General features: G+C 42.9%; 59 protein-coding genes and 1 pseudogene (1 of these 60 running past the window's edge). 39 read left to right on the forward strand and 21 right to left on the reverse strand.

From position 1 onward, the window contains the following. Positions 1-110 precede the first annotated feature (110 nt). Positions 111-410 carry a hypothetical protein gene (locus E5672_RS13665; protein ID WP_136782698.1) on the forward strand — a complete coding sequence of 100 codons (300 nt, stop codon included), beginning with the start codon at positions 111-113 and terminating at the stop codon, positions 408-410. Between the two features lie 35 nt (positions 411-445). Here E5672_RS13665 and E5672_RS13670 read toward each other — a convergent pair whose 3' ends face one another. Further along, positions 446-1,402: an IS110 family RNA-guided transposase gene (locus tag E5672_RS13670; RefSeq protein ID WP_136782699.1), complete on the reverse strand. Its 957-nt coding sequence runs from the start codon at positions 1,400-1,402 to the stop codon at positions 446-448. Positions 1,403-1,750: 348 nt separating this feature from the next. Between E5672_RS13670 and E5672_RS13675 the strand changes: the two genes are divergently transcribed. From E5672_RS13675 to E5672_RS13780, 22 genes and pseudogenes are all read left to right on the forward strand, one after another. After that, complete coding sequence (locus tag E5672_RS13675; RefSeq protein WP_136782700.1) at positions 1,751-2,134, forward strand: hypothetical protein; 384 nt, start codon at positions 1,751-1,753, stop codon at positions 2,132-2,134. A 142-nt stretch (positions 2,135-2,276) separates the two neighbouring features. Further along, positions 2,277-2,636: a hypothetical protein gene (locus E5672_RS13680; RefSeq protein ID WP_136782701.1), complete on the forward strand. Its 360-nt coding sequence runs from the start codon at positions 2,277-2,279 to the stop codon at positions 2,634-2,636. A gap of 141 nt (positions 2,637-2,777) precedes the next feature. Beyond that, positions 2,778-3,065, forward strand: coding sequence for a hypothetical protein (locus E5672_RS13685; RefSeq protein ID WP_136782702.1), 288 nt, complete (start codon positions 2,778-2,780; stop codon positions 3,063-3,065). Positions 3,066-3,227: 162 nt separating this feature from the next. Further along, a complete protein-coding gene (locus tag E5672_RS13690; RefSeq protein ID WP_136782703.1) occupies positions 3,228-3,605 on the forward strand; it encodes a hypothetical protein in 378 nt (125 codons plus the stop codon). 214 nt (positions 3,606-3,819) lie between these two features. Next, complete coding sequence (locus tag E5672_RS13695; RefSeq protein ID WP_136782704.1) at positions 3,820-4,167, forward strand: cupin domain-containing protein; 348 nt, start codon at positions 3,820-3,822, stop codon at positions 4,165-4,167. A 136-nt stretch (positions 4,168-4,303) separates the two neighbouring features. Then, complete coding sequence (locus tag E5672_RS13700) at positions 4,304-4,588, forward strand: hypothetical protein (RefSeq protein WP_136782705.1); 285 nt, start codon at positions 4,304-4,306, stop codon at positions 4,586-4,588. Between the two features lie 374 nt (positions 4,589-4,962). Continuing rightward, the gene (locus E5672_RS13705; RefSeq protein WP_136782706.1) at positions 4,963-5,463 is read left to right on the forward strand and encodes a GNAT family N-acetyltransferase; all 501 of its coding nucleotides are present in this window, start codon (positions 4,963-4,965) and stop codon (positions 5,461-5,463) included. A 114-nt stretch (positions 5,464-5,577) separates the two neighbouring features. Beyond that, a complete protein-coding gene (locus E5672_RS13710; RefSeq protein WP_205676497.1) occupies positions 5,578-6,114 on the forward strand; it encodes a DinB family protein in 537 nt (178 codons plus the stop codon). 77 nt (positions 6,115-6,191) lie between these two features. Then, a pseudogene (locus E5672_RS20005) lies at positions 6,192-6,449 on the forward strand (hypothetical protein); the annotation flags it as partial. Positions 6,450-6,796: 347 nt separating this feature from the next. Beyond that, positions 6,797-6,991 (forward strand): hypothetical protein, encoded by a 195-nt coding sequence (locus E5672_RS13720; RefSeq protein WP_136782708.1) that lies wholly within the window; start codon positions 6,797-6,799, stop codon positions 6,989-6,991. 150 nt (positions 6,992-7,141) lie between these two features. Next, on the forward strand, positions 7,142-7,846 hold the full coding sequence (locus E5672_RS13725; RefSeq protein WP_136782709.1) for a hypothetical protein: 705 nt from the start codon (positions 7,142-7,144) through the stop codon (positions 7,844-7,846). A gap of 96 nt (positions 7,847-7,942) precedes the next feature. Then, positions 7,943-8,230 (forward strand): hypothetical protein, encoded by a 288-nt coding sequence (locus E5672_RS13730; RefSeq protein ID WP_136782710.1) that lies wholly within the window; start codon positions 7,943-7,945, stop codon positions 8,228-8,230. 105 nt (positions 8,231-8,335) lie between these two features. Then, positions 8,336-8,524 carry a hypothetical protein gene (locus tag E5672_RS13735; RefSeq protein WP_136782711.1) on the forward strand — a complete coding sequence of 63 codons (189 nt, stop codon included), beginning with the start codon at positions 8,336-8,338 and terminating at the stop codon, positions 8,522-8,524. Positions 8,525-8,795: 271 nt separating this feature from the next. Then, positions 8,796-9,140 carry a hypothetical protein gene (locus E5672_RS13740; RefSeq protein ID WP_136782712.1) on the forward strand — a complete coding sequence of 115 codons (345 nt, stop codon included), beginning with the start codon at positions 8,796-8,798 and terminating at the stop codon, positions 9,138-9,140. Between the two features lie 183 nt (positions 9,141-9,323). Next, on the forward strand, positions 9,324-9,560 hold the full coding sequence (locus E5672_RS13745) for a hypothetical protein (protein ID WP_136782713.1): 237 nt from the start codon (positions 9,324-9,326) through the stop codon (positions 9,558-9,560). A gap of 126 nt (positions 9,561-9,686) precedes the next feature. Beyond that, a complete protein-coding gene (locus tag E5672_RS13750) occupies positions 9,687-9,935 on the forward strand; it encodes a hypothetical protein (protein WP_136782714.1) in 249 nt (82 codons plus the stop codon). 419 nt (positions 9,936-10,354) lie between these two features. After that, on the forward strand, positions 10,355-10,804 hold the full coding sequence (locus E5672_RS13755) for a hypothetical protein (protein ID WP_136782715.1): 450 nt from the start codon (positions 10,355-10,357) through the stop codon (positions 10,802-10,804). Between the two features lie 241 nt (positions 10,805-11,045). Continuing rightward, positions 11,046-11,495: a hypothetical protein gene (locus E5672_RS13760; RefSeq protein WP_136782716.1), complete on the forward strand. Its 450-nt coding sequence runs from the start codon at positions 11,046-11,048 to the stop codon at positions 11,493-11,495. Between the two features lie 37 nt (positions 11,496-11,532). Next, on the forward strand, positions 11,533-11,901 hold the full coding sequence (locus E5672_RS13765; RefSeq protein WP_136782717.1) for an MmcQ/YjbR family DNA-binding protein: 369 nt from the start codon (positions 11,533-11,535) through the stop codon (positions 11,899-11,901). 14 nt (positions 11,902-11,915) lie between these two features. Next, positions 11,916-12,299 (forward strand): DUF3703 domain-containing protein, encoded by a 384-nt coding sequence (locus E5672_RS13770; RefSeq protein WP_136782718.1) that lies wholly within the window; start codon positions 11,916-11,918, stop codon positions 12,297-12,299. Continuing rightward, the gene (locus E5672_RS13775; RefSeq protein ID WP_136782719.1) at positions 12,283-13,074 is read left to right on the forward strand and encodes a PhzF family phenazine biosynthesis protein; all 792 of its coding nucleotides are present in this window, start codon (positions 12,283-12,285) and stop codon (positions 13,072-13,074) included. Before E5672_RS13770 ends, E5672_RS13775 begins: the two co-directional genes overlap by 17 nt. Before the next feature lie 37 nt (positions 13,075-13,111). After that, positions 13,112-13,297: a DUF4177 domain-containing protein gene (locus tag E5672_RS13780; protein ID WP_136782720.1), complete on the forward strand. Its 186-nt coding sequence runs from the start codon at positions 13,112-13,114 to the stop codon at positions 13,295-13,297. A gap of 137 nt (positions 13,298-13,434) precedes the next feature. Here the strand turns inward: E5672_RS13780 and ggt are convergent, their stop codons facing one another. Both ggt and E5672_RS13790 read right to left on the reverse strand, forming a co-directional pair. Then, entirely contained in the window at positions 13,435-15,192 is a 1,758-nt protein-coding gene (gene ggt, locus E5672_RS13785) for a gamma-glutamyltransferase (RefSeq protein ID WP_136782721.1), read from the reverse strand. A 14-nt stretch (positions 15,193-15,206) separates the two neighbouring features. Beyond that, positions 15,207-15,971, reverse strand: coding sequence for an enoyl-CoA hydratase (locus E5672_RS13790; protein ID WP_136782722.1), 765 nt, complete (start codon positions 15,969-15,971; stop codon positions 15,207-15,209). A 112-nt stretch (positions 15,972-16,083) separates the two neighbouring features. Here E5672_RS13790 and rrtA point away from each other — a divergent pair, with 112 nt between their 5' ends. Then, positions 16,084-16,668 (forward strand): rhombosortase, encoded by a 585-nt coding sequence (gene rrtA, locus E5672_RS13795; RefSeq protein ID WP_136782723.1) that lies wholly within the window; start codon positions 16,084-16,086, stop codon positions 16,666-16,668. A gap of 207 nt (positions 16,669-16,875) precedes the next feature. Here the strand turns inward: rrtA and E5672_RS13800 are convergent, their stop codons facing one another. Beyond that, positions 16,876-19,371, reverse strand: coding sequence for a S9 family peptidase (locus E5672_RS13800; protein WP_136782724.1), 2,496 nt, complete (start codon positions 19,369-19,371; stop codon positions 16,876-16,878). A gap of 179 nt (positions 19,372-19,550) precedes the next feature. Here E5672_RS13800 and E5672_RS13805 point away from each other — a divergent pair, with 179 nt between their 5' ends. After that, entirely contained in the window at positions 19,551-20,105 is a 555-nt protein-coding gene (locus E5672_RS13805; RefSeq protein ID WP_136782725.1) for a glutathione peroxidase, read from the forward strand. A gap of 169 nt (positions 20,106-20,274) precedes the next feature. Here the strand turns inward: E5672_RS13805 and E5672_RS13810 are convergent, their stop codons facing one another. After that, positions 20,275-20,877, reverse strand: coding sequence for an FMN-dependent NADH-azoreductase (locus tag E5672_RS13810; protein ID WP_136782726.1), 603 nt, complete (start codon positions 20,875-20,877; stop codon positions 20,275-20,277). Positions 20,878-21,116: 239 nt separating this feature from the next. Between E5672_RS13810 and E5672_RS13815 the strand changes: the two genes are divergently transcribed. Further along, positions 21,117-23,585 carry a CHRD domain-containing protein gene (locus E5672_RS13815; RefSeq protein WP_136782727.1) on the forward strand — a complete coding sequence of 823 codons (2,469 nt, stop codon included), beginning with the start codon at positions 21,117-21,119 and terminating at the stop codon, positions 23,583-23,585. 108 nt (positions 23,586-23,693) lie between these two features. On the opposite strand, the gene E5672_RS13820 is transcribed toward E5672_RS13815, so the two are convergent. Together E5672_RS13820 and E5672_RS13825 are read right to left on the reverse strand one after the other, a co-directional pair. Beyond that, positions 23,694-24,935: a cystathionine gamma-synthase family protein gene (locus E5672_RS13820; protein WP_136782728.1), complete on the reverse strand. Its 1,242-nt coding sequence runs from the start codon at positions 24,933-24,935 to the stop codon at positions 23,694-23,696. Between the two features lie 98 nt (positions 24,936-25,033). Next, positions 25,034-25,669: a 1-acyl-sn-glycerol-3-phosphate acyltransferase gene (locus E5672_RS13825; protein WP_136782729.1), complete on the reverse strand. Its 636-nt coding sequence runs from the start codon at positions 25,667-25,669 to the stop codon at positions 25,034-25,036. 269 nt (positions 25,670-25,938) lie between these two features. Here E5672_RS13825 and E5672_RS13830 point away from each other — a divergent pair, with 269 nt between their 5' ends. The 4 genes from E5672_RS13830 (at position 25,939) to E5672_RS13845 (ending at position 30,907) form a co-directional block, all read left to right on the forward strand. Next, positions 25,939-26,721, forward strand: coding sequence for an NRDE family protein (locus tag E5672_RS13830; protein ID WP_136782730.1), 783 nt, complete (start codon positions 25,939-25,941; stop codon positions 26,719-26,721). A 147-nt stretch (positions 26,722-26,868) separates the two neighbouring features. Further along, positions 26,869-28,059, forward strand: coding sequence for an amino acid aminotransferase (locus E5672_RS13835; RefSeq protein ID WP_136782731.1), 1,191 nt, complete (start codon positions 26,869-26,871; stop codon positions 28,057-28,059). Between the two features lie 287 nt (positions 28,060-28,346). Beyond that, positions 28,347-30,512: a S46 family peptidase gene (locus E5672_RS13840; RefSeq protein ID WP_136782732.1), complete on the forward strand. Its 2,166-nt coding sequence runs from the start codon at positions 28,347-28,349 to the stop codon at positions 30,510-30,512. 125 nt (positions 30,513-30,637) lie between these two features. Continuing rightward, complete coding sequence (locus E5672_RS13845; protein WP_136782733.1) at positions 30,638-30,907, forward strand: hypothetical protein; 270 nt, start codon at positions 30,638-30,640, stop codon at positions 30,905-30,907. A 119-nt stretch (positions 30,908-31,026) separates the two neighbouring features. Here E5672_RS13845 and E5672_RS13850 read toward each other — a convergent pair whose 3' ends face one another. From E5672_RS13850 to E5672_RS13865, 4 genes are all read right to left on the reverse strand, one after another. After that, positions 31,027-31,485 carry a YaiI/YqxD family protein gene (locus tag E5672_RS13850; protein WP_136782734.1) on the reverse strand — a complete coding sequence of 153 codons (459 nt, stop codon included), beginning with the start codon at positions 31,483-31,485 and terminating at the stop codon, positions 31,027-31,029. A 25-nt stretch (positions 31,486-31,510) separates the two neighbouring features. Continuing rightward, positions 31,511-32,272: an SDR family oxidoreductase gene (locus E5672_RS13855; protein WP_118494390.1), complete on the reverse strand. Its 762-nt coding sequence runs from the start codon at positions 32,270-32,272 to the stop codon at positions 31,511-31,513. 150 nt (positions 32,273-32,422) lie between these two features. Beyond that, positions 32,423-33,190: an SDR family NAD(P)-dependent oxidoreductase gene (locus E5672_RS13860; RefSeq protein WP_136782735.1), complete on the reverse strand. Its 768-nt coding sequence runs from the start codon at positions 33,188-33,190 to the stop codon at positions 32,423-32,425. A 79-nt stretch (positions 33,191-33,269) separates the two neighbouring features. Further along, a complete protein-coding gene (locus E5672_RS13865; RefSeq protein WP_136782736.1) occupies positions 33,270-35,072 on the reverse strand; it encodes an acyl-CoA dehydrogenase in 1,803 nt (600 codons plus the stop codon). 142 nt (positions 35,073-35,214) lie between these two features. Between E5672_RS13865 and E5672_RS13870 the strand changes: the two genes are divergently transcribed. Together E5672_RS13870 and E5672_RS13875 are read left to right on the forward strand one after the other, a co-directional pair. Further along, positions 35,215-36,204, forward strand: coding sequence for a GlxA family transcriptional regulator (locus E5672_RS13870; RefSeq protein ID WP_136782737.1), 990 nt, complete (start codon positions 35,215-35,217; stop codon positions 36,202-36,204). A 263-nt stretch (positions 36,205-36,467) separates the two neighbouring features. Continuing rightward, positions 36,468-38,744 (forward strand): TonB-dependent receptor, encoded by a 2,277-nt coding sequence (locus E5672_RS13875; RefSeq protein WP_136782738.1) that lies wholly within the window; start codon positions 36,468-36,470, stop codon positions 38,742-38,744. 96 nt (positions 38,745-38,840) lie between these two features. On the opposite strand, the gene E5672_RS13880 is transcribed toward E5672_RS13875, so the two are convergent. From E5672_RS13880 to E5672_RS13895, 4 genes are all read right to left on the reverse strand, one after another. After that, positions 38,841-39,197, reverse strand: a complete 357-nt coding sequence (locus E5672_RS13880; RefSeq protein ID WP_136782739.1) for a hypothetical protein — start codon at positions 39,195-39,197, stop codon at positions 38,841-38,843. 151 nt (positions 39,198-39,348) lie between these two features. Further along, the gene (locus tag E5672_RS13885) at positions 39,349-41,523 is read right to left on the reverse strand and encodes a prolyl oligopeptidase family serine peptidase (protein WP_136782740.1); all 2,175 of its coding nucleotides are present in this window, start codon (positions 41,521-41,523) and stop codon (positions 39,349-39,351) included. Between the two features lie 48 nt (positions 41,524-41,571). Next, positions 41,572-44,706: an efflux RND transporter permease subunit gene (locus E5672_RS13890; protein WP_136782741.1), complete on the reverse strand. Its 3,135-nt coding sequence runs from the start codon at positions 44,704-44,706 to the stop codon at positions 41,572-41,574. Next, the gene (locus E5672_RS13895) at positions 44,706-45,938 is read right to left on the reverse strand and encodes an efflux RND transporter periplasmic adaptor subunit (RefSeq protein ID WP_136782742.1); all 1,233 of its coding nucleotides are present in this window, start codon (positions 45,936-45,938) and stop codon (positions 44,706-44,708) included. The genes E5672_RS13890 and E5672_RS13895 overlap by 1 nt, the downstream gene beginning before the upstream one ends. A 381-nt stretch (positions 45,939-46,319) precedes the next feature. On the opposite strand from E5672_RS13895, the gene E5672_RS13900 reads away from it, so the two are divergent. Beyond that, positions 46,320-46,628, forward strand: a complete 309-nt coding sequence (locus E5672_RS13900) for an isoamylase early set domain-containing protein (RefSeq protein WP_014949733.1) — start codon at positions 46,320-46,322, stop codon at positions 46,626-46,628. 113 nt (positions 46,629-46,741) lie between these two features. Here the strand turns inward: E5672_RS13900 and E5672_RS13905 are convergent, their stop codons facing one another. Beyond that, positions 46,742-47,668, reverse strand: a complete 927-nt coding sequence (locus E5672_RS13905) for an electron transfer flavoprotein subunit alpha/FixB family protein (protein ID WP_136782743.1) — start codon at positions 47,666-47,668, stop codon at positions 46,742-46,744. Then, positions 47,665-48,417 carry an electron transfer flavoprotein subunit beta/FixA family protein gene (locus E5672_RS13910; protein ID WP_014998609.1) on the reverse strand — a complete coding sequence of 251 codons (753 nt, stop codon included), beginning with the start codon at positions 48,415-48,417 and terminating at the stop codon, positions 47,665-47,667. The genes E5672_RS13905 and E5672_RS13910 overlap by 4 nt, the downstream gene beginning before the upstream one ends. Before the next feature lie 370 nt (positions 48,418-48,787). Here E5672_RS13910 and E5672_RS13915 point away from each other — a divergent pair, with 370 nt between their 5' ends. From E5672_RS13915 to fldA, 5 genes are all read left to right on the forward strand, one after another. Further along, positions 48,788-50,437: an electron transfer flavoprotein-ubiquinone oxidoreductase gene (locus E5672_RS13915; RefSeq protein ID WP_136782744.1), complete on the forward strand. Its 1,650-nt coding sequence runs from the start codon at positions 48,788-48,790 to the stop codon at positions 50,435-50,437. Positions 50,438-50,559: 122 nt separating this feature from the next. Continuing rightward, positions 50,560-50,958 (forward strand): H-NS histone family protein, encoded by a 399-nt coding sequence (locus E5672_RS13920; protein WP_136782745.1) that lies wholly within the window; start codon positions 50,560-50,562, stop codon positions 50,956-50,958. 103 nt (positions 50,959-51,061) lie between these two features. Then, positions 51,062-51,841, forward strand: a complete 780-nt coding sequence (locus E5672_RS13925; RefSeq protein WP_136782746.1) for an alpha/beta fold hydrolase — start codon at positions 51,062-51,064, stop codon at positions 51,839-51,841. Positions 51,842-51,965: 124 nt separating this feature from the next. After that, entirely contained in the window at positions 51,966-52,184 is a 219-nt protein-coding gene (locus E5672_RS13930) for a DUF2788 domain-containing protein (RefSeq protein ID WP_012519093.1), read from the forward strand. A gap of 26 nt (positions 52,185-52,210) precedes the next feature. Then, positions 52,211-52,735, forward strand: coding sequence for a flavodoxin FldA (gene fldA / locus E5672_RS13935; protein WP_136782747.1), 525 nt, complete (start codon positions 52,211-52,213; stop codon positions 52,733-52,735). Between the two features lie 102 nt (positions 52,736-52,837). Here the strand turns inward: fldA and E5672_RS13940 are convergent, their stop codons facing one another. Continuing rightward, on the reverse strand, positions 52,838-54,844 hold the full coding sequence (locus E5672_RS13940; RefSeq protein ID WP_136782748.1) for a methyl-accepting chemotaxis protein: 2,007 nt from the start codon (positions 54,842-54,844) through the stop codon (positions 52,838-52,840). Between the two features lie 313 nt (positions 54,845-55,157). On the opposite strand from E5672_RS13940, the gene fur reads away from it, so the two are divergent. Further along, on the forward strand, positions 55,158-55,586 hold the full coding sequence (fur, locus tag E5672_RS13945; protein WP_136782749.1) for a ferric iron uptake transcriptional regulator: 429 nt from the start codon (positions 55,158-55,160) through the stop codon (positions 55,584-55,586). 55 nt (positions 55,587-55,641) lie between these two features. Here fur and E5672_RS13950 read toward each other — a convergent pair whose 3' ends face one another. The 3 genes in view from E5672_RS13950 to E5672_RS13960 are tightly spaced (each overlapping or abutting the next) and all read right to left on the reverse strand, a layout consistent with a single transcriptional unit that may run on beyond the window. Then, positions 55,642-56,508: a D-amino acid aminotransferase gene (locus E5672_RS13950; protein WP_136782750.1), complete on the reverse strand. Its 867-nt coding sequence runs from the start codon at positions 56,506-56,508 to the stop codon at positions 55,642-55,644. After that, positions 56,505-57,452: a 5-oxoprolinase subunit C family protein gene (locus E5672_RS13955; protein ID WP_136782751.1), complete on the reverse strand. Its 948-nt coding sequence runs from the start codon at positions 57,450-57,452 to the stop codon at positions 56,505-56,507. The genes E5672_RS13950 and E5672_RS13955 overlap by 4 nt, the downstream gene beginning before the upstream one ends. Beyond that, positions 57,449-57,671: the 3' portion of a 5-oxoprolinase subunit B family protein gene (locus tag E5672_RS13960; protein WP_136782752.1), read on the reverse strand. The gene runs 518 nt beyond the window's last position; 223 of the gene's 741 nt are visible here — the last part of the coding sequence; its start codon lies beyond the right edge, outside the window; the stop codon is at positions 57,449-57,451. The genes E5672_RS13955 and E5672_RS13960 overlap by 4 nt, the downstream gene beginning before the upstream one ends.

Genomic DNA, 57,671 nt, shown 5'->3' on the forward strand with positions numbered 1-57,671 from the left:
CTTAACTCGTTCACTCCGTTCACTGGGACAGTAACGCGGCGGCGCTTCGCGATTATGCCGCCACTTCACTGCCCGTTAGCTTAGCGTTATACGTCAGAAATTAGAGTCAAATGCTTGTATTACATGGAACTGCTGAATTTACTGAGGAAAATGGACGTTTCGAAAAGGGAAAGCGATATGCATTTAATATGTTTTCCAGAGACGAAAATTTAAAAGAAATAATTGAAGATGTTGCCATATATCTGGGAGATTTAGGGTGGAATGAGATTGACGTCAAGAAAACGGGAAAAGTTGCTAGCGATTCAGAACTTACAAAACCCCTGCTTCAACAAGCATTTGATTATGCTAAAGAAAACAGATTTAGCGTTATAACCTACCAAGATCCGGTAGATGAGGAATTAAAACTCTAGGTATGACGTATAACAAGAGACTATGGCGTCAATAGTTAATTTAAAGTCTTTGGCGCTTCCCACATCACACCATCTCTCAACATTGAATTCAGCACTATTACCATGTTTCTGACACAGGCAATCAAAGCCACTTTATTAGGTTTCCCGGCGCTTACTAACTTTCCGTAATAAGATTTAAATACAGGGTTTGATTGAATCGCCGACATCACAGCCATAAAGAGTACTGTTCTTACTTGGTGCCGGCCTCCTTGTATTTTCCGATGCCCTTTGTACCTTCCACTTTCTTTATTCATCGGTGCAACGCCAACTAAAGCTGCGGCTTGTTTGTTGGTCATATAACCAAGCTCAGGTAGATTACTTATTATTGACGCAGCTGCGACTTTTCCAACACCATTCATGCTTTGGAGCAGTTGGTCTCTTGCTTTAAACTCCGGCGTCAATTCAATCATCCTCATGATTTTTGCTTCGACCTTTTTAATCTGATTGCCTAACGCCGTTAGTATCGGTTTTATCGTCATCGCAAGGTCTTTCGGCATAATTTGAATTCTATTTTTTTCCATTGTTTGCATGGAAAGGAGTTGATTACGACGCGTGACTAAATCGCTCATAGCACGCATGGCTTTTGGCTTAAGCTGGGTTAAGTCAGGTTTTATCACCTCACTAAAGTGCGCTATTAGTTCAGCATCAAGCTTATCAGTTTTGGCTCGACGCCCTATCGCACCTGCAAACCGTTTTATGTGAACTGGATGAGTTATAACAAACGGAAGTTTTGCCTCGGCGCACGCCATTGCAAAAGGCATTTCTAGCCTGCCTGTCGCTTCGACAACTATCCTTTCGGGCTGATATTTCTTAAGTTGGACTATCGCTTCTTTTATCCCTCTTTCATTGTTTTCTACAGAGAAAAAGATATCCAAAGGCCGTATGTAAATATCAAGCTGTGACTTGCCAGTATCTACCCCAACGTTAATGTTTTGCTTTGTAATAGTGTTCATAATAAGCTAACTCTTGCTTGCATAATGCGGGTTCGAGACCCAGTAGACTATTCGAGTGTGGTGCTTGGAGTCCTATAAGGCGTTCTTTCTTGTTATCGGTCTCTCGATTGAGGAGCCAAAAATAAATCGAACTGCCAAATAGAAAGCTTTAGTTGCTGCTAAAGCCTGGGTCTCACATTACCCGAAATTGATAAAAAAGGATTTAAATTAGGTGGGTAATTATCCATACAAGCCAATAAACACACTCACTACGTTCGCTGGGACGCATTCACGTGGGGCGGCTTCGCCATTATGCCCCACGTGCCTGCGCCCCTTATTTAAAAGTTATGTCTCAGAAGGAATTGATAAATGCGGTTAATTTTTTTATTACTTCTATTAATCAATTTTGGCTGTCTTGCCTCATCCTGCATAGTAACCGATGAAATGCGCGAACAGTTCAATTCCAAACATGCCGAAGATGTTACTATTGATACAACCCTTAGAGATTCAAACTTCTTTGTAACTATTAAATTACCAGAGAGCATTGAAGGTCAAAGTTCTTATTCAGTATTGCTGGTATCAGACAGCCTTGAAGAACCAACATTCATCTTCCCTCTAGACTTGTATGAGGAAGATAACCAAACAAAGGCATGGTATGAAATAGATGCGGGACTTGTGAGAAAGCACTTCGTAGTGGTCAGCTTAAATGACTATTGTGCTCCGAGCATATTCAAGGAAGTTTTTTACCAATGAGACATAACAAAAAATTAAGTTCGCCCGCTGCGCGGGTTGAGACGCTAACATGTGGGCTGCTCACTTCGTTCGGATTTTAGCCCACATGCCTGCGCCCCTTATTTAAAAGTTATACACAATGCGCAACATCAGGAAGATTAAAGTGAATAAAACCAAAACGTCTCTTCTATTTTTTGCTTTTATAGGCACTTGTTTAGTAACAATGAGTGCATTTGCTTCATCAACGATAGAAGGCGTTTGGAAACACGCAACAAAACCAGCTCTAATCGAATTCAATTTAACAACTGGTGTAGCAAGTGTTAAAGAACACCAGACTCATAAACAAAACTATGGCCTCACGATCATCAAAAATATTGTTCAATCAACAGAAACTGAGTGGGTCGGGGAAATGTACAATGGCTACGAAGACAAATATGTTTTCGTTACAATCAAGTTAAATAGCACATCGCTATCTGTCTTCGACTCAGAAAACAGTGAAGTGCTTAAACTTGTTAAGGAATAGCCTTGTGTATAACAAAAAAATCAAGCTCGCCCGCAGCGCGGGCTGGGACGCATACACGCGGGGCGGCTTCGCCATTATGCCCCACATGTCTGCGCCCGTTATTGGAAAGTTATGTGCTTCAATGAAAAGGTTTAGATCAATTTGAATAAAGAGATAAAACGAAGCCTATTTTACCTAGTGATTACTACTATCGTGTCGTTACTAGTTTTAGAAAATGTAGGTAGCGGAATAGAACTTATCTCTAGCCGTCGCGGTTCAGAGGTACATATTTTTGTTATATATGTTTTATCTCTCTTTTTTGTTGGCTATTCGTTGTTTTCTCTAGTGAGGGCTGTCGCATTTACTACAATTGGCCCAGACTCGTTTTGGCGTAAAAACATATGGGATATCATACTTGGCCCTGTTCCAGATAACAGTGAAAAGCAATGATAGGATGTTTTTCAGTCGCACATAACAAGCGCATCAAGTAGCTCGTAGGCTCGCTCGAACACAAAAACTAAGCGGCGTTTAGTTTTGTGCTTCGCAATTTTAACCTAAACGCCGCTACGTTTTCGTGCCGCTTATGCGGGTGTATGTAACAAGGAAAGTATTATGAAAACCATATCAGTAATCATTGATTCAAAACTTATTCAACCATTTTTTATGGTTGTTGGACTGTTGTTCTGGATTTCAGCTTGGTACATTTTTCATTCAACGAATACTACAACAGAATTCCTTTTTTCTTTAAACGATATTCAAATTGAGTCCCTTGCATCAAAGAATATTGACCCAAATCAGTTGGTACTTAGCGGTGAAACACTTCGTGATATTGCCACCCAATTTAGCAACCAAAGCAACTTCGGTGTTATCGGGATGGTAATTGCAGGGTGTTTTTTTCTTTTGTTAACGTTAGGTTTGTCTATATTTAATGTTTCAGTGAACAACAAAGGTCACACTAATAAGCAAATGTTACATAACAAGCCGCTGTAGTCGATCACCCGCTCTCTAGGACAATAATACGTGGGCTAAGTCGCTTCGCTCCAAATTTTAGCCCACGTGTTATTGCCCCTAAGCGGGGTGTTATTTGCTAATTGGTACTTAACTCATGGAAGAATAATTCGCTGGTCTAAGAAAAATCAAGCTTCGTTCTGACAACGTACATGCAGGGGCCCCTTAACTTTAAGTTACACCCTAAAAGGATTCTATGAAGATCTCTTCTTTTGAAAATGCTGAACATTACGTTTGGGGAAATGGCTGCGATGGTTGGCACTTAGTTAAGACCGAATCGCTGAGTGTAATTCAAGAGCGTGTTCCCTCTGGGTGCGAAGAAATTCGACATCTTCACCAATTCGCTGAACAGTTTTTTTATGTAATTAGTGGGGTCGCGACGATAGAAGCTAACAAAGAGATTTTCCATTTAGAAAAAAATCAGGGGCTTCATATACCAGCAAACACACCCCATAAGTTGCAAAACGAACAGGAGTGTGATTTGATTTTTGTAGTTACTTCGACACCACCAAGCCACGGAGATCGTGTTGAGGTACTGGCGTAACTAACAACTATCGGCTCACTGCATTCGCTGGGACACATACTCATAGCGCAGCTTCGCCATTACGCCCTACACACCTGCCGCCTAGTAAGGAAGTTATGTGCTAATCTGTGTAATGAAAGACAAAAGGACTTCTTAAATGAAATTACTAGTGTTTTTAATTCTAAGTATTTCTCTGCTAAGCGCCTGTATAGTCGTTCCAGAAACCGATACAGCTAAAGTGAACAAGTGTGAGATATCCTCGGACCGCAAAACACTAAAAGTTATCAATGGGTTTGAGGATACAAATACCTTCTATTCAATCAGCGGGCTTGTATTACTCCCTATATCGGGCGTTGTTTCTGGCACATACGTAGCCATCAACAATGTCTACCATCTTGGCGAGGAAACACTTGTCTGTAGATCTGAAAATGCACGCACATAACAAACGCATTATGTCGCTTCGCTGTCCACCGTTTGCGGACGCTATGTAGCCATGGATTTTTAAATTATTGAAATGGACCTTTTATGAAACTTTACCCTTACCAAACGATACAAACTGTAAACCTACCAACTCTTTTATTCGCAGCTAGAACTCTTGGTATTTTCGCCTATATATTCTCTTTTTTTACTTTTCTACTATGGGGCGCAGCTTTCGTTGTCGACCCTAGAGTCAGAGAAACTTGTTTATTTGTTAGCATAGGCACATTTTCTGCAACAATTTGCTTTCTAGTTATTAGCGGGTTATGCGCTGCCGTTGTTTCTTGCGAGCAAAAATACACTCAAGGATAGAAGGTTACATAGTAAACCACTAAAGGTATTTGCTGTGACGCAGCAAAACTCTTTGAATTAATTGAAGGTAATCGTTCACACCTTCGAAAATGGCTGCCATGGTTGGATTTCAACAAATCTGTAGACGATTCTTTAAATTACATTAAAGCTAACCATGAACAATATTCGAATAATCTAGGATTTAACTGCGGAGTTTTCTTTTCGGGTGAACTTGTAGGCATCTGTGGTTATCACCCCATTGACCACCTAAACAAGAAAGTGGTTCTTGGCTACTGGATTGCACAGCAAGCTCAAGGGAAAGGTATTATAACTAAATGCGTTGAGTACTTAATCAATTATGCGTTTGAGACTCTTAAACTCAATAAAGTATCTATCCCTGCCGCAGAATACAACTATAAGAACCAAGCTGTTTCTGAACGATTAGGCTTAGTCAAAGAAGGAATTGAACGAGAGGCCGAGTTTTTGTATGGCCAGTATGTTAATCACATACATTATTCTGTTCTACGCTCAGAATGGAAACGTTACTAACAATTCAATCAACACACTTATCGCGCACTTTGGGACACAAACATGTGGACGGTTTTGCTATTTTCGCCAGTGCGTGCGCGCCCTTTGGGCGGTTGTTATTCCTTGGTTTAGTTTATGTCTTTGAAAAGCAATTTCATATTAATGGCTGAGTACAATAAATGGATGAATGAGTCCATTTACTCAGCTGCGTCGCGTTTAAGTAGAGATTCGCTTTTAGAAAACAAAGGCGCTTTCTTTGGTTCCATTATCGGAACCCTCAATCACATTTTAGTCGCTGATGTCATTTGGCTAAAACGATTTGCGTCTCACCCCGCAAATTTTAGTTCGTTGAATTGTCTTTCAATAACGCCATTACCAGAACAACTAGATTCAATACTGTTCAGCGACTTTGAAAAACTAAAAAATGAAAGAACCCGATTAGACGGCGTAATTTTGAAATTTGTTGATCAACTCAGCGATAAGCATTTGGGCAGTAATTTATCCTATCGAAATACAAAAGGCGTCCCTTATAAGAAATCTTTTTCGTACCTCATACAACACTTTTTTAATCATCAAACTCATCATCGAGGACAAATTTCTACGCTGCTTTCTCAATCTGGTATAGACCTAGGTGAAACAGATTTATTGGTTAAAGTGCCAGATGCTTGGTGAACATAAAAAGGCAACCGTGGAGACAAATGCTAGCAGCGGCGGAGGGTTTGCCATTATCTTCCATGTCTGTGCCCGCTATTGTTAGGTTACCATTACTGAAAACCTGTTTAACGTTAATTACTGCGATCTATTTGTTGCGTGGTATCACAGGTTTAATTGGTCCATTTTTAACTTCAGATCCTGTGGTACATAAAAATTCATTGACCTTTTGGATAGTAAGTTCAATTATATGTTGTATATATGGTGCGTTTTCATTTACGCACGGCAGTTTAGCCACCATACCTCTTGCAACTGCAGCGCTTAGCTTAACGTTATACGGCACAAGGAAAGTGTAATTCAGATGATAGAAATACGACAAAATAAACCTTTTACCTACTTACTTATCTGCCTGTCTATCGTGCTAACTTGTTTCGCGATGTATCTTGTTTTGTATTCTGAAATTCTGATTTTGCCACCTGCGCTTCTCGGTATTGCCTTTTTACTTTTCCTTTTGGGAAGTCAAAAGATGAGAAGGGGTAGAATTGATATTCCAAAGTTCAACTTTTATGTCGAAATAGCAACTTCGGGCGTTTTATTGTTTGCCTGGGGTTTATGGTTTTTAAAAAAGTAAGCGTATAACGTTGTATGATGAACTGTTCGAAGTCGACGAATTTACGTTAGCTGAATAAAGGGTTATCAAGTAATGGTGCCATTATTTAAATCTATAGCCATTGGCGTAATGGCTGGTTTAGCTGGAGCTTTATTCCTGTATACATTTTCAGATTTCATATCCGAAAAAAACGAAGCATTAGCATTGGGTGTTTTTATTGGGGTAGCTTTTCTCTTTATTGACCTAATTATCAAAAAGCTAAAAACAAATAACCGAGAAGGTAGCTAACAAAAACATGGGCGATACATTTAACTATGGTTTCTACTAACCAAACTAAAACACTTACGACGTTAGCGGAACAGTAACGCAGCCATGCATTGCTATTACGCCACTGCCTGATTAGCTAACGTTCGGCGCTAAAAAAATATTGAGCGAATCATGTATAAAAGGACTTTGCTGTTCACTATCTTGTTGTTAATTTATTTTTCTGCGTCTGTTCTGATTCATGAAGCTGGACATGCTATCACAGGAAAACTGTTTGGATTGGGAACACCAATTATCAACATTTGGCCTGGTATTGAGCTGTTCCCTAATATTGGCGCAACAGTTTCATCATCAGGTTGGCCCGAAAGAGCCGTTGGCTATGTTAGCTTTATTCCAGAATCACCTCGGTTTGTAGTTGAATTTAATGAGTTCCCCCAGTCACTAAAACTACCCCCAGAACTAAAGGTAATCACAAATAATACCCACCAAGGAAATGCTTACTTGCCAATTGTGGGTCTCATGGGAAGTGGCACCACTTTTCTAATTTCACTTTTTTGCACACTTTACCTATACTTTGCAAAGCCCAACGGGGTTTATAGAGCCCTTGTCGTATGTGGCACATTTTTATTCTACGACATACTTTGCTATACAGTATTTCCCGTTTTTTTCAAAATGCGGCATCTCATTTTTATAGGAGGGAGTCATCCTGAGCCAATAATTTGTCTTGTTAACATTGGAGTTCCCTTTGAGTTCGCGGTCACATCAGTTTTAAGTATCTGTGCTGCTCAAATTATGGCACTGTATTATTTATCTAGAAAACAAGGGCTTTTTAAACTAAACGCACCTACAGAAGAAATTAGGCCCTTTGTCATCGCTTGATGGGATGCTGATAAGTCAAGCCTCTTAGGCTGTTATGGGCTAGGTATTAGTGCCCGTTAATGAAAGTTATGTTGTTATATTGAAATGGATGTCTTTATGAACTCAGGTATTAAGATGGATATTTTGTTTACAGGGCTGTTGCTAATCCCTATTGTGATCACAGCCGTGCCTTTCATACAAAATAAACTAATCCCTCACGCACAAAACTTCCCCTCTTCTATTTATCCACTGCCCATATCCGTTTATTTAATTTATGAGATTTCAGCCGAGAATAATATCTTTGGAATGTTTGGCCTGTTTGTTGGTTACTCCCTTTTCTTTTTTATCTATGCCGTATCTGTTTCTCTGCTGGCTTTTACTGTAAAAAACAAAAAGCATGACTGATCACGCTAGCAGGCAGGTTAATTGAAACATTTCATTACAAGAACCTTCAGAACTGCCGGAAAAATGTACTATATTAAAAGCGCGGATTTATAATAAGGAAAGGTTATGAAAAAATACTCTCGTGTTTTAGCTATGCTCACATTTTTAATTGCTGCCGTTGTCACATTTAGTTTCGGCATGATTAACGGTACACTTGGGTTAATTCTACTAGCTTTTGTATTTGAAGGTCTGTTTTGGTTCAATTCTTACAAAGCTGAATCAGAAAACAAAAAAGCACATTATAATCAGGTGTAACCTGCCATCTGACAAAATCTGTTTTTAAACATGCTGGCAATAGAGGAAAGCGTTATTCCTTTATCAATTCAGGCCCATCTATTATTCGTGGGGCTGTGTGGCTACGAATAACGTAGTTTACATTCGCGGCGCCGCTAGCGATAAATATGTAGGTCCTCTACGCTTCGCTTGATACCTAAGCCTGTGCCCCCTTCTACATCATTTAAACGTCACGTGACTTATGGAATTTAGAAACTGGATAGTAAGTATCATGATAAAGGAAGCCACACAGATGAAAAAAATAATTATTATTTTGTCAGTTGCGCTTATTCTGGCAACAACTGGAACGTCTGGATTCGGGTTGAGTTTTTTCCAAATTTATATTGCTGCCCCCCTGCTATTGTCTATTTTATTACTTTTAATTAAGACTAAAAACTCAAAGCTTAATCTAATTGTCTCGTGTGCTGGTTTATTTTCGGCTATTCTAGCTTTACAGCCATATTACTCAGCATATACATATACGGGTAGCGATGGACAGGTCGCCCTTATTTATGTTGCTATGCCATTTTATCAACTCGCGTTTATGGCTGTAGTAGCTTTCATCGCTTGGGGTATAACACCTTCAACAGAGCGCTGATACGAGACAGAATATTAGCGTAGATAATACGCAGTTAAAGAACCTTCACACCGCATTATGAAGCATTTTGCAAGCCCGTTTCGTGAAGTTCTACCAATGCGCTTGCGCCCACAATTTTACGTTTAAATGAAAAACTAGGTAATTGCTGGTAGTCTTAGAATTTAATTAAAATAAGGAAGTTCCATGAAAGGTCGTACAAAAGTAGCTTTATCAACTATCGCTTTCGCAACTGTAATTAGCTTGCAGTCGTTCATTCTGTATCAAAACAACATTGCCAATGAAGTTATCCAGGCCAAAGTAGACAGGCTTGAAAGTCAAATAAAGCAAACGAGTACAACTAATCAAGAACTTCTTTCAAAAATTAAAAAGCTTGAAGGTAATTTGGAGCTTAAACCTCGTAGTCTTCTTTCTATGAATTAATTGTCTTTTCGTTTAATTACTTGCTTACTTCGTTCCCTAGAAGGCAAACACGCTAGACGAATACGCTATTATTTTTCTACAATTTTGTCTTCTTAAAAATATTGAGAGGAAAAAGGAATTTCATAAATGAAGAGCTTTTCGACAATACTGCTCATCTCTCTGTTATCCATCGCAATGTCGGGTTGCGCTGCTCTTGATATAAAACCTTGGACTCTAGATAACTTGGTCAGTGACGCTGTATTTTCATCTATAACGGGTGATAGAATTGCCTCAGGAAATCCCGCTAAATGCAATCAAATTAAAATGCAATGCTCTACATCAAACTACAGTGAACGGACTGTTAACGGTGAACTCACTTGCTCTTGCAGAAATTAATTAAAATATGGCGCAAGCGCATTTCTTCTTAACCACAACAGTCTCATTGCAAGATACTGAGTTCGCTGTCCACAGCAGTTGTTTGCTGGAAGTAAATAAAATATTGCGGTTATAACAGGTAACCTACTCGTTTTAGCCGCCTTATTCTTTGGATGTTATCCTTTGAGTCGGCCTGTAATTTTGCATTAAAGGCACTACACAAGGAGTCCACTCGCACCGCAAAGCATCATTCGTATCGGTCAAATCCTTCCGCTTTTTACTTTAAACGCACCCTCTTATTTTCCTATAAAAGAAAGATAAAACTTTCACACCGACGGCCCATCTAAAAATTTGTCTCGAGATATCCAGGATTAGTATCCGCTTGAAAAACAAACACCAGGCCTCACTTATAGATACATACTCGCTTCAAGGAAGAAAAAATGGTTAGACATGTCTGGGGCTTCGAGGAAAAGTCAGTATTTGCGGTTTTAGCATTATGCATTTGTTCGTTTGGGCTTTACGTGATTTATCGACTTTGGCAGTTAAGCCATGTAATTAACCCAAGAGTAGAGAACCCTATCTCACGTGCTTTTACGGCAACGGCTATTTGCATACACGTGTTATCGCTACTTGGTATTCTTTGTTATTTTCTGTTTCCCGCTCCTCCCGCACTATTATTAACGGCTAAATTGCTGCATTTACTCTCTTCACTCTTTCATGTTGTTTGGATCATAAAAGTTAGAAACCGATTAAATACAATAAACAACAATAAAAAAGGCGATGTCTTGTGGCTAAACGCACTTTTAAGTAGTTTTTTTCATGTGATCTACTTCCAATACAAAATAAATCAAACTGTCGATTCGGGAAGAACAAAAAAGCTTGAGGCATAGCAGCTATTAAATTTCACTTACTGAAGAACCTTATTCAGAAAAACTGACAGCCTTAAACGCATGGGTCAATAGCAGTTAGGACCAACTGGACGCCTTAATCACTGTTCGTTTTATGGACCACATATTTTTAGATTAAAAATGTGGTATTGTGCTAGTGAAAGGATGACTGCTTTCGTAATATTTAGCCGGCATTCCCCATGGTTTTTCATTCACACGTTACTTATTTACAGGGAAATCGATTATGAAAAGCGCCGTTATTGTTTTTATTTTTATACTTGCTGGATGCACGTCAACGCCCCCTCAGATCGCGTCTACCTATTCTAATACAATGGACATTATAAAAGCCGCTGCCGACTCTGCTCCACATGGCGTTCCTGGCGAGTACACGCTAAAAATAGTAGCAACTGGTAGTCAGGGGAAATTTGTTTATTTGAATACTGAAAAAGACTATCGCGATCAGAGAGCAGTCACTGTCGCGCTACATCCTAGCGTTATTTCCCAGTTATCGGCAAAATATGGGATGCCCCCTCAAGATTACTTTATCGATAAAAAAATTGTGATAAATGGGGAAGCTAAGCGCGTAAAAATTGCATTTATATCTCAGGGTAAGGTCACAAATAAATATTACTACCAAACGCACATTAGGCTTATGGATATTTCACAACTTATGGTTTTAGACGAAAAAGCATGAAATGGTGACGTTAAGTCATGAGCCCGGTAATTAGCCTATGAATCTCGGTGAATTTAACCACTTTTGCAGTGCACTCCCTCACACTACACACATCGTTCAGTGGGGTAATTCAGACGTATGGAAAGTAGGGGGGAAAGTCTTTGCTATAGGGAACATTGGCAAAAACGGGCACCCTGCTTTTATCTTTAAAACGTCAGAGCAAAACTATTATTTTCTGGAAGAAAAGCCCGGCTACAGGCCTGCGCCCTATCTTGCTAGTCGAGGGATGAAGTGGATACAGCAATACAATTGTGAGAGCGATGAAGATGAAGCGTTAGAATATTATCTAAGCGCATCATATAAACTAGTATCGTTAGGATTAACCAAAAAGATGCAAAAAGCCCTTGGTTTAAATCAATCTCAGTAAAAGGTACCTACCCTATGTTCAAAGCAAAAAACTTTACGCGCAATATTCGCCCTTATGTGGAAGCAGAACTAGCGCACGCTCATAAAATGCAAAACCAAAACAACCAAAGGTGTGCTTTTACACACTTAGAAAATGCTCACGTTCTTGGTCAAGCCTCTACAAGACTGCACGTAGCGGTACACGTTCAAATGCTTTTATGGGCAGTGAAACAAGGCAATATTGGTGAGTTTTTTGGTCAGCTTTTAAGAATTGTGGGCGCTGCCACAAAAACTGTTTTTGGACTGGTACCTCATGGAAATACAGGTGGCGCTAACGTTAGCCCATTTAAGGCAATGCCAATTAAAACAAACTTAAAAACGATTCTAGAAAAAGCGCATTCTAATGAAGATAAAAATTAACGTTGTCGATGCATTTACCAATGTAAGGTTTAAGGGCAACCCTGCAGCTGTTGTTATAACGGGTAAATGGCTTAGCGATGAAAAAATGCAAGAAATCGCTGCTGAAAATAACCTTTCAGAAACCGCATTTTTAGTAGAAGACGATAACGGTGTATTTGGTATACGTTGGTTTTCCCCGATAACAGAAATCGACTTTTGCGGTCATGCAACGCTGGCTTCTGCATTTGTTATTTTTAGCGAAAATTATCAACTACCGCACATTTCGTTTTTCGCCAAATCGGTGGGGATGATGAAAGTCGTTAAGAAAGAAGACGGTTTCATTCAAATGGACTTCCCAAATAGAATGCCTCACCCTGTTGATGACGTGCCTGAAGCGTTACTACAAGGGCTTTCAATAAAACCCAAAAGCATTTTGAAAAATGATCAAGCGTATTTTGCTGTTTATTCCGACGAAGACGACGTTTTAAGCGTAATTCAAGACAGTGAACAACTGAAAAAACTTGCGCCCTATGATGTGGTAGTGACAGCACCGGGTACTCAATTTGACTTCGTATCCCGTTATTTTTGGCCTGCGAACGGCGGTGATGAAGACCCGGTAACCGGTTCAATTCACACTGGGCTAGCGCCTTATTGGGCAAAAGTGCTTGGGCGGTCAAAGCTTATGGCTTATCAAGCATCTAAACGAGGTGGTACAGCAAAATGTGAAGTAGCAGGCGACCGCGTGCTTATTTCAGGCCAAGCGGTGTCTTACCTTGAAGGTTACATTACTATTTAACAATTTAAAGAATAAAGCTGTAGAAGGAACTATATAAATGCAAAAAGTCGTTGAATTTAAAACTCGTAACTTTTGGTCTAGCCAACTTAATTTAGACACCCTTAACGAAGAAGTTACCAAATACAACAATCAGGGCTGGCGTGTCATTCAAGTAACACCAGTGTCGTCTTTTTCTGCACATGTTCGTTCGGTATTACTCCTTCTTGAAAAATCGAATAGTTAAAAGTAAAAACTAAAAAGAGCAGAAAATTCTATGCTCGCTCCCTATCGAAAACAAAAAAGCGGAAGATATTTAACCTTCCGCTTTCACTCACTCAACAGCGCATTGCTGCATCTAGTTTTAACTAGGCAAACGCCAAATTAGCGCCCTACTGCAATGCCCTCTCTGCGAGGATCTGCACCGCCAATTAATTTACCTGATTTAAACTGAATTCCGTGAAGACCGCTGTTTAAATCTATTACTTTAACATTGTGGCCTAGCGCCTTTAATGGCTCTTCAAGTTCAGCTATTGGTGTGCCCTTCTCTAACGCCGTGTAGTCGTTTCTATTAGTGATTTTAGGTAAGTTGATGGCCTGCTGAATATCCAAGCCAAAGTCTAAAATACCAATTAGGGTTTGAGCGACGTAGCTTACAATTCTAGAGCCGCCCGGCGAGCCTACAACAACCTCAAGGTTGCCTTCTTTGTCGAACACCATTGTAGGGCTCATCGCGCTTCTAGGGCGTTTACCAGGCTCTACGCGATTTGGTACAGGAAAGCGGTTTTTAGTTGGCGAAAATGAAAAGTCGGTAAGTTGGTTATTAAGCAGGAAGCCCTCTACCATAATCCCAGAACCAAACATAAATTCAATGCTGGTTGTCATTGATACTGCATTACCTTCTTTGTCTACGATAGAGACGTGGGAAGTGTTAGGCAGTTCCATTGACGTACCAAGCGCAACATTCGCATCAGCGTACGGATTACCCGCTCGCTTGCGACGCCACTCTTTGTCAACAGCAATATTCTCAGCCCGGCGCTCAAGATAAGCCCTATTGATCATGGCCGCAAACGGCAGGTTAGTAAAATCGCTATCCGCTATAAACTTCTCGCGATCGGCATACGAAAGCGCACTTGCCTGCGTGTACAAGTTCGCAAACTCTACTGAATCTGGCGCATACTGGCTAAGGTTAAAACCCTCTAACATTTTAAGAATTTGATAAACGTTCACACCACCAGAGCTAGGCGGTGCCATACCGCAAATACGCTTTTCGTGATATAACCCACAAACAGGTTCACGCTTTACAGGCTCGTAGCTTGCTAAGTCTTCTAATGTCATCTGACCTGGATTGATTTCAGCGCTGTTTACCGCTTTTACTATTTTTTCAGCAACCTCGCCTTTCAATAAATAGTCGCTGCCCTTTTCTGCAATACCTCTTAGGGTTTTAGCTAACTTTTTGTTTTTCTTAACCGTGCCTTCTTTTAACGGCAGGCCTGCAGGGAAGAAATAAGTAGAGCTTGCAGGAAACGTTTTAAGACCAGGGTGATAGTCCAATGCAACAAGTTTGGCTAAACGCGGCGATACTTTAAAGCCGTCTTCAGCTGTTTTGATTGTATCGTCAAACAGCGTATTCCAAGGCAGCTTACCGAACTCGCCCTGCGCCATTTCTAACGCTTTTACTGCACCGGGCACGCCTACTGACTTACCGCCAACTACGGCATCTAACCAGCGCATTGGCTTATTACCTTCAATAAACCAATGAGAATTAACAGCTTTCGGCGCTGTTTCACGGCCATCGAAGGTGTGAAGTACTTTGTTCTTATTATCCCAATAAAGGATAAATGCACCACCACCGATGCCCGACGATTGCGGCTCAACCAGAGAAAGCATAGATTGAACAGCCACGGCAGCGTCTATGGCGCTGCCGCCTTTTTCTAAAATATTTTTCCCCGCCCATGACGCATAGGGGTTTGCCGCCACAACCATATAGTCTTTGGCTTCAAAGGCCTTTTTCTCTATGTAGCCTGTTGCCGCTTCAGGCTCACCAACTTCGCGAGCTTGTTTAGCGTTCGCTCCAAAAATGAAGCAACTAGATAATGCAAGTGTAACTACTGAAGCTCTGAACAAAGCACTGCGTCTCAAAATAATACTTCCTCTTATTTAAATTTTTCGGGGTTAATTGGCCGTTTTTTTAGAAACGCATCAAACGCTTCTTGGGCTGCGGTTGTGCCCAACGCTTCTAAAAATATATCGAACTCTTCATTCATTTGTTGGTTCGTTCGCTCCCCATCGCCTTTTAATAACGCTTTAGTTTGTCTAAGCGAGAATGAAGGCTTGGCAACGAGTTTGTCTACCGTTGATTGAACAGTTTGCTCTATTTCTTTCGCGTCGACTATTTTAGTTAAGATACCAAATTGATAAGCATCGGCAGACGTAAAGGGTTCACCTAGCATTAACCATTCTGCCGCTTTGATATGACCCGCAACCTTAGGCAAAAGATAACTTGATGCATACTCGGGAACAAGCCCTAAGTTGATGAACGGTAGAACAAATCGGGTATCTGGTGTGGCGTATACAAAATCGCAGTGCAGTAAAAGCGTTGTGCCTATCCCTACCGCCAAGCCGTGAACTTGTGCAATAACCGGTAAGTTACAGGCGGCAAGTGCGCGCATAAAGGCAGCGGTCTCAGGCACTTGGGCGTGATCTTGTTGCTGCGCAAAGTCGCCAATATCATTCCCCGCGGTAAAACAATCACCGGCACCTTTTATCACCACCACTTTCGTTAAACCATCATTCTTAACACCTAATATGGCATTCGCCATTTCTTGGTACATATCGCGCGTTAACGCATTTTTCTTGTCGGTGCGGTTGAGCGTAATGGTTAAGCATTGCTGATTATTTTCGGTAATGATGTAGGACATGATCACTCCTTTTCTGTCGTCTTTTTTATTTCGGGTGTACTTCAGTTTTCACCCGGTAGGCAATTTCTGTATCATAGCCAGCAAATTCTGAATTCAAAAATAACTAACACTGATGATGTCACTGCCGTTTTCGCTTAAGTATAGCGCTGGTCCTTTATTTATAGCGCTATGCTCCGTTGTCGCGTTTTTCTTTGAGCCTATGTCCGGCAATTATTTGGCTTACGACAGATATGCCATTCAAGGCCTAGAGACTTGGCGTATTGTCAGCGGCAATATCGTGCACACCAATGGCTACCACCTACTTTTAAATTTAGCAGGTCTGGCGCTGTTGTGGGCCTTACATGGTGAACATTATCGCATCGGGTTGTACTTAAAAGTTTTCGTGTGGTGCTGCTTAGGAACCAGTGTCGGGCTTTATTTATTCTCTCCAGACCTGATTTGGTACGCGGGTTTGTCAGGCGCACTACACGGAATTTTCGCTTGGGGTGCTTGTGTGGATATTAAAGAAAAGATGAAGTCGGGTTGGTTGTTACTTATCGGCTTAGCCATAAAAGTAGGATACGAACAAATTGACGGTAGTAGTGAACAAGTTGCAAACCTGATTGACGCAAAAGTTGCCGTAGATGCGCATTTATTCGGTGCGCTTACCGGTATCGCAATCTTTTTACTTATGTTTATTACGGCGAAAAGAACATAGAAACTAGAGCGATATAGCGTCACTCTTTTTGCGCATTTTGATTTGTTAAAACAGATTAACGTGCTGAAGCAAAAAAAGAAGATTTAAAAAAAAGGCCCGAATTCATTGAATTTGGGCCTTTTTTGTAAGCTTTTTCCGTCCTTAATAGCTACCGCGCTGTGAGCAACTCAGTGGCTCTTAATCACTGGGTTGCACTCGCAGTTTTGCCTATAAGTTTTCTTCGAATAGCTTGTATATACGACGGTATTCATCAAGCCAAGAGCTTGGTTGTACGAAGCCATGTGGCTCTACCGGATAAATGGCCGTTTCAAAATCTTCCTTTTCAAGCTCGATAAGGCGCTGTACCAATCGCACGGTGTCTTGGAAAAACACATTGTCATCAACCATAGGCGCATTGATAAGCAATGGCTTTTCTAGCCCATCTGCGAAATAAATTGGCGAACTGCGCTCAAAAGCGATGGGGTCAATATCAGGCGTATTTAGAATGTTTGCTGTATATGGCGTGTTGTAATGGGCCCAATCGGTTACCGGACGAAGCGCCGCGCCTGCCGCAAACAGATCTGGCGCGGTAAACATAGACATAAAGGTTAAGAAGCCGCCGTATGAACCGCCGTATGTGCCAATACGCTCACGATCTACATTTGCATTCTCAACAAGCCAGTTAACACCATCACGCAAATCTTGCACTTCAGGCGTACCCATTTGACGATAAATAGCGGTTCGCCAATCACGTCCGTAGCCAGCACTAGCGCGATAGTCCATATCTAGTACGACATAGCCTTGCTGCACTAGCATGCTGTGGAACATGTATTCTCTAAAGTAACCAGACCACCCCATGTGGGCGTTTTGCAAATAGCCTGCACCGTGATTAAACACTACCGCTTTATTTGGTGCCGACTTATCGTAATTTTCCGGTAAATACACTCGTGCGTAAATAGGTGCATCAGTATGCGACGATTCAATTGCAACGATGTTAGGCACCGCCCAAGGGAGTGCATTGAAAGTAGCACTGGTGCTTTGTGTAATTTGCTTTGCTGCAGTTGTTTCATCTGCTGGCTTAATGTAAAGCTCTTGTGGCTGATTAACTTTACTATGGCTTAACAACAAATTTTTACCATCAGGGCTAAGTGAGTAATCTGTCATACCATTCAAATCAGTCATGGTATCGATGGTATTGTCACTTAAATCAGCACGATAAACTTCGTAAAGCCCCGGATGCTCCATGTTAGCTTTAAAGTAGATATAGTTGTCATCGCCAGAAAGGGTTAGATCGTCAACAATAAAACGGCCGCTGGTTAGCGCGACAGGTTTCTCGCCTGGTTTTTGAATGTATAAATGCGAGTAACCGGTATGCTCAGACTGATAGTAAAGCGTCTCGCTGTCATTTAGCCAATCAAACGCGTTGAAACGGTAGTTTACCCACGCGTCATCGTGAAGCCTATGTTGGTTTTCTAGCGTTTTATTTGCTAGGTCGACCGTAGCAATCCAGCGGTCTTTGTTGTCCCACGCCTCTAACATAACGGCGACGGCGTTACCGTTTTTGTGCCAACGAATTGAAGGTTTGGTCCAGTACCAGCTTTGCAGCAAGGTAATATCGCGAGGCAGACGATTTACTTCATAGGTCTCGCCTTTTGCCTTCGCGTTTTCAGCTTTTACGTCTGCAAGAACATCGTCGTTGTAGCCAGGCAAATTAAAGTATTTAAGTTCACTTTTCTCGCCAGTTTTTAAATTGAGCAGCCACAGTTCATGATTTACCGACTCTGCATCTGCCACACGTTGGCGTACCGGCTTTGCAGCAATTCGACTGTCTTCTTGAATGTAATGCGGCATGATGTCGCTGTCATCACGGGTCGGCTTGCTTGCAGTGGTGGCCACTACTGCGAAGTTACCCGCTGGTGATACGCTGATACCCGCTAATCGATGCGACTTATCAAAGTAAAACGGTGTTGGTGCTACACTGCTGTTTTCTTTGGCCAACGCTTTTTGAGCGTCGTCTTTTTCTTGTCTGTTTTTGCGCTGTAGTTTGATGTATTCCACCAGCGACTGTTGCTGCTCGGCAATATAATCTTTAGGCGGCTCAACCGCTTTAGGCTCGTCGCTGAACTCCCAGCTCAACAATTCTTCGCGGGTGCCGTTAGATAGGTCTATAGCTATGAATTTGTTACCGCTTAACGCCATCAAGCGGCCATCGGTCATAAATGAAAGCGTAGATAGCGTATTACCGCCACGAGCGATACGCACGGTTTCACCGTTGGTAAACTGCACATAAACACTGTCTTCAAATGAATAAGCAATCACACCATCTTTTCTTACTACGCGTTCGTCAAAACGGTACTTGTGTAAATCTGATAGCGGTGCTTTTACGGCATTTTCAGGGTTAGAAAGTTCTGCAATATAGACATCTGTCAGTGCACTATTCTGTCTTTCTTTTTCAAAAACAATTTTATCGCCATTCACCGACCACCCCATACCTTCAGGTAGCGCGCCCATCCATTGAGGGTCTGACATTATTTGTTTTAAAGTAATTTCACCTTTTTGCGTACTGTTCTGAGGCGCGACATCTGGTGTGACGGTTTGCTGAACTGTGGCAGCAGGAAGCGATGTAGACGTTGTTTGACTTGATGATTCGTTAGTAGTGCTTGCACATCCGCCTAGCGCAAAGGTAACACTAGCCGCAATGAGTAAAGAAGAGTATTTTTTCATTATTTTAAGTCGTTGTTATGTAAAAATCGTTAACATTATACGCAGAGCCGTTGCTAAAGCGCTAACGTTCATCGATTGAGATAGTGAACCAAACGTAAACCATCCTCGTTTATGGTTTTGCAATAAGGTCCGTTGTACTTTGACAAAATAACAAAAATTAACTGATGAGGTAAAACACTATGAAAGCCAGAGGTTTTATACCAGCACTGCTTGTACTCAGCTTTTTCACGTCTGCTAGCTTTGCGAACGAGTGCCCTAGCGTACTTAAATTTATGAAGCGTAAGCTCAATTCACAAGAAACGGTGAATTTGTGTAACGAATATGCCGGAAAGACCCTTTTAGTGGTGAACACAGCCAGTTATTGTGGCTACACGCCTCAGTTTGAAGGTTTAGAAGCCCTTTATAGCGATTACAAAGACAAAGATTTTGTAGTACTTGGCTTCCCGTCACACGATTTTAACCAAGAAGATAATGATGAGGGCAAAACGGCAGAGCTATGTGAATTGACTTATGGCGTAAAGTTTCCGATGTTTGAACCAATATCGGTAAAAGGTGAAGACGCCGATCCAATGTATAGAATGCTAAAAACCGCCACTGGCAAAGCGCCGTCTTGGAACTTTAACAAGTACCTTATTGATAGCACCGGCAAGAAAATCACCCATTACCCTAGCTCAACTAAGCCTACTGACCCTGACTTCATTGCCGATGTTGAAGCACTTATCAAAGGTGAATAAGTATTCGCTTGTTCATTTTCGTTTAATCAAAAAGAATATTCGCAAAAAGTTTTGGTCATAAAAAAGCCCCGCGTAATACGCGGGGCAAACAAGCACACTCAACTTGGAACACACTTTTAGCTGAAAACATACTTCCTACGTTTTAGCTAACTGCATTAATTTAGTGTGCTTAGTCGTTAGTTAGTTCAATAATTTTTTCACTTGCATCGGCAAAAGCCTTGTTTGCTTGCTCTTCACCCATGTTAAGTCCTTCAGCATAAACGAATTGTATATCGCTAATACCTATGAAATTTAAAAAGTGTTTTAAGTATGGCGTTTGTGTATCGAAGTCAGAGCCAGCATATACACCACCGCGGGCAGCAAAAACTGTGGCTGATTTATTTTCTAGCAAACCAACAGGGCCTGTTTCGGTATACTTAAATGTAATACCTGCTCTTGCAATACGATCGAAATAGGCTTTCAAGCTTGATGGTATGCCGAAATTGTACATGGGCACTGCCAATATAATTTCATCGGCAGCTTTCACTGTTTCAACAATATCGTCAGAAATTTTCGCCAGTGCTTGCTGAGATTCATCTCGCTCAGACGCCTCAGTCATCCACGCCTGCATTTCTTCACTCGTTAAATGAGGAAGCGCAAGTGAAGCCACATCTACGCGGTTAATTTGCACCGACTCATCACTTTCAATCTTCGATAGGTAATCGTTAGCGAGCTTTGACGAGTTACCCTGTGTGCCATTAAGGCTGGAAAATATAGCTAGGATTGTTTTCATGCCGAACTCCAATATGCGTTGTTTCGATAGTGTGACGCTATGTTACGGCAACTAGATAGAATGGAAATATCAAAAAAGCGGAGGGTTTGTTCTGTTTTATAGAATAGGAAAACTGTCAAATTGCAGGTTGTAAAATTTATGAAAACATTACATTACGTTAATGTTGCAAGGAGGTTGATCTTCTCATAATTGCCTAGCGTAACCGAGTTTGCCACAACACAATTAAGAGGATACAAAAAATGAGAAGGACCAAAGCGCTCCTTGCATGCTCAATCTTACCACTATTTTTAATCGGTTGCTCTGATGACGACGACGATGAAGTCGTTGAAGTACCCGCCCCCGTTATCGAATATTCAAATGTGCGCGTTGTGCACGCCGCATCTGATGCCCCTATGGTTAACATTACTGCTAATGACGCCATACTTAACGGTTTAGAAAATGTAGATTACCAAGTTGCTTCATCGCGTTTTGAAGTCGAGACAGGTACCTACGATATAGGGGTTACTGGTATTTTACCGGGTGAAAACGCTGAAGTTTTACAAGCGGATGTTACGCTAGAAGCAGATGTGAACTACGATATTTTTGCTGTGGGTAATGTTGGCGATGAAACATTGTCGCTGTTAACAGTAACGAGTATGGAAACTGCGGTTGATGCTGGCAACGCGCAAGTACAGATTGTACACGCGGCATCTTTAGCGCCAATGGTTGACATTTATGTTACTGCGCCAGATACAGACATTACTGCGGAACAACCTCTAGTCACAGCTGAATTTACTGACGCAACAGACTTGATTCAAGTACCCGCGGGCGATTATCAAATCCGTATTACACCGGCAGGCGAGACAACCGTCGTGTACGACTCAGGCACGGTTAACTTAGCCGACGGTGCTGATTTGCTTATTGCTGCAACTAATAATGTGGGAACCGGAGATTCCCCCGTCACGCTTTTAGCTGCAGACGGTGACAGCAGCTTTAAGATATGGGATTCAGAAGCAGGTGCCGAAATTCGTGTAGTGCACGGTATCAGCGATGCACCAGCAGTAGACGTTTTAGCAAATAACGAGACTGTGCTGGTAGACGGAATACAGTTCCCTCGTGCCACAGATTACTTGCCTGTTGCAGCAGGTGACTACCTTATTGACGTGGTAGCCGATAGCGACAACAGTGTTGTGGCAATTGACGATGCTGAGTTGACGCTAGAAGTAGGCATGTCTTACACCGCCATAGCGAATAACGTACTTTCTGCACCCGAGTTAGATGTATTAGTGGATATGCCTCGCTCAATTGCGACAGAAGCGAAAGTGCGAATTGTTCATGCTTCACCTTCAGCGGGTAATGTAGATATTTACGTAACCGCAGATGGAGAAATTGATGCAGTTGACCCAACGTTTGCCGATATTGCCTATGAGACTGGTGAGCTTGTTGAAACAGGGTATGTAAGCTTGGCGGAAGGTGACTACGTCGTGACGGTTACGCCTACTGGTACCAAAACAGCGGCGATCGAAACGGGCGTCTTGTCACTGGAAAATGGCGAAATTTATACTGCTATTGCACTAGATGGCGCAATAGACGGCGACCTACCTCAACTCGCATTGCTTGATGGCCTAGCTCCTCCTACACCGGCTTTCAACGCTGATATGACTTATAACGTAAGCTTAAGCGGCTCACAAGAAGTACCTGCTGTTGAAACTATGTTTACTGCGACAGCTGTGGTTGAAATTGACGAAGACCTACCCGCGTTTAGCGTAAGCGTTGACGTTTCAGGCCTAACTGACGTTACTGGTGTACATGTGCATGATGGCGGCATTGGTATGAACGGCCCAGTCGCTTTTCCGCTGACCGATGCTGGGAATGGCACTTATGTTCTGGCTGAAACTAACATTTCACCAAGCAACTTAGATGCGCTGACTAACGGTGAGTGGTATTTAAACGTACATACCACAGCCAATCCAAGTGGCGAAGTGCGTGGCCAAATTATTCCTGACACAACAGCGGTAGTGACATTCACGCTAAGCGGCAGCCAAGAGGTACCAGCGGTAGAGACTATGGCAATGGGCTCTGGCTATGCTCTTTTCGATACCACAAACAACAATGTTTCTCTTGTGGCGGTAACCACTATTGAAAATGCGACTATGGCGCACATTCACACTGGTTTTGCCGGTGTAAATGGTCCTGTGCTAGAAGCGCTTGTCGAGAGCGAAGAAACAGCTGGTGTGTGGATGACCGACGGTAGCTTAATGCTTGATGAAGCCACAGCTACGCAACTTCTTTCAGGCGGCCATTATGTGAATGTGCATACAGCAGCTAATACTGGCGGTGAAATTAGAGGTCAGATTACGCCTGATAACATTGAAGTGTACGGCATCATTGCCGATGGCCTGCAGGAAGTTCCCGCTGTTACTACAACGGCAAGCGGTGCTGGCGCATTTACTCTGAATACATCTACAGGTGCATTGTCAGGAAGCGTGACAATTACCAATATGACAGCAAGTATGGCACATATTCACGAAGGTGAAGCCGGTGTAAATGGTGGTGTGTTACTGGGGCTCACTGGTGGTACCGATGGTATGTGGTCAGTGCCAGCTAATACAACGCTAACGGCCGATCAAATGGGCGTGATGGCTGACGGAGGTCTTTACACAAACTTCCACTCAGACGCATTCCCTAGTGGTGAAATCCGTGGCCAAATCACGCTTGGTTTCGACTAATGATTTACAGAGAACGCTTTTTGAATGATATTTAGCAAAAGGCAAATGGCTTAAATTAAAAAAGGGGCGAAAGCCCCTTTTTCTTAATCTAACACAGCGAACCGCTATCTAAATAGTGTTTAGCGCGGCCTCGAAATCTGCAATCAGATCTTGTGTATCTTCAATACCTACCGAAATACGTAACATGGTATCGGAAATACCCATTAACTCACGTTCTTCTGCTGTGTTCTCGAAATAAATCGTAGGTGCAACAGGTAGCGCAAGCGTACGATTATCACCTAGGTGGGTTGCACAGATCACCAGCTTCATCTCGTTTAAAAACGCAACGGGATCAACACCTTCAACGAGGTCAAAACTTAAAATTGCGCCATAGCCACCGTTTAGATATTCACGTGCCATAAAATGCTGGGGATGATCGGCAAGGCCGGGATAAAACACTTTAGATACTTTAGGATGGTTATCTAAAAACGTTGCTAGCTGCATCGCATTATGCTGGCTTCGTGACAACCGCAGATCTAGCGTTTCCATACCTACCGCAATGGCCGTGGCTGATTGAGGTGCCAAAGTAGCACCTAAATCGCGTAAACCTTTCTTTTTAATTTGGGTAATGCCCCACTGCGCAGTATCTGCAACCTGATAAGCTGGCTTTAGATTATCGAACGATGTCCAGTCGAAGTTACCCGTATCTACTACTGCGCCACCTAACACATTACCGTGGCCTGCAATGTATTTTGTCAGCGAGCAAAACACTAACGACGCTTTAACGTCTTTGGCGTAAAAAACAGGCGGAGGGGTCATGGTGTTATCAACCATGAACAATATGTTTTTCTCTTCACAAAATTGGCCAATAGCGTGAAGATCAGCAACCTGAGTTACAGGGTTGGCGACGGTTTCGGTGTAAACACCTTTAGTGTTTGGCTGATATGCGTCTTTAACTTGTTGAATGTCGGTCACATCTGTGTAGGTAACCTGCACACCAAAATCTTTAATGGTTTCGAAAAAGCTACGGGTGTTGCCAAAAAGATATTGGCTTACAACTAAATGATCGCCTGCCTTTAATAGAGCAAACAACGAACTGCTTATTGCCGCCATACCGGTTGAGTAACAAAGCGTGCCTACACCGCCCTCTAACTCGTTAAGCATATTTTGCAGCGCCGCTACCGAAGGCGAAGACGAACGAGAGTAAACGTGAGCTGCGCGCTTTCCTTGAAACGCATCTATGATGCCTTGCGCATCTTTAAACTCAAAAAGAACCGAATTAGATGTGCTGCTGTGAACACCACCATGCTCTGGGGCATTTAGCATACGATCAGAATGAACCTGACGGGTTGTGAATCCCAATTTTGTCACGGGTGAAGCTCCGAAAATAGATGTTTGCGACCGAGCCTAGTGCGCACCAGTACTCTTGTATTAATACGGTAGCGTACTAACCACTTCAGTAGAAATGATTATGGCTTTGTTTTGCAGTTTTTAGGATATTTTGCGCAAACATTATCATAAAACGTGTAAATAGTTTGCATTTGTTCATCTATGTTAGTCACTTTCTGAATAATTGGTCCCAGTACAATCACCTTTCTGGCATAGTCCAACCCAATGACTTGTATGGGAATTTCCGCTTCTCGCGCAATGTGCATAAACCCGGTTTTCCATGGGTAAATAAGGCTACGTGTGCCTTCTGGCGCTAAAGCAAGAATAAGATGGTCAGCCTGTTTAATCTTATTTGCAATGGAGGTAACCACCCCGTGGGCTTTGCTTCTCTCTATGGGTATGCCCCCTAGCCGTCTGACAATTGCACCTAAAGGCGGCGTAAAAATGGTGTGCTTACCGAAGAAATTAATGTTCAGCTTAAATGAAAATACCACGAATAAACCAATAAAGAAGTCCCAGTTCGAAGTATGCGGTGCTACCGCTAAAATAGCTTTCTTCTGATTGATAAGTTCACCTTCTACACGCCAACCTCTTTTTGTAAGTACCCACGCTGCAAACGATGATAACCACTTCGGCCACTTTCGGGGGATATTTCTTCCTACACTAATTTTATTTGCGAGTTGAGGTTGGCTATCAGTGTGTGAGGGTTTTGTCATTCTTATTATGCTCTGGTTACTACATTTAGATAATCTTAACTGCTGTCTCATTGACTACGGCGTCAACCAACTGGCTCTTTTAATAAGCCTTTATCATGTGCACTTTCTTTTTCGACGTTGTACCCGCATATTGATAACAGAAGCAAAAGTATTAACTAACGCACTTTTTTTGCGAAGAGTAATCAAAATAGATATGTAACGCAATTGTTAACAACAATATGCATGCGTTAGTCAACAGATAATTCTGAGAAAGGGTTTCAATAGTAGCTATGTGTATTTTATTTATCGCAAACAAGTTGCGAGATGACTACCCGCTTATCATCGCTGCGAATCGGGATGAGTTTTACGCAAGGCCCACAGCGCCTTCTTCATTTTGGAAAAGCCACCCGCATTTACTTGCCGGGCAAGACTTAGAAGCTAATGGAACCTGGATGGGTGTTACGCGTAACGGAAACATAGCAGCTCTTACTAATGTAAGAGACCCACACAACATCAATAAAAATGCGGTATCGCGGGGTGAATTAGTCGCCAACTGGCTGAAGCAGGACCCAGCCGATATAGAAGGTGTTGCACAAGCACAATACCTGGCAACGCTGGAAAAAACGCGACACCAATATAACGGCTACAATCTGCTATTTGGTGATACGAAAGGGCTTAGGGTTTACAACAATGTAAACAATTCGACCCATGCAATTGATACCGGTGTGTATGGCTTGTCTAACGCTGACATTGTTACTGCGTGGCCAAAAGTTACGCAAGGCGTAACGGCATTAAATGATTATGTTGCGAATAAAAGCACCATTGATAAAGAAGACTTGTTCGATATTTTGCGCCATGACAACAAAGCAGACGATGCACTGCTACCCGATACGGGTATAGGTTATGAATGGGAAAAGGCGTTATCTTCCATTTTTATTCAAACCGAAAAATACGGCACGCGCACCTCTACGCTGCTTCTGGTAGATAAGAACAATACATTGACCTGGAAAGAACGACGTTTTTCAGATAGAGGTGAAACACTGGAAACTCGTGCTTTTTCTTTTTCAATTTAGGGCATTTTTGAAATGAAACTTTCGTTTACGTTTTATAAAGCAGATTAATTGAAATATTTTCAACCTTTAGGGGTCGTTTTTTCTACCATCGGTGGCATAATGCCTGCCTGCTAATTATCGCACACCAACGTAACGTGAGGACATATCGTGTTTGAAGTATTACCCCATCTCGCCCCAGATCCAATTCTTGGCCTGTCAGCTGCTTTTCGTGAAGACACCAACCCAAATAAAATAGATTTAGGTGTTGGCGTTTATAAAGATGAGCAAGGTAATACCCCTATTCTTTCAAGTGTCGCAAAAGCGCAAAAAGTGCTTTTAGACAAAGAAACCAGCAAAACCTACATCACGCCTCAAGGCAACCAAGGTTTTATTGACGGTATGTTGTCTTTGCTTTTAGGTAAGAATAGCCCAGTACTTCTTGCAGACCGCGTTGCCGCCGTTCAAGCACCCGGTGGTTGTGGCGCACTGCGTATTCTTTCAGAGCTACTAGTTCGTTGTAACGAAAATGGAAAAGTTTGGGTTAGCGACCCAACGTGGGCTAACCACATTCCACTTATCGGCTCTGCGGGCCTTAAAATTGAAACCTATCCGTACTTCGATAAAGCGTCAGCAAGCATTCGTTTCGACGCGATGATGGAAACCCTTCGCAAAACTGAAAAAGGCGATATCGTTCTTCTTCACGGATGCTGTCACAACCCGACAGGTGCAGACCTTACTAATGCGCAGTGGGATGAAGTACTCGAAGTAGCGAAAGAGCGCGAGTTTTTGCCTTTCATCGACGTAGCTTACCTTGGCTTTGGTGAAGGCTTAGACGAAGATGCATACGGCATGCGTTTGTTGGTTGAAAATCTTCCAGAAGTAATTGTAGCGGCGTCTTGCTCTAAAAACTTCGGTCTTTATCGTGAGCGTGTTGGTTTAGCAGCTATTATTACTGAAGATTCAGCAACCCGTAAAATTGCACAGGGTCAAATTCAGTCAATCGCTCGTGGTATCTACTCTATGCCGCCAAGCTACGGCGGTGCACTAGTAGACATCATTCTTGCTGACGAAGCCCTTAACAACGAGTGGGTATCTGAAGTGAACGAAATGCGCGATCGCATGAAGTCGCTGCGTTCAATGCTTGTACAAAACCTTCACGATAATGGCTCTCCTAAAGATTTTAGTTTCGTAAACGATCAAAAAGGTATGTTCTCATTCTTGTGTATCACACCTGAGCAAGTGCGAGAAGTACGTGAAAAGCACAGTGTCTACTTTGTTGATTCAAGCCGCGTAAACATTGCGGGCATCAACCAAGAAAACGTAGAAACACTAGCAAAAGCATTGGTGTCAGTGCTTTAAGCGCTAACTAACGATTTCTAAAAACTAAAAGGCAGAGTTGATACTCTGCCTTTTTTATTCCATTCGAATTAGTAACTTCCCTTTTTATGCGATAAATCCTCTTTTCCCTGCTGTCAGCGGCAGTTAGTCACACTTCTTAACAAATTTACACCCTGCTCTGTTCGCTTTTTTATAGGGCGTACACAAGATTATCGTTACACTGTAACCATGTTGACGTTCACGTTAACTTGGTATTTATTACGATTTATTTATAACAATGAGATTAACGACAAGAACAAGGATCACTGATGTCTAAAGTAAGTGTATTTTGTATTTCTGCCGCATTACTAGGTAGTGCTATGCAGGTAGATGCTAAGGAAGGCATGTTCACGCCAGAACAGCTCCCTTCAATTGCTGGCGATTTAAAAGAAACCGGTTTGGCAATTCCTGCCAGCAGCATTAATGATTTAACCGCGTTTCCAATGGGCGCTATTGTTTCTCTTGGTGGATGTTCTGCATCGTTTGTGTCTGACAAAGGCTTGGCAGTTACCAATCACCACTGCGCACGTGGCTCAGTACAATACAACAGCACCCCAGAAAACAACTATTTAAAAGATGGTTTTCTAGCTAAAGAAATTGGTGATGAACTACCCGCAGCTCCGGGCACTCGCATGTTCGTTACGGTAGATTTTTCTGACGTAACCGACAAAGTTATTGGCGGTATCGATGATGATGTTCAAGGGCGTGACCGCTACGACCTCATTGAAGCGAACCGCAAAGCCTTGATTGCAGATTGTGAGTCTGAAGCGGGCTTCCGCTGCTCTGTTCCTTCGTTTTTCCAAGGCCTTGAGTATAAGCTAATTAAGCAAATGGAAATTCGTGATGTGCGTATTGCCTATGCGCCTGCTGACTCCATCGGTAAATACGGTGGTGATGTAGATAACTGGATGTGGCCTCGTCACACTGGTGATTTTTCTTTCTATCGTGCTTATGTTGGCAAAGACGGTAAACCAGCTGATTACAGTGAAGACAACGTACCATTTAAACCTGATCATTTCTTAAAAGTTTCAGCTGCTGGCCTTGAAGACGGCGACTTTGTAATGGCGGCTGGTTACCCGGGCTCTACCAATCGTTATGCCCGTTTGTCGCAAGTATCTTACACATTTGATTGGCTATATCCAACCTATCTTGAGCTGGTAGATGCGTGGATTAAAACCATTGAAAATGCGTCTGAAGAAGGCAGTGATGCGCGCATTAAGTATGAAGCAACGCTAGCGGGCTTAAACAACTTTCACAAAAACACCTTGGGGCAGCTTTCTGGCGCCAAACGTGTTGGACTTGTTCCCCGTCGCGCAGAGCGTGAAGAGCAGCTAGCAGCATGGCTTGATAAAAACGGTAAGAGTGAAATGAAGCAAGCACTTGCGTCACTTGATGCGGTTAGCGCTGAACAAATGCAAATGAACAAGCAAAACTTCTGGTACAACAACCTAAGTCGCGCACAGCTTTTATCCTCTGCCCAAAACCTCTATCGCAATGCTATTGAGAGAGAAAAGCCAGATGCCGAGCGTGAGCGTGGGTATCAAGAGCGTGATCAAATACGCATTAAAGAAGGCGTAGAACGCATTGAGCGCCGTTTTGATGCGGTTGTTGATCAAGCTGTGTGGCAAAAGATGATCAGCATGTACCTAGAGCAACCTGAAGAAAACCGAGTTGCGGCTTTCGATAAAGCAGTAGGTATTGATGGTGATACTGACGGAAAAACGCTTCAGAAGAAGTTAAAAGCGTTTTACGATAATACTTCACTGACCAGCACTGAGGAGCGTTTAAAATGGTTAACCGCAAGCCGTGCTGATTTTGAAAACAGCAATGACCCATTCATTAAGCTGGCAGTTGCACTTTTCGATACCGAGATGGCAATTGAAGATAAAAGCAAAACACTTAGCGGTAAAGCTGCTGCACTTCGCCCTAAATACATGAGTGCTATTATAGAGTGGCAAAAATCTTTAGGCAGCCTTGCTTACCCAGATGCAAACAGCACGCTTCGTGTAACTTACGGTAATGTGATGGGCGGCTCGCCAAAAGATGGCCTTATATACGAACCGTTCACTCGTCTTGAAGGCATTACCGAAAAGGATACCGGCGAAACACCGTTTGATTCACCGAAAAAGCAGCTAGAGCTTATTAAAGACAAGCAGTACGGTCCTTACAAGCTAGAAGCTATTAACAGCGTACCGGTAAACTTCCTTACCGATTTAGACTCAACAGGCGGTAACTCAGGCTCAGCAACGCTTAACGCAAAAGCAGAGCTAATTGGTTTGTTATTTGACGGTACATTCGAAAGCGTTAATTCAGATTGGGATTTTGACCCGAAAACAACCCGTACCATCCATGTAGATAGCCGTTACATGTTATGGGTAATGGAATACGTTGACGGTGCAACAAACCTCATCGAAGAGATGACAATCGTTAAATAAAGCCAAATAATGGGGTCAGAGTACATTTCTGCCCCCATCCCAAACTCGCAAAAATGGGGTCAGAGTACTTTAATCTAGAGTACTTTAATTTTCTCTAATAACCTTTCACTGAAAAGGAGATCGCTATGAGGTTACTATTAAGGCTTGTGAGTATCGCCGTGGCTGCATACGCATGCTACGCGGGCGTTTCAACAGGTGAGTGGGAAGTATCTATCGCCGTAATTTCATTGTGCGGGTTGGTATTTTTGGTATCACTTATTACCAAAAGTCGCGGAATCAAATCCAATTCTCATGGTGACGCTAGCGCAGCGATTTACACGCCAAGCATTAGTTCAAGCTCAAGTATTAGCTCTAGCTCATCTTGCAGCGGTGATGGCGGTGGCGGCGACTGCTAAAGCTAACGGGGTCAGAGTACTTTTTTCAGTATATAAAGTACTCTGACCCCATATTTTGGATGCTAAACGCTGTAGAAATGTACTCTGACCCCCAAATTAATGTACTCTGACCCCATAATTTATTTGAGGTTGCGGAGGCCTTGGGTGAGGAGTCGGACTAGTGCGTTGGCAAAGTTTTGTTTGTCGCGCTGGGAGAAAGCTTTTGGCCCGCCTGTGTGTTCGCCGCTTGAACGCATGGTTTCCATGAAATCTCGCATGCCCAGTATCTGCTTAATAGACGACTTGTCGTATTCTTCACCACGGTTGTTTAATGCAAGGGCATTTTTTGCCAGTACATCAGCGGCCAATGGAATGTCATTGGTAATGACTAAGTCACCGGCTTCACACTTATCTACTATATAGTCGTCAGCAGCATCAAAGCCTGAAGGTACTTGCGTTAAAGTGATGTGTTTGTCTGGCGGAACAGACATGGAATGGTTAGCCACCAAAGACAAAGGCAGCTTTGTACGTCTAGCTGCCTTAAAAAGAATGTCTTTGATCACTGCAGGGCACGCGTCGGCGTCAACCCATATATGCATGGTCGTATCTCGTAATTGAAACTAATTACGCTAGCATACCACCATCTACCACCACTGTCGTGCCCGTGGTGTAGCTTGATGCATCTGATACTAAATACAATACTGTACCCGCCATTTCATCCGGGTCTGCTACGCGGCCTAGTGGAATAACTTTAAGGGCGTGTTTCAAGATTTGCTCGTTAGTCGTTAACGCTGAGGCAAATTTAGTGTCAGTCAAACCTGGCAGCAATGCGTTTACGCGAATGTTTAAGCTACCGCACTCTTTTGCGAACGACTTAGTCATGCTGATAACGGCCGCTTTGGTAATTGAGTAAATACCTTGCATGTCGCCCGGCGTTACGCCATTAACGGACGCAGTATTAAGTATGACGCCACCACCCTGCTCTTTCATCATTTTGCCAGCTTCAATTGACATGAAGAAATAACCACGAATATTTACGTCTACCGTTTTGTTGTAGGCACCAAGGTCAGTATCTAAAATGTGTCCAAAGTAGGGATTGGCTGCCGCGTTGTTTACAAGAATGTCCAGCTTGCCGAAATCGCGCTTAATCACATTAAATGCTTCTGTGATTTGTTCCATTTCACCCACATGACACGCCAGCGCTGTCGCCTTCCCCCCCGCATCGCGAATTGAAGAGGCTACGGCTTCACAGCCGTCAATTTTGCGGCTTGAAACAATAACGTGGGCGCCATATTGTGCGAGTAGCCGAGCAATAGATTCGCCGATACCACGACTAGCACCTGTAACCAGTGCCACTTTTCCTGTTAAATCAAATAGGTTGTTCATTAAACATTCCTTCTCTTGCTGTCTTTACGCAAGCTACGTATCTCTGTGCCTATCTACGGTAGCTGCATTTGTCTTGTAATAAGTCTTTTGAAGGCTTTGGAAATACGATCCCTTAAAAACTCATTGTTTTATTTTCATCACTCTTGGTGTTTATGCCAACATACCGCCGTCTAGCACCACTGATTGCCCCGTCATGAATGACGATTCGTCACTACATAACCAAGCAATAGCATTGGCTATCTCTTCGGGTTTACCCAAGCGTTTCATTGGGTTGGCTGCAATTAACCCTTTCTGACCACGTTCGTCTAGTTTAGATAACACCCCTTGAACCATAGGCGTGTCAACAAAACTCGGACATACCGCATTAATACGAATGTTCGCCCTTGCGTACTCCACCGCCGCAGATTTAGTTAGCCCAATGACCCCGTGCTTTGAGGCGCTATAGGCACTTATCATGGGCGCTGAACGCAACCCGGCTACCGAAGCAATGTTGATAATGTGTCCGCCACCTGTTGCAGTCATATGCTTCAGGGCGTTTTTCATGCAATACCACACACCTGCTAAGTTAACCTGGATGTTTTTCATGAACATAGCGTCATCCACTTCGGTGAGCGGCGCAGGAAAATGATCGATACCTGCGTTGTTTATGATCACGTCAATCTTTTCAAGATGTGAAAGCGCCGTGTCGAACATTGCTTTGACCTGAGCAGATTCGGTAACGTCAACACTCACTGCATAGGCTTTGCCACCTGCAGCAATTATTTCTTCAGCCAATGCTTTAGCATTATCTTGATGTAAATCAGCAATACCTACTATTGCGCCACGCTGTGCTAACACGCGAGCCGATGCAGCACCGATACCTGACCCACCGCCAGTGATAAGAATATGTTTGCCTTCAACATTTGCAGCTACATTCATTAGCCGTACTCCAGTTTAATTTTTGTGCGCTGCACTTTTCTTTTAAGTGTCCTAATGCGCAAATGGGAATATCAAAAAGTTAGAAGTAGCTTGCTTTTACATTATTGCAAGATGCTTCACGTGACGTCAGAACTTCAATATCGCGACTGACTAGCGGCAATTCCCAATTTAGGAAATATTCTGCTGCCGCCAGTTTTCCTTCATAGAAATCAACATCCTGTTCGCCAGCACCGTTATTTAACGCTTGTTCGGCAACATTCGCTTGGCGCAGCCAAATCCAGCTCACTACACAGCTTGAAAAAATGTTTAGAAAGCAGCTCGCGTTCGTTAGCAACACTGACTGTTTGTCAGAGCGTAGGTCTGCTGCTGCTTGTTGTATAAGTGCGCCAAGCTGATCTAAATACGGTTTTAGTTTTGCTGCCAGCGCTTGTGCTCTGGGCGTTTCTGCGCGTTTCATATCGCTTGTTACTCGCGCTAGCAAAACTTGCAAACCTTTACCTTCATGCTGCCACAACTTTCTGCCTAGCAGGTCTAACGCCTGGATACCATTCGTGCCTTCGTGTATTGGGTTTAAGCGGTTATCTCGCCAGCACTGCTCAACTGGGTATTCTCGGGTGTAGCCCGCTCCACCTAAAATTTGAATAGCTAAATCGTTGGCTTTAGGGCCGAACTCAGACGGCCACGCCTTAAATACAGGTGTTAATAAATCCAGAAGCTGGGAAAGCTCGGTGCGCCTTTCACTGTCCGCTTCCGTTTCCATCTCATCGATGAGCATACTGCCGTATAAGCAAAGAGACATACCGCCTTCACAATACGCTTTTTGCGCTAGCAACATACGTCGCACGTCACCGTGATTGATAATGGGTGTTGGGTCGTCTTCGGGGGCTAAATTAGGGGCGGCGCGACCTTGGGTACGATCTTTTGCATACTCTAATGAGTAACGGTACCCACGATACCCTATCATGGCAGCGCCATATCCCACACCAATGCGGGCTTCATTCATCATCATGAACATATAACGCAGTCCTTGATGTGGTTCGCCTATAAGGTAGCCGTGGCAATCGCCATTTTCGCCAAAGGTAAGCGCCGTTGAAGTGGTACCTCTATAGCCCATTTTATGAATAAGACCTGCAAGAGTGACATCATTTCGCACATCAGGGTTGCCGTCGCTGTTTAAGCGATATTTAGGCACGGCAAATAATGAAATGCCTTTCACACCAGCTGGGCCACCTGGAATTTTCGCCAACACCAAATGTACAATGTTGTCGGAAAGCTCATGCTCACCACCTGAAATATAAATCTTGCTGCCTTTGATCCGGTACGTACCGTCATCTTGCGGTCTTGCTAACGTACGAATATCAGCAAGTGACGAACCGGCATGTGGTTCGGTAAGTGCCATCGTTCCCGTGAAGTCACCTGCTAGCATTTTTGATAGAAACGCGCTTTTGATATCGTCTGAGGCAAAATGCTTTATAACGTTGGCAGCAGCGGCTGTTAAAAATGGATACGCGGTAGAAGATGGGTTTGCTGCCAAAAAATAGCCCGCACAAGCATTCATCACAGTAACAGGAAGCTGCATGCCGCCATCTTCAAAATCGAAGTGACCCGCAATAAAGCCTGATTCCCTGTACGTATCGAAAGCGACTTTCACTTCGTCAATCATTGATACTTTAGTGCCATCAAATGTGGGCTCATTTTTATCAGCAACTGCGTTATGAGGCAGAAATAACTCTTCCGCCATTTTCTCAGCCATATCAATGACAGCATTGAAGGTTTCAACATTGTGTTCTTCAAAGCGTGATTTTTCGCACAGTGCTGCCGTGTTTAATACCTCGTACAGCTGAAACTGCATTTCTCGGCGTGGTATAAGTTGGTCGGCCATAGTGTTCTATCCTCTACGAACAATTGTTAACGCATTGTGTCATATTCGTTATCGTGTCATTATTGTCATTTATGACACAATAATGGCCAATCCCGCCAACAATCACTGTGATTTATTTGCTTTTATAAATTGAATTATTTTTATGAATAACACCAAGTTTACGGTTACTGTTTTAGGGTTTAATCAAGCTTTAGCCTCTGCCATCACTGGGGCACTTGACGTATTTGCTTTCGCGGGAATAAGTTGGCAACGTATTCACGACTTACCTACTAGTCCACAGTTTAAAGTGCAACTCGCGAGTCATCACGGCCAATCCATACTCTGTTCTAATCAAGTCTTGCTGCAACCGAATATTGCTATTGAAGACGTCCCTCACACCGACGTGTTGCTGATACCAACAATTGGCGGCGATATTGATGAAGTCCTGAATGATACGCAGCCATTACTGGTTCATATAAAGCGTTTAAGGAAAATGGGCGCTGATATCGCAGCCAACTGCACGGGAAATTTCTTATTGGCTCTGACAGGGTTACTTAACGATAGGACAGCCACTACTCATTGGGGGTATGCAGATAAGTTTAAAGCTATGTTCCCGAGTGTAAATCTGCAGCCAGAGAAAATGGTTACGGAAGACGATACGGTCTTCTGTGCAGGTGGCGGTATGGCGTGGATTGACTTGTCGATCTTATTGATTGAGCGCTACTGCGGCCACCAAATAGCGAGCGATACGGCAAAGTCACATGTATTGGACGTTTCTAGAACAAGCCAGACGGTTTATGCGAGCAGTCGTCATCGTCAGTTTCACTCAGACAAAGATATTAAAGCGGTCCAGTCTTTTCTAGAAAGAAATCTACAAAGCAAGTGTACGCTTCATGATCTAGCAATGCGACACAACATGACAGAACGTACGCTAATACGACGATTTAAGAATGCGTGCGACACCACGCCTGGACAGTATTTACAATCACTGCGTATTGAGCACGCCCGAAAACTTTTGGAAACTTCCAGTGTGCCCCTTGAGCGCTTGATTGGCGCTGTAGGCTACGAAGACCTAAGCTCTTTTACTCGGCTGTTCAAAAAAACAACGGGATTATCACCTTCTCAATACCGAACAAAATTCAAACGAAACTAATGCTTTTTTGACCACGTGCAATTTCGAGCGCACCAAAAAATATCTTTTATACAAACAACTTGTTCTACGCTTGTGCACAAAGGCCTCTCCAACATATTCATTCTAACTAATATGGTGCATTTGCGGTGAAACTCGCCTTGTTTTGCACAAATATGAAGTTTTTATTTAAAAGTTTGTGTAAAATGCAGCGCCAAGCATAGATTGTTAATTTTTGTGCTAAAAACACTACAAAAGTATAAATTTATAATCATCTTGGTGGAAACATGAGAACACACAAAATCGCCACACTAGCACTAGCTGTTAGTGCTGCGTTCAGCTCTTCAGTTCTTGCACAAGAGGCCGCAACGACAGAAAAAAAAGAAGCCTCACTTGAACAAATTACCGTAACTGCTCAAAAGCGTACCCAGTCTATTCAGGAAGTACCTATTTCTGTTGCGACACTCAGCGGTGAAAAATTCGAAAGCCTATTCTCTGGCGGTGAAGATATCCTTGCTTTAGCTGTTCGAGTACCAGGTCTTTACGCCGAATCATCAAACGGTCGTGTTGCACCGCGTTTTTACATCCGCGGTTTAGGTAACACTGACTTCGACCTTGCGGCATCTCAGCCTGTTTCTATTATCATGGACGAAGTGGTAATGGAGAATGTGGTATTAAAAAGCTTCCCTCTTTTTGACGTTCAACAAGTAGAAGTACTACGTGGCCCACAGGGTACACTATTTGGTCGTAACACCACCGCTGGTATCATCAAATTTGATACAGTAAAACCAACTCAAGATGTTGAAGGTTACGCGAAAGCTGGTTTCGGTTCATACGGTACAATGAACTTTGAAGGCGCAATTAGCGGCGGTCTTACTGACGAGCTTTCTGCGCGTTTGTCATTGTTGTCGCAAGAACGCGATGACTATATCGACAATGCCTTCACAGGCGAAAACGATGCAATTGGTGGCTACGACGAAAAAGCTTATCGTTTACAGCTTCTTTGGGAACCATCAGCTGACTTCTCTGCATTACTAAACGTGCATGGCCGTGAGCTTGAAGGCACGGCATCTATTTTCCGTGCCAATGTATTTACCAAAGGTAGTAACGAGCTAAACGCTAACTATGATCGCGAAACCGTATACTACGATGGCGACCTACAGGGCGACGGCATCGACAATAACCCACAAGAGTACGATGGTTTTGGTGCTTCACTAAAACTAGAATACGATATGGATGAGGTTACATTCACGTCAATCTCAGCTATTGAGACCGCTGATGGGTCAAGCCTAGGTGATGTTGATGGTGGCTTTAATCTAGCCGACGGCACATCGGGCCCTGGATTCATTCCTTTTTCAGCAGTAACGCAAGATAACCTAGACGATCTAGAACAATACACGCAAGAGTTTAGATTTGCTAGCAACACTACTGATGCCTTGAACTGGCAGCTAGGTGCTTTCTACTACGATGCTTCGTTCAACGTTACCAGTATTGATGGTTTCTTTGGTGCAACCACAGTATTCCATGAAAACCAAACATGGGCGGTATTTGGTCAAACGTCTTATCAAGTTAATGAAAAGCTAAATGTAACCGGTGGTATTCGTTATACCCACGACTCTAAGAGCCTAGTGGTTGGCGATCAAAACGTTGACGGCTTTGCCTTGGTTATTGGCGCAGCTGAGATACAAGACTATGACGATATTGATGTAGATGATGGTCAAACTAGCTTTGAATTAAGCGCAAACTATCGCGTTACTGATGATATGTCTGTTTTTGCTCGCTATGCTAACGGCTTCCGTGCTCAAACAATTCAAGGACGTGACGTTGCATTTGAAGGCTCGCCTTCCGTTGCTGACGCTGAAACCATCAACTCTTTTGAACTTGGTATTAAGTCTGACTTATTTGATGACTCATTGCGTCTAAACGCTGCTGCATTCTACTATACCGTTGATGACATGCAGTTCTCAGCTATTGGTGGTGGCAACAACTTTACTGCGCTTGTAAACGCAGACAAAGGTGAAGCGTACGGTTTTGAAGTAGACGCACAATGGCTAGCTACTGATGAACTTACGTTTACAGCAGGTTACAGCTACAACCATACTGAAATCAAAGATGATTCATTAACTGTTTCTCCATGTGGAACAAGCGCTGCTGATGGATTTACCGGTAACTGTACAGTAACAGACCCTCGTCCAGATGGCTTTGCTGCCTCTATCGACGGCAACCCGTTCCCGCAGGCGCCTGAGTCAATCTTCAACTTCACAGCCCGTTACACCATCCCTATGGGTGACGACGGTGAGTTCTTCGTATTTACTGATTGGGCGTTCCAAGGTGAAACAAACATCTTCTTATACGAAGCGGTTGAGTTCACTACTGACGACAATTTCGAAGGCGGCCTACGCATTGGTTACGAAAACTTCGCGCACAACTACACTGTAGCGCTATTTGGTCGTAACATTACCGACGAAGACAATGTTAAGGGTGCAATCGACTTTAACAACCTGACTGGTATCGTAAACGAGCCGCGCGTTTGGGGTGTTGAGTTTAAGTACACTTACTATTAAGCGTCGATAGGTAGGGCTTTTCATTCATAGAACCTACCTATTCACCTTGTTAAAGAGCGGTTGCGTTGAAAAACGTTACCGCTTTTTTTATCCCATCTACGCCGCCAAGTGAATATCAGAACTAGGCGTTTGCACTAGCTGCTGTAACTTTCTGCACACCTGTACCCAACGCGCGACCTTTTGATAATAAACCTGCTCTATAAGCTGGCCTTTTTCGTTAAACAAAAAGCTCGCTAACTTCCCTTTATTACCCGGCATATAAAAGTGATGTACCGTGAATTGATGAGATAAAGGGGCATACGCCACTTTTTGATACATACAGAAAGGCAACCCGTTTGCGCGCTCATCACCGCCGGTTAAGCGAGTGCGGCGTTGAAACGTATCTGCACCTAAATCGGCCATAATTCCGTGTTTTGAAATAAGCTGGTCAACCGCTTTAATGCCTGTTTGCATAATATTCCCCTAAAAGTTACGCTAATCAGCGAACCAATATAAGACTCAAAATAAACCATACTGATATTTATACAGTATATGGTCATTTGTTTAAAATGCAAACAAAAAAGCCGCTTTTTTAAGCGGCCTTTGTTTCAAGTTGAAATTTTAATTAATGCAGGGCGGATTCTAGAAAGGCCCATTGATCGGCATACCCTTCTATTTGCATCCATGTGGGTGTGCCTGCTCCGTGACCTGCGCGGGTTTCAACGCGAAGCAATACTGGATTATCACAGCCTTGATCTGCCTGTAGTTGCGCTGCAAATTTATAGCTGTGCCACGGCACAACCCGGTCATCATGATCACCTGTAGTAACTAGTGTAGCTGGGTAGCACGTGCCAGGTTTAGTATTGTGAAGTGGTGAATAAGCATAAAGCGCTTCGAATTCATCTTTATTTTCACTTAAGCCATAATCCGAAGACCAAGCTCGCGCATTCGCACTAGGCGTATGATAACGAAGCATGTCTAACACACCCACTGCGGGTAAGGCAGCAGAGAAAAGATCAGGACGCTGAGTTAAGGTCGCCCCCACAAGCAACCCACCATTAGAGCCACCTTGAATACCCATTTTCTCCGGTGTGGTATAGCCGCTTTCAACTAAGTACTCTCCCGCTGCAATAAAATCGTCAAATACATTCTGTTTGTTTAGCTTAGTGCCAGCCTTGTGCCACTGTTGACCATACTCGCCACCACCCCTTAAATTAGCGATGGCAAGCACATTACCCTGCTCTACCCACACCATTCGCGATACTGAATATCGTGGCAGCAGTGAAATATTAAAACCTCCATACCCGTATAGTAGCGTTTTATTATTTCCATCTAGCTTCAGGCCTTTCTTATGCACAATAAACATGGGAACCTTTGTTCCATCTTTACTGGTGTAAAAAATTTGCTTCGTTTCGTAGTCATCATAATTAATACCTGTATCGATGGTTTTAAATAACGATGATTCGCCGCTTTCTACATCATAGGCAAACACTTGACCAGGGTTGGTGAACCCCGTTAGTTTATAGAAAGTGGTATCGGTGTTTTTGCTGCCATAAAAGCCGCTCACGCTTCCAATGTCAGAAAACGCAATTTCATCAACTTTTTTGCCGCTTAAATCAAATACACTTACCTGCCCTTTTACATCTTTTAAATACTGAGCAAAAAGCTTTTCGCCTAAAAGTGAAACGCTAGATAAGGTATCAGACGTACTTTCAATCACGGTTTCTGTTGCTTTAACGCCACCATCGAAATCAACCTTAATAACCTTACCTGTCGGTGCATCTGCAGTAGAAGTGAAAAACAGCGCATCGTTGTGTTCACCGATTAAATCGTAGCGCCCATCCCATTTGTCGAAAACAGGAACAAACTCACTGTTTTTATCTTCTAGCGATTTCGCGTAAACACCGTTCGACTGATACCCTTCAAACACAGATATAAGCAATGTTTTGCCATCTTGAACAACTGAAGGATAAGGGTTCCATGTAGGCTTGTTGTCAAACGCAAAGACTTTTTTATCTTCGCTTTGTGGTGTCCCTATTGCATGAAAATAGATAGATACGGTTTGGCTATCGTCGTACTTACCCGCTTCTGTTTTAGGATAACGAGAATAGAAAAAACCGCTTTCATCAGGCAACCATGCAATATTTGAAAACTTAATACCTTTGATAGTATCGGTTAAATCCGCTTTACTCGTGGTATTGCGAATGTGAATAGTTTTCCAGTCTGTACCGCCGTCAGAAAGCATGTAAGCAAGATATGAAGCTTTAGGGCTGAGTTCAGTCGACGCCATAGATACTGTGCCGTCGTCACTCAATGTATTGGGGTCGATCAATAATTCAGCTTTACCGTTCACGCTGTCTGCCATATAAAGCACATATTGGTTTTGAAGGCCGTCGTTATAAGAATAAAACAGCTTGCCGTTAACCATATAAGGTGTGGAATACTTTTCGTAATCCCATAGCGCGGTTAAACGTTCTTTATAACGCTCTCTAGACGGTAAATTTGCCAAGTAAGGGCGAGCAAGCGCATTTTGTGAATCAACCCACGCCTTCACCTCTTCGCTCTTTTCTTCTTCTAACCAGCGGTAAGGATCGCTAACCATAGTGCCATGGTAGTTGTCTTCTTGCTCCACGGTTTTAGTTTCTGGGTAGCCAGAAATCTTTGGCATAGCAACACTCTGCACTTCACTTTTTACCTCAACGGGTACCGCTGCGTTAGGTTCAGTATTCCCGCTTGTGCAAGCGAACGTTAAGCCTGCAGATGCCGCAACTACACCAGCGTACATTAGCTTTTTCTTCATGTTTTAATCCTTAAAAGAAAAATGCCGGTGTTACCCGGCATTATCTATTTAACTTTCTGTCGTAAGTTCTGCGTGTTTTCGACCTTTAAATACGTTTTTAAGGTCATTTAGAATAAGGTACAGCGCAGGAACTAGCAGCAAGGTGATCACTGTGGCAAACAAAATACCAAAGGCTAAAGAAATAGCCATGGGTATCACAACTTGAGCCTGTAGACTGCGCTCGAATACTATTGGCATAAGCCCCATAAAGGTTGTCAGTGACGTTAAGATGATGGCTCTGAATCGCTGTGTACCTGCACTAATGGCTGCATCCATAAGCGACATGCCTTCTTTACGCGCACGGTTAACAAAATCCACCATGATCAGGCTGTCATTAACTACAACACCCGACAATGCGATAATACCGCAGAACGAAAGCACACTTACCGCCATGCCCAATACTAAATGTCCAACAATCGCACCAACGATACCAAAAGGAATTACAGACATAATGATGAAAGGTTGGCTGTAAGACTTAAGCGGAATAGCAAGTAAGGCGTAAATGGCAAATAGCGCGAATAAAAGCCCCTGCATTAAACTAAACATAGCATCAGCCTGCTCCTTTGAATTTCCTTGAAGCTGGAACTCAACACCAGGATAGCGGGCGAGTAGGTCTGGCATTAAATTCTCAATCACATCGTTAGTCACTTCAGACGGGTCAAGCAATGCTTTATCCACAACTCCGGTTACGGTAACTGAACGTTTACCATTGACACGAATAATTGAATCGAACCCTTGACCTACGGTGAAGGTAGCCACCTGCTCGAATGGGATCTCTTGACCGTTTGGCGCACGAATACGCATATTTTCGAGGTGCTCTATAGAGCTACGTTCCGCTTTCGGGTAGCGCACCATGACTTTTATTTCTTCATCGTCTCGTTGAATACGCTGCACTTCTGCACCATAAAAACCAAAGCGAACTTGCTGACCTAAATCGCGAAGTGAAATACCTAACGCATCGGCCTGAGGTTTCAGCGCTAGCTGAATTTCTTCGCTACCGCCTGAAAAAGTATCGTTAATATCGGTAACGCCTTCATATTTATCTAAAGCTTCTTTTATGTCGTCGCTGATAGCGCGCAACGCTTTAATATCACTGGAGCTGAATTCAAAACTAAGGTCAGAACCTCCGCCAGGACCACCCGGAGAGCTGATATTAAATGACTTCACGCCAGGAATTTCAGGGACCTCTTGACGCCACATATCTTGAATTTCAAAGTCAGTAAGCGTGCGGGTTTCGCCCTTGGTCAGCTCAGCAAAAATTTCACCACCTAAGTTACCATTGTCAAAAGCAATAGCGTGCTTAATGACATTTTCACCTGACTCTTCTGCGACTTTATCGTCCATGCGGTGCATGGCTTCACGAAGAGTCGTTAGTACCTTGTCGCGCTGTTCTAGTGACGAACCAGGCTCTAACTCAAAGCTTGCCATCATAAAGTCACTAGGAATATTCGGGAAGAATACAAAGCGTACAATACCACCGCCGAATAGGCCTACTGTAAGGATCAGCATGGCCACAAAAATAGACACAGTGGTGTAACGATTTCTTATTGCTTTTGCTAAAAACGGGGCGTACTTATTATTAATAAACGTTTTTATGCCTTCACTGAAGAAGTCTCGGAACTTTTGAAACGCGTTAGCTTTTTCCGGATCATAAGGCTTAAGCTTCATGTGTACCAAGTGCGCCGGCAGTATTAGCTTAGATTCGATCAGTGAGAAAATAAGGCAAACAATAACTACCATACCTATGGTTTTCCAGATAATACCGAATGGCCCAGATACCATAAGCATAGGAGAAAATGCGGCAATGGTGGTTAAAACACCAAATGTTGCCGGCATAGCAACTTTTTTAACGCCCGCAATAACGTTATCAGCATTGTGCCCTTTTTTGTCTATTTCAGAGTAAGCTGATTCACCCATGATAATTGCGTCATCAACCACAATCCCCAGTACAAGAATGAAGGCAAACAAACTTAGCATGTTAATAGATACGCCAACCATGTCTAACGGCATGACGAGCAAGGTTCCTAAAAAGCAAACTGGCAGGCCAACAATTACCCAGAACGCGAGTTTAATTTTTAAGAACAGTGAAAGTACTAAGAATACAAGCAGCGCACCGAAAAACATGTTTTCAAGCATCATGTTAAGTCGGTCGGCCAGATAAAATGAGCTATCGCCCCAAGTATCAGCGGTAATGTGAGCCGGAAATTCAGATTTTTTGCTGTCAATATAGTTGTTAACTTGCTCTGAAATTTCTAGCGCATTTTGGTCACCCACAGCTTGTACCCGCAGACTAACCGCAGGTTTGTCATCGAACAGTGCATATTGGTTGTTTTCAATAAAGCCATCGTTAATATAGGCCACGTCGCCAAGGGTAACACGAGTCCCGTTGGCGTTTGTGACTAGTACGATTTGGGAGAAGTCCCAGCCTGTATAGGCCTGCCCTTTTGTTCTAAGCAGAATGTCCCCGTTTTCAGTGCGGATTGAACCACCGGGTAAGTCCACACTGGTTTGGCTTAAACGCGCCACAACATCAGCGAACGTAAGGTTATACTTTTGCAAATCAACTTCAGAAAGTTCTACAGAAATTTCATAGTCTCTTGCGCCCACAACCTGAACGCTGGAGATACCTGGCAAGTTTGCGATATCGTCGCGTAAATCTTTAGCAAACTCTTTGAGTTCTCTTTCAGAGGCATCACCGTAAACCGACAGCCATATTACGTCTTGTTGAATTTTTTGACGATAAATAACAGGCTTTTCGGTGTCGGCTGGGAAACTTGGAATAGCGTCAACTTGTACTTTTACTTCATCAAGCAATGACTGAACATCATAGTCTTCTTCAACCTGAATACTTACTGTTCCCATGCCTTCTACGGCGGTAGAGTTAAGCTGCTTTATTCCCTCCAAGTCCTTAATGGCCTCTTCAATTTTAAGAAGCACCCCTTCTTCTACTTCTTGAGGCGCAGCGCCTAAATAAGGCACGCGAACACTAATCACGTCAATTTCAAAGCTCGGAAATACTTGTTTTTGTATACTGAAAGCACTGAACAAGCCGCCCACAATAAGCAAAATCATCAGCAGGTTGGCCGCCACATTATTGCGTGCAAACCAAGCAATAAGCCCTTTGTTTGTATCGATACGACTCATTAGTTGTCACCTTCCGAGCGTTCACTTTGTACTGCATCGGTGCTGTCAGAAGTATCCGCTTCTGCGGTGTCAGCTAGCACGGGCTCGTCACCGGGAAGGCGTACTTTCATACCGGTATAAGGGTTTGGTACCGCACTGGTTACCACTAAACTCCCTTCAGCAATACCAGAACGAACGAACACTTCTTTTGCCGTAGTACGTGCCACTTCTACCGATTTGATTTCTATTTCGCGGTTGTCGTTAACGGTCAGTACCGTATTGTCCAAGCGCAAAATACTGCGAGGTAGCACCACAAGTTGCTCATTCTGGCGAGAGGTAATTTCTGCTTCCACGAATTGGCCGAAACGCAATGGAGCTTTGTGTGAAGACTTCAAGTTGTAAGGGTCTTTCACTTCAACAATGGCGTACACTACCCTGCTACCTGTATCTAAAATACCCTCTGAGCGCACAAGCGTACCTTCCCACGTTGTTTTCACACCACCAACTGAGGCTGCTAAAGATACTGGCGCACCGTCATTAGATTGCCCCGCAATATTGATAAACATCAGGTCGCTGTCGGTGATGGGTAGTCTTACTTCGGCAGTGTCAGTAGAATAAATAGTGCCAAGTACCGAGCCCATTGCCACAAACTGACCAAGGTCGATATTACGCTCAACTACAATACCGTTATAAGGAGCGGTAATTTGCGTTCTAGCCAAGTTACGCTTAGCGCGTTCTAACTTCGCTTCTGCTGCTTTTACGTTTGCTTGTTCCTTTGCCAGCTGAGGTTTTCTTAAACCTAACTCGGGTGGAGCCACACTGCTGACCGAACGCCATTCTTGTTCGGCTACTTTACCCCGGGCAATTTCTTCTTGAAGGGCAGCCTGAGCTTGGGCAAGCTCTGCTTCGGCAAGTTTAAGGTCGGTGCGATAATCATCTTGTTCAAGGGTAGCCAGCACATCACCTTTCTTGAAGGTACCCCCTGCGATAAATACATCAGATAAGCTTATTACTTGCCCACTCACTTGTGCACTTAATGCCGTTTTATTTCTAGGCACCACATTGCCTTGAGATTTAACAATGAAATTTACGGGCTCTGCAGAAACTTCTTTTGCATTGACAAGAAAAGCAGGGATTTCTACGGGAACTTGCTCGGGAGGCTTGCGAGACTTGATCATAACGGCAGCCGCGATAAACGCGACCAGCAATATGATTAATGGAAGACCACTTTTCATCAACATGGAGTTTTTCATTTACTATCCCTAGGAACGAAGGCAACCCGCGTGAATGAGGTTGGCGCAGCTACTCACTGCACGCATCATTAAACACACGATAACCCATTAAATTCTATTATTATTGTTACAACACTATTGTACTAATTTTATGTTTTGCATGCCCAATTTAGATTGTTAAATTTTGTGTCTATTTATTGTTTTCAATGTGCACACTTAAATCAGCTTTCCTAATATAAAAAAATATCAAAAGAATACAAAGTAAGATTGATAATTATCAGTTTTTCGTTGATTATTTAATCACTCATTGGTTATGAGTTAACCGGCGGTTGTAAGTTAAGCGTAGTCTTAATGCGAAGTAGCCTCGGGAAAGATTTCGCTACGTTGAAGGGAAAACACATTATGAGTCTTAAGAAACAATACCTTAAATCAAAACCTTTGTGCAAAGTGACATTTCGACTGAATGCGGAAGCGGCCCAAGATGCCAAAGAAGCAGCGTTGTGTGGTGACTTTACTGACTGGAAATCGCAGCCGTTAACAATGAAGAAATTGAAAAGTGGTGACTTCACGTTAACTGTTGATTTAGAGAAAGATCATGAATACCAATTTCGTTATCTCATCGATGGTGAAAAATGGGAAAACGACTGGGAGGCAGATGCTTATATCCCCTCTCCTGTGAGCATAGAAGATAACTCTGTAGTGCGCGTTTAATTTTTCATTCTTAAACGAAGCATAGCTGTTTCTACCTCGAATATTGCTTTACGCTCCTACAAAAAAGGCTGCATAAATGCAGCCTTTCGTCTTATTTCTTCAGATGATGTAAACTACAGAGAGCCTTCCAACTCTGGTAGTACATCAAATAAGTCACCTACTAACCCGTAGTCAGCAACCTGGAAGATTGGCGCTTCTTCATCTTTGTTGATAGCAACAATGACTTTAGAATCTTTCATACCTGCAAGGTGCTGAATAGCGCCCGAGATACCTACAGCAATATATAGCTGAGGCGCAACAATTTTACCTGTTTGACCTACCTGCATATCATTCGGAACGAACCCAGCATCTACTGCGGCGCGTGAGGCACCAATAGCAGCACCTAGCTTGTCAGCAATGCCCTCAAGAAGCTTGAAGTTGTCACCGTTTTGCATACCACGGCCACCTGAAATTACCACTTCTGCTGCAGTTAATTCAGGTCGCTCAGACTCAGTCAGCTCTGCCGATACGAAATCAGACTTATCACTGCCTTTTACAACGTCCACTGCTGCAACTTCTGCGCTACCGCCTGTTGAAGCTGCATCGAACGATGCGGCACGAACTGTAATTACCTTCTTCGCATCAGATGATTGAACAGTAGCAATGGCATTACCTGCATAGATTGGACGAACAAAGGTATCTTCGCTTTCTACGCCGATAATGTCAGAGATTTGCGCTACATCTAATAATGCCGCTACGCGAGGCATGAAGTTCTTACCTGTCGTGGTTGCAGCAGCAACAACATGGCTGTAGTCGCCAGCAAGCTCTACTACTAGGTCAGCCGTATTCTCAGCAAGCTGGTTTTTATAAACCGCATTGTCAGCAACAAGTACTTTTGCTACGCCTTCAATTTGCGCTGCAGCTTCAGCAACTGCTTGGCAACCTTCACCTGCAACTAATACGTGAATATCTCCACCCATTTTTTGTGCGGCGTTCACAAGCTTGTGCGTTTCCGTCTTTAAGCTTGCATTGTCGTGTTCTGCATATACGAGTACGCTCATGAGATCACCTTTGCTTCATTTTTCAACTTGTCTACCAACTCAGCAACGTCTGCTACTTTAATGCCACCCTCGCGCTGAGGTGGAGGCGTCACTTTAAGTACCTTAACATTTGATTCTAGTGAAACACCAAAATCAGCTGCCGCTTTAACATCTAGCGGTTTACGCTTTGCTTTCATAATATTAGGAAGTGACGCGTAACGTGGCTCGTTTAGGCGTAGGTCGGTAGTCACCACTGCTGGAAGCGAAAGTGCTACTGTTTGAAGGCCGCCGTCGATTTCACGAGTTACATTTACTTTTTCACCGTCCACAACCACTTCAGAGGCAAAAGTCCCCTGAGGCATGCCAGTAAGTGCGGCAAGCATTTGTCCTGTTTGATTATTGTCAGAGTCGATACTCTGCTTACCAAGGATAACTAATTGAGGTTGCTCTTCTTCCACAACTTTTGATAACAGCTTAGCCACTTGAAGCGAATCAAGGTTTTGGTCGGTATCAATTTGGATACCTCGGTCAGCACCTAGGGCGAGTGCTGTACGAATTTGTTCTTGGCAGCTTTTATCACCAATTGAAACCACTACGATTTCAGTTGCCACACCTTTCTCTTTTAGTCGAACAGCCTCTTCAACCGCAATTTCACAAAAAGGGTTAATCGCCATTTTCGCGTTAGTAAGATCAACGCCTGATTCATCGGCTTTCACTCTTACCTTAACGTTGTAGTCGATCGCGCGTTTGACCGGTACGAGTATTTTCATATTTACCTCAATTGTTGAGTTCGTCGGTGTCTATTACGTTTCATTAATAATTAACTATTAATAATTAAAAACGTATTACTTCACCACGCTTTTTGAAACTTTAACAATGTTTCTACGTTAAAAAAGAATCTGTGGAACGTACGTTTTTTAAAGGCTAGCCTTAAAACGACGTTAACACCACGTTTACGAGCAGTTATAATGCACTACCAGTTAACGTTAACGTAAACTGCTTTGCAATGTACTTACTGTTGACGTAAACGTCAACCTGCATTACCTTGCAAAACGACAATTAATTTACATGTTTTTGACACAAAGCATTATTTGTTTCATCAATAGTGCACTATAAAAATACAAACATAAGGAGCCTCCCGTGGAACGAGAATCGATGGAGTTTGACGTAGTCATCGTCGGTGCCGGCCCAGCTGGATTATCAACTGCTTGTAAGCTTATGCAGCTTGCAAATGAAAAAGACCAAGAGCTAATGGTTTGCGTGGTCGAAAAAGGCTCCGAAGTAGGCGCACATATTCTTTCCGGCGCCGTATTCGAGCCGCGCTCGCTTAATGAACTGTTTCCAGATTGGAAAGAGAAAGGCGCACCACTTAATACACCAGTTACTGAAGACCACATTTACTTACTTAATGATGAAACTTCAGCGAAAAAACTACCTAACGGCATTACACCAAAAACCATGCATAACGATGGTAACTATATTGTGTCTATGGGTAACGTTAGCCGTTGGCTAGCTGAACAAGCTGAACAGCTAGGCGTTGAGGTGTTCCCCGGCTTTGCAGCTTCTGAGGTTATTTATAATGAAGATGGTAGTGTTGGCGGTGTGCTTACCGGCGACATGGGGGTGGGTGAAGACGGAGAGCCAAAAGACGGCTACATGCCGGGCATGGAACTACGTGCTAAATACACTGTTTTTGCAGAAGGCTGTCGCGGACATCTAGGCAAAGAGCTAATTTCTCATTTTAAGCTAGATGAAGACAGCTCACCGCAGCATTACGCCATTGGCTTTAAAGAAATTTGGGATATTGACCCGGCTAAACATCAGCCAGGTTTAGTAGTACATAGCGCAGGCTGGCCGCTTGACGATGCTACCGGCGGTAGTTACTTATATCATGCCGAAGATAACCAGGTTTTTGTAGGCTTAATCGTTGACCTTAATTACGATAACCCATATCTGAGCCCGTTTGACGAATTCCAACGCTTGAAACACCACCCTGTGTTTAAACAGTACCTTGAAGGCGGTAAACGTGTATCTTATGGCGCACGTGCAATTGCAAAAGGTGGGTTTAACTCTTTACCTAAAATGACTTTCCCAGGTGGCTTACTGGTAGGCTGTGAAGCAGGCACATTGAATTTTGCTAAAATCAAGGGTAACCACACAGCTATGAAGTCAGGCATGCTTGCGGCTGAAAGTATATTTGAGGCCCTATCTGAAAATGCAGAGACTCCAACTAAAGAGCTAACAAGTTTTACTGAGAAATTTAAGTCTTCGTGGTTATATGATGAGTTATTCCGCTCTCGTAATTTCGGCCCTGCTATTCATAAACTCGGCAATTTCTGGGGTGGTGCTTTCAATACGCTAGAGCAAAATATCTTTAACGGTAATTTATTCTTTACCATGAAAGACGAACACAAAGATTATGCACAGCTTAAGGAAGCAAAAGACGCGAAAGAAATTTCTTATCCAAAGCCGGACGGTGTACTTAGCTTTGATAAATTATCTTCTGTATTTTTGTCGAATACGAATCACGAGGAAGATCAGCCTTGTCACTTAAAATTAAAAGACCCTTCTATTCCTTTACAGGTTAATTTGCCGAAATTTGCAGAACCCGCACAGCGTTACTGCCCGGCTGGCGTGTATGAAGTAATTGAAGAGCAAGGTGAAAAGCGGTTCCAAATTAATGCACAAAATTGTGTTCACTGTAAAACGTGTGACATTAAAGATCCGAGCCAGAATATTAAGTGGGTTGTACCAGAAGGTGCTGGTGGTCCAAATTACCCAAATATGTAATTTACAGTAATTATTGGTTATTTAACTGATATTTTTTAAAAGCGAGCTTAGCTCGCTTTTTTTTTGTGCTACTTTTAATTATCATCCCCTTGAAATTAAGTACAACGTATTAAGGTTAATTAATGAACGAATTTATAGATATTTTAACCCATGGAAGACGTTTACAAGGTGCAGTTAAGGAATTGAGCATTGAAGAACTTGAACAAGTTCAGGAAAAACTTAGCGGCATTATAGAAAAAAGAAAAGAAAAACAGTTAGAACAAGAAAAGCTAGAGAAAGAAAAATTAGAGAAGCTAGCGGCAATTAAAAAGCAAATGGAAGAAGCGGGTCTTAACGTAGAAGACTTACAAGCGTTAAGTACAGATACCAATAAAAAAGTAGGTAAAAAGCGCCCTATTAAATTTAAGCTTGTTGATAGCAACGGTGAAGAGCACCTATGGACCGGTATTGGTCGCATGCCACGTGTATATAAAGAGGCGCTAGATAGCGGTAAATCTTTAGACGATTACGCTATTAATTAATTTAGCAGTTTAATAATAAGATAAGGTCTGTATTTACAGGCCTTATTTTGTTTTATAGCAAATTCAACAACACCATAGCGCTATTTCATTGGAAAAGTAAATTGTGAAGTTAAACTACAAACTTTCGAAATGTAATTCTACGTTTCCTTGGCTTATTTTAATTCATGGCCTTTTTGGCAATGCTGATAACTTGGCCGGCATTAAACGTTATTTTGAGTCTAACTTTAATATTGTTAGCGTTGACCTGCCAGACCACGGTGAGTCGCCTTGGACTTCGTCATTTTCTATGTCAGATGCTGCAGAAGCGATATTTGACATTATGCAATCATTAAATATAGAAAAGACCGCGGTTTTAGGTCACTCCCTTGGTGGTAAAGTGGCAATGAAGCTTGCGTTGAATCATGGTGACAAAATATCTCATTTAATTGTCGCAGACATTGCCCCTGTCAGTTATGACCATAGCCATCAAGCTGTATTTGACGGGCTTAACGCTGTCCCTTTGAACAGTATTCAAAGCAGGAAAGATGCGGAAAAGGAAATGGCCGCACACGTCAAAGAGCCGGGCGTTCGACAGTTTCTATTAAAGAGCCTTTATCAAGATGAGAGCGGAGCATGGAAGTGGCGATTTAATGTAGCTGGCCTTATTGCAAGTTATTCGCACATTATTGATTGGGAACAAACAAATCAAACCTTTGATGGCGTAACCTTGTTTATTAAGGGTAGCGAATCTGACTACATCACTCCGGCTTATCGCAACGACATTACTCGTTACTTCCCTAAGGCAAAAGCACATATAATTGAAGGAACGGGGCACTGGTTACACGCTGAAAAGCCAGGGGCATTTAATGCCATTGTAGAAAGAACGCTCAATAAAACGGCCTGATGATAGATATTTCTCACTCAATGAGATGAGAATGACTATTATTACATATTTTTGAACGTTTTAGGCTCTTACAGGCGTATATACTGTGATATAGTTGCGCCAGATTTTTTTAAGTAACAACACTATGCTTGCAGAAAATTACGAACTCATTGAGTCCATCATGCTGTATGGCGGCCTATCTATCCTTTTTGGGTTAATGGGTTTTGCTGTGCACGATGTATTGCGTAAGAACGATGTTCCACTTATTGGACGAGTGGTAACGTACGGTGTGCTTGGTTTAGGCGCACTGGGATTTCTTGCGAAAGGCATTATTGAATGGTTTTGGCTAAGCACAGGCGTTTAATTAGTAACGATTAATAGAGGTTAGATATGGCAAGCGTTGGCCTATTTTTCGGAAGTGACACGGGTAACACCGAACATGTTGCGAAAATGATCCAGAAGGAATTGGGTAAACAGCTAATTGATGTAAAAGACATTGCCAAAAGCAGTAAAGAAGACATCGCTGAATTTGATTTGCTTATCTTTGGTATCCCTACGTGGTACTACGGCGAAGCACAATGCGACTGGGATGACTTCTTCCCTGAACTTGAGCAAATTGATTTCAACGACAAGCTAGTTGCCATTTTTGGTTGTGGTGACCAAGAAGACTACGCGGAATACTTCTTAGACGCGATGGGCATGGTGCGTGACATCGTGGAAGCAAAAGGCGCTATCTTAGTGGGTCAGTGGTCTACTGATGGCTATGACTTTGAAGCGTCTAAAGGCATGGCTGACGACAATCACTTTGTAGGTCTGGGTATCGACGAAGACCGTCAGCCAGAACTAACAGACTCTCGCGTAAAAGCTTGGTGTAAGCAAATTCACGACGAGCTATGCTTGGCTGAGCTTGCGTAGATAAAGCGTATAGTCAGAAAATAAAAAACCGCTCTTTAGAGAGCGGTTTTTTGTTAGTAAGTGTCTAATAATCCAACGTTAATTATCGCTGTTCAATTACCTCTACAAGTGAAAGCGCTCTACAGCTTTTCTTAAGGTTTCGGTTTGGGCGTCTAGCATCATGGTAGACTCATTCGACTGTCTTGTACTTTGAGCGCTTGAGTCTGCCAGTGCAACTATTCGATTTAGGCTTGTCGCCACATCACCTAACAACACGTCTTGTTGCTCTGTGTCTTCAACAATGTGTTCATTAATATCGCTCAATCGCTCAATAATTTCGCGGATGCTATTTACTTGCTCAGACACTTGCTGAGTTATCACTACCCCTTCCTGAGCTTGCTCGCGACCCGCATTGATAGCCTTTACAGCTTGTGCTGCATCTTTTTGTAGATTGCCAATCATCTGCTCAATTTCTTCTGTAGAGTCATGTGTACGGTTGGCCAGAGTTCGAACTTCGTCTGCAACAACAGCGAATCCCCTCCCCTGTTCGCCGGCCCTCGCCGCTTCAATTGCGGCGTTTAGTGCCAACAAATTAGTCTGCTCTGCAATGGTTTTTATAACGTCTAAAATACTGCCGATACTACGCGAATTGTCGTCCAAACGGCCGATGACTTGGGCTGATGACTCGGCCTGTTTAGCTTGGTTGCTTACTTGCTCACTGCTTTTTTGTACAAGGTGACCTATATCGGTGCTTTGTTTAGTAATGGTACGTAGCGCATCCATCGCTTCATTAATTTGAGCAAGGTTGCTTCGGCTCTTGTCTTGGACATTTTGGGTATTAGTGGAGGTAACGGTAACTTGCTCTCGTTGTTTATCTACCTCAGACAAACTTTTATTACCAAGTTCTACACTTTCTTTAGTAATCTCAATCAAACGCTTCTCTTGCTCAAGAATATTACCCACTAATTCTCGTAAGCTGTCTGTTAAACTGTTCACTTTGGCTGAAAGCGCGGAGAATTCATCATTGCCTTCTTCAGGTAATTTAGTGCTGAGATCGCCTTGACTTAACAAGCTTAACCCCTTGTTAATTCTACCAAGCGGTTTTGAAATACTTCGAGTAACAATGACAGCGAGAAATATAGCTGTAGTAAGGCCTAACACGGCAACAATCATGTTTCGAAGCAAATTTTCTTGCACAGATTCAAGAATGGCATTTTGCCCCTCTAGTGACTGTGCTTGAACCGTATCAAACAGCGTATTGATGTCAGTAAGCGCAGTTTGTAATGCTTGGTTTGCCCGTTTTTGCGCTTGTGCCGCGTTATCTACTTCAGACAATTTTTGGCGTTGCAGCGCAATTAAACCGTTTGTGCCGTTAACTGCGTCTATTAATAAATCGTATTGCGCATTAAAGGCCTCAATAGTGCCACCATCATCCACCCCTGTTGCCAATCGATTTACATAATCCTTGTCTACCTGCAAATTACTTAACTGGTACTCGAGATCTTCAATAATACTTGCACTTTGCGTGGCGTCATTGGATTCAGCTAGCTCAATAAATGAATCGTTCATTGTTAGCAGCTTGTTGTCGATGGCGGTACCTGCACCGATAAGTGTTTCTATGCTTGGATTATTACCATCTAAATAAGACAGGTCGAGCATTAGTGCGCTCGCTTCATCAGCAGTCATCAGGACTTTTTCAAGTTGTGCCGTAAGCGCTTTTTCTACATTCATCCTTTCATCGATTGCTGAATACATTTCAATACTGTCGCTGACATATGCCAGGCTCACTTCAACGGCATTTTTAGCTATCGAGTTATTGGGCATAAGCGACTTTAGTCGCGCAAGATCATCGGAAAAGGTAGAGGATAGCGAGTTGAATGTTTGCTTGTTGGCGTCGAGTTCATCTCTATTTTCTACATGATAACCGTTAGCGGTTATCACCGACAAAGATAAGATTTCTGTTTTAACCTTTACCATGCTGGTCTGCACCGGCATTTTTTGCTCTACCACATCTTGCGCAGAATCTTTAATACCACTAAGACCAAAATAAGAAAGAATACTAGTAAGTAACAATAAGCAGCCGAATAAGCCGAAGCCTAACGTAATTTTATTTATAATTGTTAACCGCATGGGCACTTCCACTAAAAAACATGCCAAAACCACAATAAAAGAAAGTAACTCTTTAAGTTTAGTTTAACAGGATGTTAATTCAATACATCAAAAGTTTTATTTATTTTGCTTATTTGTTAGATAAATCGAGTACTTACATTCTGGTCAGGCCACATAGCACGAGGCCTGCGTCTAAATAGAAAATTTTTCGATATTTTCTTCTTGGGCAAAATTTCGGCGAGAAAACGAAGTTTCCACGGTTTTGCTTTTAAATTGTTTCAACTTACCTATAATAACCACCAAATACTTTTTCACTCGTTCTTAGTAGGCTGAAATGGATCAAAATAAAGAATTGAAAAAAGCAGGGCTTAAAGTCACTCTGCCTCGCCTTAAAATTTTACAAATTCTGCAAGAGCCAGAAAACCAACATATCAGCGCTGAAGACGTTTATAAGATCCTTATCGAACAGGGTGAAGAGATCGGTCTTGCTACTGTCTATCGCGTATTAAACCAATTTGACGATGCAGGGATTCTAAATCGCCACCATTTCGAAGGTGGAAAATCTGTTTTTGAAATCAGCCATAAAGATCACCACGACCACCTTGTGTGTTTAAAGTGTGGCAAAGTGATTGAGTTTGAAGACGAAATTATCGAAGAACGCCAAGAGATGATTGCAAAGCAACACAAGATGAAGCTTACGCATCACAGCCTTTACCTATACGGTGAATGTACAGACGGTAACTGCGACAACGCTCCTGATTAAAAAAGCAATTTTTGTTTAACAAAAGGCCCGCTTAGTTAAGCGGGCCTTTTCTTTATTAAGCACTAAATTTGTATGCGTGATAAGCCTTAATTGCTTCTTCCCAAACCGGACCTACTTCGCCAGCACCAATTGGTTTGCCGTCTACTTCAACGACCGGTGCCACCTCTTTGCTCGAAGAAGTTAACCATACTTCATCTGCATTTAGCAATTCATCTTTACTAAACCAAGTTTCAGTTACCACTAAGTCAGCTTCTTTAAATGCTTCAATGGCAATGGCACGTGTAATACCAGGAAGCAGTTCATGATTTAATGGCGGCGTATAAATACACCCGTCTTTCACCATAAATACGTTGCACGAACTTGCCTCGGTTATCATGCCTTCATTGTTGTACAAAATAGTCTCGTTAACACCAGCATCCACACCTGCTTGATAATGCATGACATTGCCAAGCAAAGAAGTGGATTTAATATGGCAGCGTTGCCATCTTTTATCTTGCTGAAGCGCAACTTTGAAAGGCTTTGCATCCGCTTTTGTAGTGGGCTGAGGCGGTGCTATTTCAAAGGCGAAGCCAAATACTGTAGGCGCTATATTCTTGGGGTATGCATGAAAACGCTTTGTATCGGTGCCTCGACTCACATGGAAATAAACGCCTATATTTCCACTTTCAATAAATGCTCTGTTTTTCTCAACCAAGCTAGACAAAATGTCTTGCCATTCATCTGCTGTATAAGGGTTGGCGATTTCAATGGCTTTAAGGCCTTGTGACATACGGGAAGTGTGGCCATTGAAACCTACCGCTTTGCCAGTATAGGTGGGAATAACTTCATAAATACCATCACCAAAAAGAAAGCCTCTGTCCATCGGAGAAATCTTTGCCTCAGAAAGAGGCATATACTCACCGTTTAAAAACGCAATTGTCACAATATTTCTCCTTGTAATCGGCGACGCCGGCTTGTCATCAGTAGCCAGTCTGCCCTTGCTTCTTCTTCATGTTGAAAAACAAAATTCACTTTTTCGCCAGGCATAGCTTGAGCCAAGCGACTTATATCGCAGGGGCTTACACAACCAAGTTTTGGATAGCCCCCCAGTGTTTGCCTGTCGCGCATCATTACAATAGGCTGTCCATCACCGGGAACTTGAATAGCGCCTAAATGAATTGCTTCAGAGCGCATATTTTCTATATCGGCGGTGACCGGTTCACCAGTAAGCCTAAACCCCATGCGATCGATAGCTGAAGAAACCGTATAGCTACTCGTTTCAAAGGTACGCATGGCTACAGTACTAAAACTCGAAAACTGATACCCTGGAATAACGCGAATAGACTCTAAGAATCCATAGTCATCGATATGTTGCTGAGGGAGTGTGCGCATTTTAGCGCTGTCTTGGTTTCTAGTGTTAGCTAAAACCTCTATGCAGTCTCCCTCTTTTAACACGCTTCCCTTGTTATCTAGCCCGCCTAACTGTTCACGAACCACGGTACAAGCACTGCCCACAGCTTTCGGAACCTGCCAGTTTCCACCAACCGCTAAATAAGCTTTGCAACCAAGTGATGTACTACCAAACGTAATAGTTGCACCTGCCGGTACTTTTTGACTTTGGTATGTTGTTTTTGCGTTTCCATCTATATCAAGCGAGGGATTCCTGCCAGTTACCGCAATTATACAATCTTCATCGACCCGTAATCGCATTTCACCAATGGCTTCAATGCATGGCGTGCCATCTAAATTGAAGGCAAGAAAATTGGCCCAGTCATAGGCGTTACTATCCATAGGACCAGATTCACAAAAACCATCCCGTTGTCGCCCTACCCGTCCGTTATCAATGATAAGGCTAAACAGTCCTTTACTGAGTACTTCAATTCTCATCGTTCAACCTGCAATCCTGCTCTATATTCCTGTTCAGTAACTGAAACAAACCTAACCTCATCACCTGCTTTTAAACGGGCTTCACTTTGCTCTTTTTTATGAATGAGCATGTCGAATGCCGTAAGCCCCAATAGATTCCATCCTCCAGGCGATTCACTGGGGTAAACGGCAGTTTGCCTGTCAGCGATTGCGACCGCACCTTTGGGGACTCGTTTGCGC

Origin of the sequence: Alteromonas portus (assembly GCF_005117025.1) — a bacterium.
GTDB lineage: Bacteria > Pseudomonadota > Gammaproteobacteria > Enterobacterales > Alteromonadaceae > Alteromonas > Alteromonas portus.

Bases quoted from the DNA above. Each gene is read 5' to 3' on its own strand.
- E5672_RS13885 (WP_136782740.1), bottom strand. From the start codon at position 41,523: ATGAAGAAAAAGCTAATGTACGCTGGTGTAGTTGCGGCATCTGCAGGC.
- fldA (WP_136782747.1), top strand. From the start codon at position 52,211: ATGGCAAGCGTTGGCCTATTTTTCGGAAGTGACACGGGTAACACCGAA.
- E5672_RS13850 (WP_136782734.1), bottom strand. From the start codon at position 31,485: ATGCATATATGGGTTGACGCCGACGCGTGCCCTGCAGTGATCAAAGAC.
- E5672_RS13865 (WP_136782736.1), bottom strand. From the start codon at position 35,072: ATGGCCGACCAACTTATACCACGCCGAGAAATGCAGTTTCAGCTGTAC.
- E5672_RS13860 (WP_136782735.1), bottom strand. From the start codon at position 33,190: ATGAATGTAGCTGCAAATGTTGAAGGCAAACATATTCTTATCACTGGC.
- E5672_RS13870 (WP_136782737.1), top strand. From the start codon at position 35,215: ATGAATAACACCAAGTTTACGGTTACTGTTTTAGGGTTTAATCAAGCT.
- E5672_RS13880 (WP_136782739.1), bottom strand. From the start codon at position 39,197: ATGCAAACAGGCATTAAAGCGGTTGACCAGCTTATTTCAAAACACGGA.
- E5672_RS13815 (WP_136782727.1), top strand. From the start codon at position 21,117: ATGAGAAGGACCAAAGCGCTCCTTGCATGCTCAATCTTACCACTATTT.
- E5672_RS13955 (WP_136782751.1), bottom strand. From the start codon at position 57,452: ATGAGAATTGAAGTACTCAGTAAAGGACTGTTTAGCCTTATCATTGAT.
- E5672_RS13750 (WP_136782714.1), top strand. From the start codon at position 9,687: ATGAAGAGCTTTTCGACAATACTGCTCATCTCTCTGTTATCCATCGCA.
- E5672_RS13710 (WP_205676497.1), top strand. From the start codon at position 5,578: ATGTCTTTGAAAAGCAATTTCATATTAATGGCTGAGTACAATAAATGG.
- E5672_RS13810 (WP_136782726.1), bottom strand. From the start codon at position 20,877: ATGAAAACAATCCTAGCTATATTTTCCAGCCTTAATGGCACACAGGGT.
- E5672_RS13790 (WP_136782722.1), bottom strand. From the start codon at position 15,971: ATGTCCTACATCATTACCGAAAATAATCAGCAATGCTTAACCATTACG.
- E5672_RS13690 (WP_136782703.1), top strand. From the start codon at position 3,228: ATGAAAACCATATCAGTAATCATTGATTCAAAACTTATTCAACCATTT.
- E5672_RS13910 (WP_014998609.1), bottom strand. From the start codon at position 48,417: ATGAAAATACTCGTACCGGTCAAACGCGCGATCGACTACAACGTTAAG.
- E5672_RS13940 (WP_136782748.1), bottom strand. From the start codon at position 54,844: ATGCGGTTAACAATTATAAATAAAATTACGTTAGGCTTCGGCTTATTC.
- E5672_RS13825 (WP_136782729.1), bottom strand. From the start codon at position 25,669: ATGACAAAACCCTCACACACTGATAGCCAACCTCAACTCGCAAATAAA.
- fur (WP_136782749.1), top strand. From the start codon at position 55,158: ATGGATCAAAATAAAGAATTGAAAAAAGCAGGGCTTAAAGTCACTCTG.
- E5672_RS13730 (WP_136782710.1), top strand. From the start codon at position 7,943: ATGAACTCAGGTATTAAGATGGATATTTTGTTTACAGGGCTGTTGCTA.
- rrtA (WP_136782723.1), top strand. From the start codon at position 16,084: ATGATGTCACTGCCGTTTTCGCTTAAGTATAGCGCTGGTCCTTTATTT.
- E5672_RS13695 (WP_136782704.1), top strand. From the start codon at position 3,820: ATGAAGATCTCTTCTTTTGAAAATGCTGAACATTACGTTTGGGGAAAT.
- E5672_RS13735 (WP_136782711.1), top strand. From the start codon at position 8,336: ATGAAAAAATACTCTCGTGTTTTAGCTATGCTCACATTTTTAATTGCT.
- E5672_RS13840 (WP_136782732.1), top strand. From the start codon at position 28,347: ATGTCTAAAGTAAGTGTATTTTGTATTTCTGCCGCATTACTAGGTAGT.
- E5672_RS13895 (WP_136782742.1), bottom strand. From the start codon at position 45,938: ATGAAAAACTCCATGTTGATGAAAAGTGGTCTTCCATTAATCATATTG.
- E5672_RS13805 (WP_136782725.1), top strand. From the start codon at position 19,551: ATGAAAGCCAGAGGTTTTATACCAGCACTGCTTGTACTCAGCTTTTTC.
- E5672_RS13930 (WP_012519093.1), top strand. From the start codon at position 51,966: ATGCTTGCAGAAAATTACGAACTCATTGAGTCCATCATGCTGTATGGC.
- E5672_RS13675 (WP_136782700.1), top strand. From the start codon at position 1,751: ATGCGGTTAATTTTTTTATTACTTCTATTAATCAATTTTGGCTGTCTT.
- E5672_RS13900 (WP_014949733.1), top strand. From the start codon at position 46,320: ATGAGTCTTAAGAAACAATACCTTAAATCAAAACCTTTGTGCAAAGTG.
- E5672_RS13920 (WP_136782745.1), top strand. From the start codon at position 50,560: ATGAACGAATTTATAGATATTTTAACCCATGGAAGACGTTTACAAGGT.
- E5672_RS13855 (WP_118494390.1), bottom strand. From the start codon at position 32,272: ATGAACAACCTATTTGATTTAACAGGAAAAGTGGCACTGGTTACAGGT.
- E5672_RS13890 (WP_136782741.1), bottom strand. From the start codon at position 44,706: ATGAGTCGTATCGATACAAACAAAGGGCTTATTGCTTGGTTTGCACGC.
- E5672_RS13670 (WP_136782699.1), bottom strand. From the start codon at position 1,402: ATGAACACTATTACAAAGCAAAACATTAACGTTGGGGTAGATACTGGC.
- E5672_RS13760 (WP_136782716.1), top strand. From the start codon at position 11,046: ATGAAAAGCGCCGTTATTGTTTTTATTTTTATACTTGCTGGATGCACG.
- E5672_RS13830 (WP_136782730.1), top strand. From the start codon at position 25,939: ATGTGTATTTTATTTATCGCAAACAAGTTGCGAGATGACTACCCGCTT.
- E5672_RS13720 (WP_136782708.1), top strand. From the start codon at position 6,797: ATGGTGCCATTATTTAAATCTATAGCCATTGGCGTAATGGCTGGTTTA.
- E5672_RS13905 (WP_136782743.1), bottom strand. From the start codon at position 47,668: ATGAGCGTACTCGTATATGCAGAACACGACAATGCAAGCTTAAAGACG.
- E5672_RS13845 (WP_136782733.1), top strand. From the start codon at position 30,638: ATGAGGTTACTATTAAGGCTTGTGAGTATCGCCGTGGCTGCATACGCA.
- E5672_RS13665 (WP_136782698.1), top strand. From the start codon at position 111: ATGCTTGTATTACATGGAACTGCTGAATTTACTGAGGAAAATGGACGT.
- E5672_RS13745 (WP_136782713.1), top strand. From the start codon at position 9,324: ATGAAAGGTCGTACAAAAGTAGCTTTATCAACTATCGCTTTCGCAACT.
- E5672_RS13725 (WP_136782709.1), top strand. From the start codon at position 7,142: ATGTATAAAAGGACTTTGCTGTTCACTATCTTGTTGTTAATTTATTTT.
- E5672_RS13740 (WP_136782712.1), top strand. From the start codon at position 8,796: ATGAAAAAAATAATTATTATTTTGTCAGTTGCGCTTATTCTGGCAACA.
- E5672_RS13775 (WP_136782719.1), top strand. From the start codon at position 12,283: ATGAAGATAAAAATTAACGTTGTCGATGCATTTACCAATGTAAGGTTT.
- E5672_RS13765 (WP_136782717.1), top strand. From the start codon at position 11,533: ATGAATCTCGGTGAATTTAACCACTTTTGCAGTGCACTCCCTCACACT.
- E5672_RS13700 (WP_136782705.1), top strand. From the start codon at position 4,304: ATGAAATTACTAGTGTTTTTAATTCTAAGTATTTCTCTGCTAAGCGCC.
- E5672_RS13875 (WP_136782738.1), top strand. From the start codon at position 36,468: ATGAGAACACACAAAATCGCCACACTAGCACTAGCTGTTAGTGCTGCG.
- E5672_RS13755 (WP_136782715.1), top strand. From the start codon at position 10,355: ATGGTTAGACATGTCTGGGGCTTCGAGGAAAAGTCAGTATTTGCGGTT.
- E5672_RS13780 (WP_136782720.1), top strand. From the start codon at position 13,112: ATGCAAAAAGTCGTTGAATTTAAAACTCGTAACTTTTGGTCTAGCCAA.
- E5672_RS13800 (WP_136782724.1), bottom strand. From the start codon at position 19,371: ATGAAAAAATACTCTTCTTTACTCATTGCGGCTAGTGTTACCTTTGCG.
- E5672_RS13770 (WP_136782718.1), top strand. From the start codon at position 11,916: ATGTTCAAAGCAAAAAACTTTACGCGCAATATTCGCCCTTATGTGGAA.